General features: G+C 62.9%; 40 protein-coding genes, 2 tRNA genes and 1 pseudogene. 6 read left to right on the top strand and 37 right to left on the bottom strand.

The window, feature by feature from the left end; all coding sequences use genetic code 11:
- Nucleotides 1–274 precede the first annotated feature (274 nt).
- From ABZF37_RS01245 to smc, 5 genes are all read right to left on the bottom strand, one after another.
- A complete protein-coding gene (locus ABZF37_RS01245; protein ID WP_372715896.1) occupies nt 275–904 on the bottom strand; it encodes a phosphoribosyltransferase in 630 nt (209 codons plus the stop codon).
- Between the two features lie 70 nt (nt 905–974).
- A complete protein-coding gene (locus ABZF37_RS01240) occupies nt 975–1,571 on the bottom strand; it encodes an FMN-dependent NADH-azoreductase (protein WP_372715894.1) in 597 nt (198 codons plus the stop codon).
- Nucleotides 1,572–1,741: 170 nt separating this feature from the next.
- Nucleotides 1,742–3,151 (bottom strand): DegQ family serine endoprotease, encoded by a 1,410-nt coding sequence (locus ABZF37_RS01235; RefSeq protein WP_372715900.1) that lies wholly within the window; start codon nt 3,149–3,151, stop codon nt 1,742–1,744.
- 131 nt (nt 3,152–3,282) lie between these two features.
- A complete protein-coding gene (gene ligA, locus ABZF37_RS01230; RefSeq protein ID WP_372715892.1) occupies nt 3,283–5,409 on the bottom strand; it encodes an NAD-dependent DNA ligase LigA in 2,127 nt (708 codons plus the stop codon).
- 35 nt (nt 5,410–5,444) lie between these two features.
- On the bottom strand, nt 5,445–8,927 hold the full coding sequence (gene smc, locus ABZF37_RS01225; protein WP_372715890.1) for a chromosome segregation protein SMC: 3,483 nt from the start codon (nt 8,925–8,927) through the stop codon (nt 5,445–5,447).
- Nucleotides 8,928–9,032: 105 nt separating this feature from the next.
- Here smc and queF point away from each other — a divergent pair, with 105 nt between their 5' ends.
- Entirely contained in the window at nt 9,033–9,455 is a 423-nt protein-coding gene (gene queF / locus ABZF37_RS01220) for a preQ(1) synthase (RefSeq protein WP_372715888.1), read from the top strand.
- 71 nt (nt 9,456–9,526) lie between these two features.
- Here the strand turns inward: queF and ABZF37_RS01215 are convergent, their stop codons facing one another.
- The 5 genes from ABZF37_RS01215 to ABZF37_RS01195 form a co-directional block, all read right to left on the bottom strand.
- Nucleotides 9,527–10,492: a hypothetical protein gene (locus ABZF37_RS01215; RefSeq protein WP_372715886.1), complete on the bottom strand. Its 966-nt coding sequence runs from the start codon at nt 10,490–10,492 to the stop codon at nt 9,527–9,529.
- A 479-nt stretch (nt 10,493–10,971) separates the two neighbouring features.
- A complete protein-coding gene (locus ABZF37_RS01210; RefSeq protein ID WP_372715883.1) occupies nt 10,972–11,880 on the bottom strand; it encodes a M48 family metalloprotease in 909 nt (302 codons plus the stop codon).
- A gap of 5 nt (nt 11,881–11,885) precedes the next feature.
- A complete protein-coding gene (locus ABZF37_RS01205; protein ID WP_372715881.1) occupies nt 11,886–12,374 on the bottom strand; it encodes an SH3 domain-containing protein in 489 nt (162 codons plus the stop codon).
- On the bottom strand, nt 12,371–14,080 hold the full coding sequence (locus ABZF37_RS01200; RefSeq protein WP_372715879.1) for a CHASE2 domain-containing protein: 1,710 nt from the start codon (nt 14,078–14,080) through the stop codon (nt 12,371–12,373). Before ABZF37_RS01200 ends, ABZF37_RS01205 begins: the two co-directional genes overlap by 4 nt.
- A 127-nt stretch (nt 14,081–14,207) precedes the next feature.
- Nucleotides 14,208–14,714, bottom strand: a complete 507-nt coding sequence (locus ABZF37_RS01195; protein WP_372715877.1) for a hypothetical protein — start codon at nt 14,712–14,714, stop codon at nt 14,208–14,210.
- Nucleotides 14,715–15,145: 431 nt separating this feature from the next.
- Between ABZF37_RS01195 and ABZF37_RS01190 the strand changes: the two genes are divergently transcribed.
- Nucleotides 15,146–16,030: a bile acid:sodium symporter family protein gene (locus ABZF37_RS01190; RefSeq protein WP_372715875.1), complete on the top strand. Its 885-nt coding sequence runs from the start codon at nt 15,146–15,148 to the stop codon at nt 16,028–16,030.
- Nucleotides 16,031–16,093: 63 nt separating this feature from the next.
- On the opposite strand, the gene ABZF37_RS01185 is transcribed toward ABZF37_RS01190, so the two are convergent.
- Nucleotides 16,094–17,959: a C13 family peptidase gene (locus ABZF37_RS01185; RefSeq protein WP_372715873.1), complete on the bottom strand. Its 1,866-nt coding sequence runs from the start codon at nt 17,957–17,959 to the stop codon at nt 16,094–16,096.
- 140 nt (nt 17,960–18,099) lie between these two features.
- On the opposite strand from ABZF37_RS01185, the pseudogene ABZF37_RS01180 reads away from it, so the two are divergent.
- From ABZF37_RS01180 to ABZF37_RS01170, 3 genes and pseudogenes are all read left to right on the top strand, one after another.
- Nucleotides 18,100–18,569: pseudogene (locus ABZF37_RS01180) on the top strand (hypothetical protein); the annotation flags it as partial.
- Nucleotides 18,503–19,246: a dienelactone hydrolase family protein gene (locus ABZF37_RS01175; RefSeq protein WP_372715871.1), complete on the top strand. Its 744-nt coding sequence runs from the start codon at nt 18,503–18,505 to the stop codon at nt 19,244–19,246. The pseudogene ABZF37_RS01180 and the gene ABZF37_RS01175, both read left to right, overlap by 67 nt.
- A gap of 308 nt (nt 19,247–19,554) precedes the next feature.
- The gene (locus ABZF37_RS01170) at nt 19,555–20,655 is read left to right on the top strand and encodes an IS5 family transposase (RefSeq protein ID WP_372715869.1); all 1,101 of its coding nucleotides are present in this window, start codon (nt 19,555–19,557) and stop codon (nt 20,653–20,655) included.
- A 209-nt stretch (nt 20,656–20,864) separates the two neighbouring features.
- Here the strand turns inward: ABZF37_RS01170 and ABZF37_RS01165 are convergent, their stop codons facing one another.
- From ABZF37_RS01165 to carA, 26 genes are all read right to left on the bottom strand, one after another.
- Nucleotides 20,865–21,617, bottom strand: coding sequence for a tetratricopeptide repeat protein (locus ABZF37_RS01165; protein WP_372715867.1), 753 nt, complete (start codon nt 21,615–21,617; stop codon nt 20,865–20,867).
- Nucleotides 21,618–21,874: 257 nt separating this feature from the next.
- A tRNA-Met gene (locus ABZF37_RS01160) sits at nt 21,875–21,951 on the bottom strand.
- A gap of 79 nt (nt 21,952–22,030) precedes the next feature.
- Nucleotides 22,031–23,473 (bottom strand): NADH-quinone oxidoreductase subunit NuoN, encoded by a 1,443-nt coding sequence (gene nuoN / locus ABZF37_RS01155; RefSeq protein WP_372715864.1) that lies wholly within the window; start codon nt 23,471–23,473, stop codon nt 22,031–22,033.
- Between the two features lie 25 nt (nt 23,474–23,498).
- Nucleotides 23,499–24,986 carry an NADH-quinone oxidoreductase subunit M gene (locus ABZF37_RS01150; protein ID WP_372715862.1) on the bottom strand — a complete coding sequence of 496 codons (1,488 nt, stop codon included), beginning with the start codon at nt 24,984–24,986 and terminating at the stop codon, nt 23,499–23,501.
- Between the two features lie 7 nt (nt 24,987–24,993).
- Nucleotides 24,994–26,973, bottom strand: a complete 1,980-nt coding sequence (gene nuoL / locus ABZF37_RS01145; RefSeq protein WP_372715860.1) for an NADH-quinone oxidoreductase subunit L — start codon at nt 26,971–26,973, stop codon at nt 24,994–24,996.
- A 3-nt stretch (nt 26,974–26,976) separates the two neighbouring features.
- The gene (gene nuoK, locus ABZF37_RS01140) at nt 26,977–27,282 is read right to left on the bottom strand and encodes an NADH-quinone oxidoreductase subunit NuoK (RefSeq protein ID WP_372715858.1); all 306 of its coding nucleotides are present in this window, start codon (nt 27,280–27,282) and stop codon (nt 26,977–26,979) included.
- Between the two features lie 2 nt (nt 27,283–27,284).
- Complete coding sequence (locus ABZF37_RS01135; protein ID WP_372715856.1) at nt 27,285–27,908, bottom strand: NADH-quinone oxidoreductase subunit J; 624 nt, start codon at nt 27,906–27,908, stop codon at nt 27,285–27,287.
- A gap of 27 nt (nt 27,909–27,935) precedes the next feature.
- Nucleotides 27,936–28,424: an NADH-quinone oxidoreductase subunit NuoI gene (nuoI, locus tag ABZF37_RS01130; protein ID WP_372715854.1), complete on the bottom strand. Its 489-nt coding sequence runs from the start codon at nt 28,422–28,424 to the stop codon at nt 27,936–27,938.
- Nucleotides 28,425–28,434: 10 nt separating this feature from the next.
- Nucleotides 28,435–29,490 carry an NADH-quinone oxidoreductase subunit NuoH gene (gene nuoH, locus ABZF37_RS01125; RefSeq protein WP_372715852.1) on the bottom strand — a complete coding sequence of 352 codons (1,056 nt, stop codon included), beginning with the start codon at nt 29,488–29,490 and terminating at the stop codon, nt 28,435–28,437.
- Complete coding sequence (gene nuoG, locus ABZF37_RS01120; protein WP_372715850.1) at nt 29,490–31,865, bottom strand: NADH-quinone oxidoreductase subunit NuoG; 2,376 nt, start codon at nt 31,863–31,865, stop codon at nt 29,490–29,492. Before nuoG ends, nuoH begins: the two co-directional genes overlap by 1 nt.
- A 33-nt stretch (nt 31,866–31,898) precedes the next feature.
- Nucleotides 31,899–33,197, bottom strand: coding sequence for an NADH-quinone oxidoreductase subunit NuoF (gene nuoF / locus ABZF37_RS01115; RefSeq protein WP_372715848.1), 1,299 nt, complete (start codon nt 33,195–33,197; stop codon nt 31,899–31,901).
- Nucleotide 33,198: 1 nt separating this feature from the next.
- Nucleotides 33,199–33,696: an NADH-quinone oxidoreductase subunit NuoE gene (gene nuoE, locus ABZF37_RS01110; protein WP_372715846.1), complete on the bottom strand. Its 498-nt coding sequence runs from the start codon at nt 33,694–33,696 to the stop codon at nt 33,199–33,201.
- Nucleotides 33,693–34,946, bottom strand: coding sequence for an NADH-quinone oxidoreductase subunit D (locus tag ABZF37_RS01105; RefSeq protein WP_372715844.1), 1,254 nt, complete (start codon nt 34,944–34,946; stop codon nt 33,693–33,695). The genes nuoE and ABZF37_RS01105 overlap by 4 nt, the downstream gene beginning before the upstream one ends.
- Nucleotides 34,947–34,952: 6 nt before the next feature.
- Nucleotides 34,953–35,561 (bottom strand): NADH-quinone oxidoreductase subunit C, encoded by a 609-nt coding sequence (locus ABZF37_RS01100; RefSeq protein ID WP_372715842.1) that lies wholly within the window; start codon nt 35,559–35,561, stop codon nt 34,953–34,955.
- A gap of 4 nt (nt 35,562–35,565) precedes the next feature.
- Nucleotides 35,566–36,063, bottom strand: a complete 498-nt coding sequence (locus tag ABZF37_RS01095) for an NADH-quinone oxidoreductase subunit B family protein (RefSeq protein WP_372715840.1) — start codon at nt 36,061–36,063, stop codon at nt 35,566–35,568.
- Nucleotides 36,033–36,395: an NADH-quinone oxidoreductase subunit A gene (gene ndhC, locus ABZF37_RS01090; RefSeq protein WP_372715838.1), complete on the bottom strand. Its 363-nt coding sequence runs from the start codon at nt 36,393–36,395 to the stop codon at nt 36,033–36,035. The genes ABZF37_RS01095 and ndhC overlap by 31 nt, the downstream gene beginning before the upstream one ends.
- 98 nt (nt 36,396–36,493) lie before the next feature.
- A tRNA-Leu gene (locus ABZF37_RS01085) sits at nt 36,494–36,578 on the bottom strand.
- Nucleotides 36,579–36,583: 5 nt separating this feature from the next.
- On the bottom strand, nt 36,584–36,943 hold the full coding sequence (gene secG, locus ABZF37_RS01080; RefSeq protein ID WP_372715835.1) for a preprotein translocase subunit SecG: 360 nt from the start codon (nt 36,941–36,943) through the stop codon (nt 36,584–36,586).
- Nucleotides 36,940–37,686, bottom strand: coding sequence for a triose-phosphate isomerase (gene tpiA / locus ABZF37_RS01075; RefSeq protein WP_372715833.1), 747 nt, complete (start codon nt 37,684–37,686; stop codon nt 36,940–36,942). The genes secG and tpiA overlap by 4 nt, the downstream gene beginning before the upstream one ends.
- A gap of 137 nt (nt 37,687–37,823) precedes the next feature.
- Nucleotides 37,824–39,170 carry a phosphoglucosamine mutase gene (gene glmM / locus ABZF37_RS01070; protein ID WP_372715831.1) on the bottom strand — a complete coding sequence of 449 codons (1,347 nt, stop codon included), beginning with the start codon at nt 39,168–39,170 and terminating at the stop codon, nt 37,824–37,826.
- On the bottom strand, nt 39,160–39,999 hold the full coding sequence (gene folP, locus ABZF37_RS01065; protein WP_372715829.1) for a dihydropteroate synthase: 840 nt from the start codon (nt 39,997–39,999) through the stop codon (nt 39,160–39,162). The genes glmM and folP overlap by 11 nt, the downstream gene beginning before the upstream one ends.
- Nucleotides 40,000–40,045: 46 nt before the next feature.
- On the bottom strand, nt 40,046–41,950 hold the full coding sequence (gene ftsH, locus ABZF37_RS01060; protein WP_372715898.1) for an ATP-dependent zinc metalloprotease FtsH: 1,905 nt from the start codon (nt 41,948–41,950) through the stop codon (nt 40,046–40,048).
- 73 nt (nt 41,951–42,023) lie between these two features.
- On the bottom strand, nt 42,024–42,641 hold the full coding sequence (locus ABZF37_RS01055; RefSeq protein ID WP_372715827.1) for an RlmE family RNA methyltransferase: 618 nt from the start codon (nt 42,639–42,641) through the stop codon (nt 42,024–42,026).
- Nucleotides 42,642–42,665: 24 nt separating this feature from the next.
- Nucleotides 42,666–43,142, bottom strand: coding sequence for a transcription elongation factor GreA (gene greA / locus ABZF37_RS01050; protein WP_372715825.1), 477 nt, complete (start codon nt 43,140–43,142; stop codon nt 42,666–42,668).
- Complete coding sequence (gene carB / locus ABZF37_RS01045) at nt 43,139–46,366, bottom strand: carbamoyl-phosphate synthase large subunit (RefSeq protein ID WP_372715823.1); 3,228 nt, start codon at nt 46,364–46,366, stop codon at nt 43,139–43,141. The genes greA and carB overlap by 4 nt, the downstream gene beginning before the upstream one ends.
- Before the next feature lie 8 nt (nt 46,367–46,374).
- Nucleotides 46,375–47,502, bottom strand: coding sequence for a glutamine-hydrolyzing carbamoyl-phosphate synthase small subunit (carA, locus tag ABZF37_RS01040; RefSeq protein ID WP_372715821.1), 1,128 nt, complete (start codon nt 47,500–47,502; stop codon nt 46,375–46,377).
- A 245-nt stretch (nt 47,503–47,747) separates the two neighbouring features.
- Between carA and ABZF37_RS01035 the strand changes: the two genes are divergently transcribed.
- Nucleotides 47,748–50,497 (top strand): molybdopterin-dependent oxidoreductase (locus ABZF37_RS01035; RefSeq protein WP_372715819.1); only part of this gene is annotated, 2,750 nt, incomplete at its 3' end.

Below are 50,497 nucleotides of genomic sequence, written 5' to 3'. Positions count from 1 at the left end.
TTTAAGAAGCGCGTTCTCTAGTCCGACGTGCAGCATCGGGTTAATGAACTGAAGCTTAAGGGACTATGGGCACCCGCCCCCGCCGGGGCGCGACCATGGTGTACGGGGCTTGAGAAGACAGACATTCGTCAAAACCGCCAATCCGGGCGATCCGGCCTGATCCAAACCAGCGACAAACCAGGAGACATTGGCATTCTGGCCGACCGGCGGGAGATATGAAACACCGATTGCGCTCGAATGACGGCGCCGCGCGGCCGCCACGACCCAACACTGCCTAGCCGCAACCGCGTTGCCAATCCAAAAGCAGCTGCCTGACGTGTTCGTCCTCGACCGGCTCGAAGTCACGATAAAACTGACCCACGGCGTAGAAATCCTGCGGCACATGCAGGCACACCACCTCATCGGCATGCGCGCGAAGACGCGCCACCGCTCCCGCCGGGGCCACCCCCACCGCCACCACCAGCCGGGCCGGACGCTGCGCGCGCACCGCATCCAGGGCCGCGATCAGCGTGGCGCCGGTCGCAACGCCATCGTCGACCACCACCACCAGGCGCCCGGCCGGATCGATCCGCGCGCCGCCATATTGCGTGCGGCGCCGGGACAGAACCGCGCGCTGACGGGCGGTCTCCTGAGCCAGATACGCCGGGTCCACATGCGCCGCCAGATCCGGGTTGAGGTAAACATTCCCGGTCTCGTCGACGGCGCCGATGGCGTACTCGGCATTGCCAGGCGCGCCGAGCTTGCGCACCAGGACAACATCGAAATCGCCCTCAAGCGCCTCGGCAAGGATCAGGCCCATCGGCACCGCGCCGCGCGGCACCGCCAGCACCAGCGGCCGTTGCCCCCGCAACTGTGCCAGGGCAAGGCCCAACTGCCGGGCGGCATCTGTTCGATCCTGAAACATGGGCGCCTCCCCCGCCGGGGCGGCGGCGGTCATTCGCTGGCATGAGACCAGCGCATTCTCAAGGCCGGCCTCACAAGTCGTCGATGACTCGCATCAAGAGTTTCTCGCCGGCTTCCGGGCCACGTGTGTCGAGTCCCTCGGCAACCAGCTCCGCGTAGCGGCAGTCAATGAACTGGCAAAGCCAGCGCAGGTAAGCGGTCTGAAAATTCACTTGCGGCAGATCGACATAGCTGCCGCCACGGGTGGTCACCAGCGTCAGCCGCTTGCCGCCGCACAGTCCCTGCGGCCCCTGCGCCGTATAACGGAACAGCAAGCCTGGCTGGACCACGACGTCGAGGTAATGCTTAACCGGGTATGGCAGGCTGAAGTTCCACATCGGCGCCGCCAGCACCACTTCGTCGGCATCCAGAAACGCGCTCGCCCAGCGCGTGATGGCCGCCCATGCCTGCTGCTGATTCGGCGTCAGTGGCGAGCCGGCTGCCACGCTGCCCTTGGCCAGTGCCACCGGGCCGTCCACCCGCGGCAGATCGGCCGTGGTCAGGTCAACTTCATCGACAGTCAGACCCGGCTCGGTCGTGCCACGCCGGGTCAGCCAGGCGTCCAGCAGACGACGGGTCCGCGACCCCGACCCCTTGGGCGTGAACGACACCACCAGCAGACGCGCCATGCGCTTAGCAGGATGTTGAAAAAGGGCTTTCCTGCCCTTGTTTTACTCGGCTCGTCGCGGAACACGCCCGCGACGGCCTCCGAAGATCAAGCACTTTGCGTGCTTGATCTTCGTGCAAGCCATCCTTGGCTTGCTTTACCAGGCCGTTGAAAAGGTTTTTCAACGGCCTGCTAGTCCTTGGGCACGGTCAGCGCCAGAAACAGGGGGTTACCACGCCGCTGCACCAGCAGCGGCACCACCCGCCCGGCCGCCAGCTTGCCGGTCAAGGCCTTGAAGTGAGAGGCGTTCTTCACCACGTCGTCGCCCACCCGCATGATCACGTCGCCGCGTGCAAGCCCAGCCCGCGCCGCCGGGCCGTCGCCCACTGCCACGACCAGCACACCGCCCTTGGGCACCTCCAGCTGCTGGCGTTGCAGTTCGTCCAGATCGACGACCGCCAGTTTGAGCGGCCCGCCCTGGGCCGGTTCGCTGCGCCCGGCGCCCGGACTGGCCACCACGTCGCTGTTGGGCAGCGCGCCCACTGTCGCCTGGAGGGTGCGCTCCTTGCCGTCGCGCAATACCCGCAGCGACACCTTGGCGCCCACGTCGGCGCTACCGACCAGCGGTGGCAGGTCCCCGGCATCGACCAGCGGCACGCCGTTGAAGGCCAGAATCACATCTCCGGCGCCCAGGCCGGCTTTGGCGGCCGGACCCTTCGGGGTGACATCGGCGACCAGCGCGCCCCTGGGGCGATCCAGCCCGAAGGACTGCGCCAGGGTCGGGGTGACCGGCTGCACCGTTACCCCAAGGTAACCGTGCGAGGCATGACCTGACTTCTGGATCTGCTGCGCGGCGCGGATTGCCACCTTGATCGGGATGGCGAACGACAGGCCGACGGACCCGCCGGTACGGCTGTATATCTGCGAGTTGATACCGATGACCTGGCCCTGGGTATTGAACAGCGGTCCGCCGGAGTTGCCCGGGTTCACCGCCGCGTCGGTCTGGATAAACGGTACATACGCGTCGCTGGGCAAGGTGCGGCCCACGGCGCTGACGATGCCGGCCGTGGCGGTGTACTCAAGCCCGAACGGCGAGCCGATCGCCAGTACCCACTCGCCCACCTCCAGCCGGTCCGAGTCGCCGATCTTGACCACTGGCAGGCCCTTGGCCTTGATACGCAGCACCGCCACGTCGGTGCGCTCGTCCAGGCCGACCAGTTCGGCCTGTTCCTCGCGGTGATCGGACAGTTTGACCAGGATCTCGTCGGCATCCTTCACCACATGCGCGTTGGTCAGAATGGTGCCGTCGGAGGAAATCACGAATCCGGAACCGAGCGAGCGTGCCTGCCGCTGCTGGCCGCCGGGCGGCTGCCCGAAGAAGCGCCGAAAGAACTCGCTGCGCGGATCGTTCGGATCGAGCGGCATGCCGGGGAACATTTGCCTCTCGCGGACCTTCTGCGTGGTCGAAATATTGACGATGGATGGACTGACGTCCTTTACCAGCTGGGTGAACTCCGGCAACGCTGCCTGGACGCGACTGCCGGCAAGCGTCAGGACAGCCGCCACAAATAGCGGCACACAGCGCATTCTGGTCATCGATATCTCCATGGTGTGGCGGCGCCAGGCTCCGCAACGAACGAAAAAGGCTGCCCAGCCCAGGTTGAACTCAAAGTTGGGGACACAGCCTCAGATGGCCGGTGAACGCATTAGTTCCCGGCGGCGCGGCCAAACACTTAACTACCGCTACCTGGTCGGGCCTGCAGCAAGGCCAGCAACGCGGTCTCGTTCAGCGTGGTCACACCAAGCTCGGCGGCCTTGCTGGCCTTGCTGCCGGGGTTATCGCCAACCGCAACGAAGTCGGTGTTTTTCGATACGCTGCCGGTGACCTTGGCGCCGAGCTCCTGTAAGGCTGCCGTGATGACTTCGCGCGATTGCGAGAACGTGCCGGTGATGACGAAGGTCTTGCCGGCCAGCGCCAACGAGCCGGCATCGGCGTTGCGTTGCCCGGCCCCGTTGTCCGCGAATCTGATGCCGGCGGCCAGCAGGCGTCGGATAACCTCGACGTTGCGGGCGTCCGCCGCAAAATCGCTCAGGCGGTCGGTAATCTCCGGGCCAATGCCGCGCAGCGGCAGATCCTGCACTGGCAGGGCCGGCCGCTCGGGGTGATCGACGTTGTGCTTGCGGGCTTTCTGGTTGGCCTTGGCGATAGCCTGCTTACGCGCGTGAAGTTCAGCCCAGTCCTGCGCCAGTAGCGTCTCCAGATCGCCGAATTCGGCGCTCAGCAGGCGTGCCACTTCCTCGCCGATCAGCGGGATGCCGAGCGCGAAGATGAAGCGCGGCAACGTCGTTTGCTTGCTGGCTCCGATGGCCGCCATCAGGTTGCTGGCCGACAGCTCGGCCATGCGCTCCAGGCCCGTCAGGGTCGGTAGATCCAGCTGGTACAGGTCGGCCACGTCGTGCACCAGACCACGGTCCACCAGTTGCTCGATCAACTTGTCGCCCAGGCCGTCGATGTCCATGGCACGGCGGTTGGCGAAATGGGCAATGCCGGCCTTGATCTGCGCCGGGCAGTGCAAGCCGCCGCTGCAACGCGACACGGCATCCCCATCCACCCGCACGATGTCCGAACCGCACACCGGGCAATGCGTGGGCATGACAAACGGCTGCGCGTCGACCGGTCGGCGCTCCAGCACCACGCCGACCACTTCCGGAATGACGTCGCCGGCCCGGCGCACGGTCACGCTATCCCCGATGCGCACATCCTTGCGCCGCAGCTCGTCCTCGTTGTGCAGGGTGGCGTTGGTCACCGTGACGCCGCCGACAAACACCGGCTTCAGACGCGCCACGGGCGTTACCGCGCCGGTGCGCCCGATCTGCACCTCGATATTTTCGAGCACGGTCACGGCCTCCTCGGCCGGAAACTTGTGCGCCAGTGCCCAGCGTGGCGCGCGCGAAACGAAGCCGAGGCGTTCCTGCAGATCGACCCGGTCCACCTTGTAGACCACGCCGTCGACCTCGTAGGGCAAGTCCGCTCGCAAACGGCCAAGCTCAACGTAATAGGCCACACAGGCGTCAATGCCGGTCACCCTCTGGCGCTGTGCGCATACCGGCAGCCCGTATCCGTGCAGCAGATCCAGCCGCTCGCTGTGGCGATCGGGCAGGCGCCCGTCGACGCGGCCGTAGCCATAGCAATAAAAACGCAGCGGCCGCTGCGCGGTGATCCGTGGGTCGAGCTGCCGCAGGCTGCCAGCGGCGGCGTTTCGCGGGTTGGCGAAGGCTTTCTCGCCGCGACCGGCCTGCCGCGCATTCAGGCGCGCGAAGCCGTCGCGCGGCATGAACACCTCGCCGCGCGCCTCCAGCAGGGCCGGGGGATTGTTGCGCAGGCGCAGTGGAATGGCCGCGATAGTGCGGATGTTGGCGGTCACGTCCTCGCCGGTGCTGCCGTCGCCGCGCGTTGCCGCCTGCACCAGCACACCGTCCCGGTACAGCAGGCTGATGGCAAGACCGTCGAACTTGGGCTCGGCGTGGTAGTCGATTTCCCGTTCGCCGGTCAGCCCGCGCACCCGACGGTCGAAATCGCGCACCTCAGCGTCGTCAAAGGCGTTGCCCAGAGACAACATGGGTACCGCGTGCGTGACCGGGGCGAACGCCGCCGAAGGCGCACCGCCCACGCGCTGGCTGGGCGAGTCGGACGTCACCAGCGCCGGATATTGCGCTTCCAGCGCCAGCAGCTCGCGCATCAGCCGGTCGTATTCGGCATCCGGGATGCTTGGCGCATCCAGTGCGTAATAGCGGTGGTCGTGGTCGGCGATTTCGCGACGCAGCACGCCAACACGGGCAGTGGCCTCAGTCAGGTCCATGAACGCTCCGCCGCGCGCAGACAGGGTGTGGCCGCTCAGACACCGGCCAGGGCCACCGCCTCGTTGACATCCACCACCACCAGGCGCGATACGCCGGGCTCGGCCATGGTGACGCCGGTCAGCTGGCCAACCATCTCCATGGTGGTCTTGTTATGGGTGATGAGCAGGAACTGCACACGCGCCGACATTTCCTGCACCAGAGCACAAAAGCGCCCGACGTTGTGATCGTCCAGCGGTGCGTCGACCTCGTCCAACATGCAGAACGGGGCCGGGTTCAGCTCGAACAGCGCAAACACCAGGGCGATCGCGGTCAGTGCCTTCTCGCCGCCCGACAGCAGGTGAATGGAGCTGTTTCGCTTGCCCGGGGGGCGGGCGACGATGCGCACGCCGGTTTCGAGTACGTCCTCGCCCAGCATTTCGAGGCAGGCCTCACCGCCCCCAAACAGGCGCGGAAAAGCCGCCTTGAAGCCGTTGTCCACCTGCTCGAAGGTGTCCTTGAAACGGGCGCGGGTCTCGCGGTCCATGCGGCGCATGGCCTGCTCCATGGTTTCCAGGGCGGACGCCAGGTCCGCCTGCTGGGCATCCAGGTAGGCCTTGCGCTCGGCCACCTCGCGCTGCTCGTCAATGGCGGCAAGGTTGATCGGCCCAAGGCGCTCAATGCGTTGCGCCAGGTCCGCCAGTTCGCGCTCCAACTGGCGTTCATCCGCCTGGTCCGGTAGCTCGGCCAGCAACTGTTCGATATCCGGAGCAATCTCGACCGCCTGCTCCGCGAGGGCGGCATGACGAGTCTCGACCTCGGTCAGCTCCAGCCGCCGCGCCTCAAGTTCGGCCCGCCGCTCCTGTAGCGCGCGTTCGGCGACCAGCCGCGCCTGATCGAGCTCTCGCAGCTGATGATCGGCGCCAGCCACGGCTTCGCGGGCGGCGCCCAGCTGCCCGCTGGCCGCCTCCCGTTCGCCAAGACGGGCCTGCAAATCCTGCTCCAGACTGTGCTGCGGCACACTGGCCGTGCCCTCCTCCCGTTCCAGCGCCTGGCGCCGCTCGCCAATGCTGTCGCGCTGCGCGATCCAGCCGGCATAAGTTGTTTGCAGGGTGGCAACCTCGGTCTGCCAGGCCTGGGCTCGCAGGCGCAGGTCGTGCGTCTGTTCGCGGGTCTGCTCGTGCCCCGCCCGGGCGGCACGAAGCGCCGCCTCGGCCTGGCGCAGCGCCAGCTCGCTGCGCGCGCGCTGGTCGGCGAGCGAGGCCTGCTGGCGGACCGCCGTTTGGCCAGCCGTTTGGGCCGCAGCCAGATCCGCCGCGTCCTGGGTCGACTGGGTTTGCAGCTCCCCCAGCTCGTTGGCAATGGCGACATGGCGGGCCTGTGAGCGCTCCCGATGTGCCTGCGCGGCCGCCTGACGGGCTTGCAAGTCACCGAGTTGGCGCAGGCAGGCGCTGTGTTGCTCGCGGCTTTCACCGCGCAGCCTTTCGGCATCCGCAAGCCGTGTCTGCGCCTCGGCGCGGCGGGTTTCAAGCACCGCCAGGTCCTGCTCGGCTTGCCCCAGATTTGCTTGCAGCGCGGCGATTTGCGCATTGCGTTCAAGCACGCCGGAGCTGCCGCCGGTAGCCGGAATTGCCAGCCAGTTGCGCCCGACGCGCAGGCCGCTGGTGGTGACCAGACTCTCGTGCGGCGACAGGCTGTGGCGCGCCAGCAGCGCGGCGGCGATGCCGTCGGCGCGGCGCACGCCACCGATCAGGGCGCCAAGATCCTGCGCGCTGCGTACTGTTTCGAGCAGACCAGAATCCGGGATCGGTCCATCAGACTGGGCTTCGAGGAGCAACATCGAAGGCGCCTGCGCCAGCTCGGCTACCGGCAGAGCATCCAGGCTGGCCACTACCTGGGCTCCCACCCAGGGGCCGAGCGCTGCCTCAAGCGCCGTGTGCCAGGCTTCGTCGGCGTCGATTCCGGCCACCAGGGCCTGTGCCGCGATGTGCCGTTCGGCCAGCCAGGATTCGCCCTGGCCGGCATCAGCCAGGCCCCCCTGCTGCAGGGTCTCCAGGGCCGTCAGTCGGGCGCGCTGCTCACGCACCTGCGTCTGCACCTCCGCGAACTGGGCAGTCACTTCATGCACATCCGTGCGGCAGGATGTGATCTGCGCTTCGACCGCTGTCAGCGCCCGCTCGGCAGCGGTGGCCCGCTCGCTCAACTGGGCCAGTTGCGCAAGCAGATCGGCGCCATCGGCGTCCGCCACGCGACCTAGCTCTTGCTGTTCACGCAGCAGGCGTTGACCCCGCTCGTGACCGCGCGCCAGTTGCTCCTGCAGGCGGCGGGCACGCTCCTGCTCCAGCCGCTGGTGTTGAACAGCGGCGCCGACCGCCGCAACAGCCACGTCATGCGCCTGCCTGGCTTCGGTCAGGTCCGTTTCCGCGCGCGCAACTGCCGACGCCGCCTGTTGCAGCTCGGCGGACAGGCGCTGCTGGTCGCCCTCGGCGGCCTGCTGCGTCGTTGCCAGTTGTTCCAGCCGGGCCAGCGTCTGGACGCAGTGGTGATCGATCTGCTCGGCACTGGCGTCAAGACGCGCGAGTTCCTGCACCAGGCGCTCACGCTGCTCGCGCAGAGCAAGCAGCGCCTGCTCGCAGCGCGCCACCTCGGCACTGGTCTGGTAGTAAGCCTGCTGCCTTTCACCGAAGACAGCCGTCGCCTGGCGCTGCGCCTCGCGAGCAGCTTCAATCTGCGCCTCGGCCGCCCGCACCGCGGCGAGCGCCTGCTCCTGCGCCGTTGCGCAGCGCTCGACGTCGGCACGCCGCAGCGCGGCTGCCGCGGCAAGATCGCGCAGGCGCGCGCCGAACAATTGGCTACGCGCGCGACGCTCGCTGGTCTTGAGGTCACGAAATTTCTCGGCCGTGCGCACCTGCCGCTCCAGCGACCCCAGGCGCTGCGCCAGTTCCTCCCGCAGGTCCTCCAGCCGCGCCATGTTGTCGCGCGTATGACGGATACGCCCCTCGGTCTCCTGCCGACGCTCCTTGTACTTGGAAATTCCGGCCACTTCCTCGATGTAGGCGCGCAGTTCTTCCGGCCGTGCCTCGATCAGGCGCGCGATCATGCCCTGCTCGATGATGGCGTAGCTACGCGGCCCAAGGCCGGTACCCAGGAAAATGTCGGTAATGTCACGGCGGCGGCAACGGCTGCCGTTGAGGTAGTACACCGACTGGCCTTCGCGGGTCAGCTCGCGCCGCACGGCGATTTCGGCGTACGCGGCCCAGGGCCCACCCAGACTACCGTCGACGTTGTCGAATACCAGCTCGACGCTGGCCTTGCTGACCGGCTGGCGCGCGCTTGAGCCGTTGAAGATGACGTCCGCCAGGGCATCGCCGCGCAACTGCCGGGCAGAGCTTTCGCCCAGTACCCAGCGCACGGCGTCCACGACGTTCGACTTGCCACAGCCGTTCGGCCCCACCACGCCAATCAGCGCACCCCGCAGATGCAGCAGGGTCGGATCCACGAAGGTTTTAAACCCAGCCAGGCGGATGCTTTTGAGTTTCATGCCTATCGGCGTCTGTACAGTCGAAACCGCGGCGCGCGGCCGCCGTTGAAGTGGCACCCGCGCCCGCCGGATAATGCGTGCCCGCAACCCGCCCCGGAGATGTTCATGCCCAGTCCGCAGCGCGGCCGCTCGAAAACCCTGCCCGTCCGGGCCGACGGTGCGCTTGAAACGTTTGCCAACCCCTACCCCAATCGGGACTACACCATCCGCATGCGTTGCCCGGAATTCACCTGCCTGTGTCCGATGACCGGTCAGCCGGACTTCGCCACCATCCACCTCGAATACGTGCCCGACCGGCTATGCGTGGAACTGAAATCGCTGAAATTGTATCTGTGGTCGTTCCGCGAACAAGGCGCTTTCCACGAGGCCGTGACCGGCCGCATGCTGGACGATCTGGCAGCGGCCACCGCGCCACGGTTCATGCGCGTCACTGCCGAGTTTCTGGTCCGTGGCGGCATCTATACCACGGTGGTCGCCGAGCACCGCCAGCCGGGCTGGACCGCGGCGACGCCGGTTACCTTGGTCTGAACGTCCCCGGCAAGGCCAGGCCCGGGCCCCAGGGCAAACGCTCTGATGCCCCATCGGCCCTCAATCGGCCCTCAATCGGCCGGAGCAATTTGTAACATCAGCGGGCGTTGGTTGTTGGCTCCCTCGGCGGCCCAGCCCCCGACGTACACCCGTCCGGCGTTATCGCGAGTGATCGATCCGTAAAGAAGAACTCTCTGCAACCCCCCGGTATCTATCGGAGAAACGGCGGTATCGCCGCTGGCCAGATCGGACACTATCCATTCGAAATCTCTTGGACGCCGACGGGCCACCCCAGCCAGCCAGTTATCACCACCCAACGAAAACAGTGATGGAATGTAGCTTTTTCCATTCGGGTGGAACCAACCCAGACCGGTAACGAGGGCCGGACCGTTGCCAGACGCCTGAATCGAGTACAGGTAACCGGCATGGCTTGTAAACACCATGCGGCCATCCGGAAGATAGGCCAGGCCGACAATGCCGTGATTCATTCCTGTTGATCTTTCCTTGTCCAGGTAGTGATCCAGCGGCGTGTCCGCCAGCTCATTCAGATCCTGGTCATATTCCACCAGGCTTGCCGATACCAGGCCGTTTTTCCGTATGGTCAGTCGCGGTACGAATGCGTGGCCGCGAACATCGGCAATGAAATTGCGCGAAACGTGACCCTTGGCCGAGCCGACCACGACACGCTTGACCTGCTTTTCAACCGTATCGTACTGATACAGGACGTGATCCCAGTAGCCCAGGGCATAGATATAACGCCCAACGCCACTGACGGCGACCAGCCCTTCGGGGGTCGTCAATAAATGTTCCCAGGTGCGCGTCTTCGGGTGTATTCGCCACAGGTGTCCGCCCCAGCGCGGCAAGGCGCTGCCGTCCTCCCGTTCTCCGTCTTCGTCGGTGGAGGCGAAATACAGCCAGCCGTCGCCGCCGGGGACGATCTTCGAGTGAATCTTGATCTGCCCCTCTCCCTCGCGCAGCAGCCCGGCGGCTTTTAGCCGGTCGACCACGCCGCCATGATCGTGCCAGGCATCGGCCACCGGGTCGTACTCGACCAGATGCGCGCTCATCCCGGCGGACTGAGCCGAAATTCCCACCCAGATGTGCCCGGTTGAGTCACGCCCGGTGGCGCCCCAGATGCTGGTGCCATCTTCTATCTTGGGCAGTGACAGCTCCCGCACGACAGGCGCGGCGAAAGGCGCATTGGGCGGGTCCGCGAACCAACTGCCGGTCTGGTCTGCGTAGTGGTTGTCGGCTGGCGGAGCCGCGTTAACCCGTCCACAGCCCAGAACCAACATGACCGTGACGATTGCGGGGGCGAACACGGACCCTGCGGTCCGCCGGGCGGTACCCGTTGCGTCCGCCATTGGGGACCCAGCCGGACTTTTAGAGCGCCTGGGCCGGTCGTTCACGGTAGCCGGGTTGCCATACGCATGCTTACCCGACGTGCGCCGGGTGCCGTGGGGACCCATCATCCTGCGATGACCTTCAAGCAGCGAGGGGTTCAGGGACAACACCGTCACAGCGCGAAGCGTTCAAATCGCTTACGGTTGATTTTTCCCCGTATGCCATCAAGCCGCTGACCGGTATCTTCCAGCTGGGCCAGACGCTCGTCCGGGTGCGGATGGGTTTTGAACAACATGCTCACGCTACGGTCTTCCCGCGACAGGTGTGCCAGATCCTGCAGCACCGCCGGTAACCCAAACGGGTCGTACCCGGCGCGCGCCGCCAACACCATGGCCAGCCGGTCTGCCTCGTACTCGGCATTCTGGTCCAGCGCGCGGGAAAAAATTTCGGCGCCGGTCCCGATCAGCCGTTTTACCTGCTCGCTTCCCGCCACCTGCCCGGAAAGCACTTTCCCTCCCTGATCCAGCAGGCGGCTTTGCTCCAGAATCTTCAGATGATGTTTTTGGACCACATGGGCAATCTCATGCGCCAGGACGCCCGCCAGTTCGCTTTCGCCGCGCAACTGACGGTACAAGCCCCGGGTGATGAAGACGTAGCCACCTGGAGCCGCAAAGGCATTGATGTCCGGCGATTCGATAACGCCAAAATGCCAGGCAAGGTCAGGACGCTCGCTCTGCAGCGCGACCCAAACGCCCACGCGATTCACATACTTCTGTAAAGACGCGTTCTTGACCAGTGGTGCCGCGCCCAAAAGAGTGCCGGCAGCCCGCCTCCCGACAGCCTGTTCCTCTTGCGGCGAAATGCCGCCCAATACCCGCTGGATTTGGGTCGCCGCGCCCTGCGCCGACTCGGGCAATACCTCGACCGTATCCGGCTGTCGGATTTTCTCGACTTTCTCCCACAGATCCTCGAACAGACCAGCACCACAGGCGGCGCCGGTCAGCCCCAAAAAAAGCAGCGACGCTGTCGCCAAATCCCTGCCAGAACGCCAACCCGCGGTTTTGTCTCGTTCAATCCGCATTGGCCTCAATCCTGGGGCCGGGCCGCAAGCCCGCCGTCACGGGCGAATTTCTTCGCCTGCGAACGACTCACGGCATAGGCATCGAGTTTCTCAAGCCCGGCCTCGTCGTAACGGGCCAGTCGCATGTCCTTTTCGCTCAGACCGCGAATGCCAGTGGTTGAAACCACCTGCCCGGTCCCCGCCCGGCCGGTGGCCAGCGCCGCCAACTCGCCCATGTCGACAGCAGCTTTGCGCGCCCGCGCGCGGCGAATGCTGAGCATGTGTACCCAGCCGTCGAGCTTGCCGCTGGTCACTTCATACCAACCGCCACGCTTGTGTCGTATCTCGACCGCGTCGCCACGCGCGAGAACCCCAAGCGTGGGTGCATCACGAAACGGCGCTTCCCTGAGCTCGGTCGCTTTTCGAGTCGTGCCCGGCTCTGCGCCTGACGCCGACGCGCTCATGATTGACAACCCGATGACACACACGACCAGGGCCTGTCCTGTCCAGTTCATGAAACACCCTCCCCGGGCCGATCCAGTTTCTCTTGCCAGGCCCGTAGCGCGTCGGCGAACAGAACCCGCCAGCCACCGGCCGCCGCAGGGCCACCCACAATCCCGCCTTCGTGCGCGTACCAGTCTACCGCCTGCTTGTCCCCGTCCTGCGGCACTTCCACGGATGCGACGATCCGATCGATCTCGGCCAGCGCCCGCGCGCGGGCCACCTCGTCCGCGGCTGGAATCACCCAGGAAATCGCCAGAGTATGTTCGAACAGAGACCAAAGCCCCTTCTGGCGACCATCGATAACATCCACGCTGACGTGCCCCGTGCCGAGCCTGGCAAGCTGGCCCCGCCAATGCCTCACAATGCGCCCTGGCGCCACGCGGCCGGTGCTCGGGGCGCGAATCAGCAGTACAAAGGCGTCAAGCGCCCCGGCTTGCCCCAGCGATTCGCGCACGGCGCTGGTTTCCAGGATCTTGCGTGTCGCGACACCGTACAGGCGAGCAACCGCGTAGTAAGCCAGCACAATGGTGAATGGCCCGGTCAGGTTGATGTAGGTGTGGCCGAGATTGATACTGGCGTAGCTGCTTGCCAGCAAGGTGACCTCGAAGGTTCCGACCACCCGGTCCAGTTGGTGGCCTTCCGGGTTGCGAAAAATCGACAAAGCGATGATCCAGACGATTATCGCCGCCAGCAAGGGATAGAGGATGCGCCCTTCCGGAAAGCGCAGGTAATCGTCGTTCAACAGGTTGTCGATTGCCGTGGCAAGAATTTCCACACCCGGATGCAGGCTACTCATCGGGGTCGGCTTGATATCGAACAGGCTGGGGGCCGTTGACCCGATCAGCACGATCTTGTCTGTAAATTCGTCGGGCGGACGTGTGCGTTCGCGGCTGAGCAAATCGTTGAAAACGTCGGCGAAGCTCACCGTCGTATAAGAAAAGGGCGGACCGCGCCAATTGATCAGGATGCTCGGCGTATCAGGTTCGTTCAGACCGAGGTCGCGGATTAACCGGGCCGGCAGGGACGGCATCCGCCAGCCATGATCATTACGGTAAATCAGATACCGGCGGGCAACGCCGTCGCCGTCCGGGTAAATGTTATGCAGGCCCAGCCGCCCGCCGCGCAGTATGGACGGGAAGTGCGGGACCACGACGGCGACCGTGGCGCCCTCCCGGGCCTGCCCGGAGATGGGCGAAACGCCGGGTATTCTGGCCAGTTCAAGCTCGCTCAGGGAATCGCTGGAAGGATCCAGGCGGAGCAGCGGGAAATAGGCGTTTTCGAAGGCCGCGACGGCAGCGTCGAAATAGTCGTCGCTGTCGGGGTTAAAGACGTCCGGATCACTGAACAGAATGTCGAATACCACGGCCCGAGGTTGCTGGGTTTCAATCCGTTCCAGAAACTCGCCGAGTATCTGGCGCGGCCATGGCCAGCGCCCGTACTCCGGCGCCAGCGCGGCCAGGCTCGCTTCGTCGATGTCCACGATGACGATATCCGGGTCGGCTTCCGGCACCAGGACCCGATAGCGCATCATGACGTCGAACGCCCCGTGCTGCATCCTGGTCGAGATCTGCAGATACGCCGCGTCGAGGGCGATCAGCCCTGAGAACAAAACCGCCAGATACAGGTAAAACGCGTTTCGCCAGCGCCTGGCCACAAAAACCAGCAGCGGTGAAATGGCTCGAACAAGAAAATTGTAGAAGACGACGACCGGGTTCATGCGGCAGTCCAAAGCCCCCGGCCTGCGCCTGATCGAAGCGTCTGTCTCGCTTGGCTGTCACCGGCTGGAGCGTCCCGTTCCGCCCGCCCCCCGGACACAGTAAGTCGACCCCGCGTCCGGCGCCTGATCAATAGCCTTTGGTAAAAATGGTGCCGGGACATCTGGGGCATGGCGGGATGTGCCGGGTGCTCTTCAGATGCAAGGTCTGGCCGCAACCCTGGCAGGTCAGGGTACCGGCGGACGACATCTCACCGGTCTTGTAGGTAAGCGTCTGTTTGGTTCTCTCGCCGAGGGCACCCAACGCATTACCACTTAGTTCCAGCGCTGCGGCAAGGGAGGAAAGCGCCCCGGCCCCGACGCGAGCCGGGTGAAACCGGTCCTTGGCTTCATTGCCCAGTCGTTGAGCATCGGATATGACCTGGTCCAGGTCACGACCCAGGTATTGGCTCAATTTCCCGCCTTGTTCCGAGCTGAATTCACCGAGCGCGACCAGGTATTCGTGGGCCTTTTCCAGGGCGATCGACATCGATTCACGCCCCCGCTCCTTTCCGGCCAGGTAAAGTTCGCTGAATTTACCCGCCAACAGGTCGTACTGGCGCGCCAAGCGGTCCTTGTCCTTATCGTCGGCTTCCATGGCAATCCCTTTATGAACGCAGCGGGAGAAGCGATACCTGATACCCGGCAGGCCGTGAAAAAAGCAGGTGGAAATCCTTAGACCCTGAGGCCGTCGGGCATTGCGAACGACACACGGAACAGCGCTGCCCGGGCGGCTGTTCCCTGTAACTGCTGCCGCTATGAGCGCTGGGCAATTTCTCTACCATAGCCGTGATGTGTGGCCGTCTCGCCCTGCATTCTGACACGCGCCGGATTCCCGCGGCGACCGCCATGTCCGCCGATCGACCCGCCGCGCCCGTGCCGCGCCACAACGTAGCAACGACCAGTTGCAGCCGTCACCCCGACCAGCCAGAGCCAATTTCCCGATAGCGTTGTTGCGTTCCCAATCAGGCGAACCCACCCCAACCGATGTGGTAGCGTTCCCAAGGACTTCTCCGCGGAACCAGCGCAATGATCAGCCAAATTACTACGGCCATGCTTATCCTGTTGATGTTCGGCATGGGCCTCGGGCTGACCACCCTGGATTTTCGCCGCGTGGCGGAGGTTCCAAAAGCCACCCTGATCGGGCTATGCGGACAACTCCTGTTGTTGCCGGCACTGGGTTTTGCGCTGTGCCTCGCTCTCAACCTGTCCCGGGACCTCGCCATGGGCGTCATGTTACTGACCCTGTGTCCAGGCGGTGTACTGTCAAATTTGTTTACCCTGCTGGGCCGTGGCGATGTGGCGTTGTCGGTAACCATGACCACCATCTCCAGCATGGTGACCGTATTCACTCTGCCGATAGTGCTTAACATCAGCCTGTTGGCATTCAGTGATAGCAGCGTGCAATTTAGGCTGCCCGTGCTCCAAACCGCATTGCAGATTTTGGTGGTGACCATCATTCCGGTATCGCTGGGAATGGTGGTGCTACACCGCGCACCGTTCTTTGCCCAGCGGGCCAGTCGCTGGGTGCGCACCAGCTGCACGATTTTCCTGCCACTGGTGATTGGCGGCATACTGTTCAAGAATGGTGGAGAATGGCTTAGTAATTTTGCCAAGGCGGGCGCCTTGGCCGTGACCCTGAACCTGCTGGCGATCGTATTGGGTTACTCGTTGGGCAAACTGAGCAGGCTGGACGCGAGACAGGTACGAACATTATCGATTGAAGTGGGCGCGCAAAACGCCATGCTCGGCGTCACCATTGCTCTCAGTCCTTTCCTGCTGAATAGCCCGCAAATTGCCATCGTGCCATCCATCTACGCAGTTACCATGGTGATTATGCTGTGGGCTTATGTCACTCTAACAAACCGCTCACAGGATAATCGCTTAGTCGAGGCGAGTGCTCCGGTCAAATAGTCCGTTTTAACGACGGTAGACCGCGCATTGTGGTTATTGCAAAACTTAATTGATGCGAAACGCCTAATGCGCGGATACGGGATCTTTAGTTCTAGACGCGCTTTTTGAGGCCGGACCAAGGGATAGTTTCCATTGCCGCAGTTTATTTTCTATTGTTCTGGTTGTATATATCGAGGGGTTGGAACGCTTTACACTCTGTTCTTCTTCCCATGTAGTAATCAAGGATTTAGCTTGGCGGAACGCATCGATAAAGTCGGAAGAATTCTCAAGAGATTTTTCGAAATATGCCCGGCCAAAATAGGTAAATTTTTCATCATCACCACATCCAAACGATGTGTTGTCGGCCGCCGCCGATGTCAATATAGCCGTGGTATCATTCTTAAGCGGGTTTATAAATACACCAGAATGGCAGGCCGATATCACAACAATCTTATGCTTGATCCCACTACTTACGAGAATTTTCGAAAGTTTGTCAGGACTAAGGCCCTCGAGAGTTAATCCGCTATGGCCTAGCGCCAAACCATTTTCCTCGCTGCCGTGACTGGTCGCATAGATGAACAAGATGTCTTCCTCCTTATCCATTACTTCTGAAAGGCGCATAATCGCATGGTCGATGCTGGTTATTGTCGCCAATGGCCTTTGATCTATATTGCGTCGGCTGTTAACCAGATAAATAGATCTTTCAGCGGTGTCGAATAAGTGAGAAAATTGCGTTTCAATAAAGTTTATTTCTCTCCGAAATACCTCTTGCTCACCCCACCCGGCAATGCCCAGAACATACAGGTCCGGTCGATCGGCAGCGCCGGGGCGGATACGGTCAAGAGCCTCCTCTAGCAAGCGCTGTTGATTATACAAGGCCCATTCCGATATATTCTCGGGTGAATGAACGGTGACATTTCTGTCCCCTTCAATCAGACTATCCATTGCCCATTTTCCAGAAAAATTCTTTACCCCATCAATGGGATCTTTGTATTCAAAATGACCCTTCCCGTGTTTTTGGCCGTAGGAAAACTCACCTATGTATTTATTACCATTTTTTACAGTCAAAGCGCCTTGACCGTCATACTGGTCATACCGAAATCCGCCTTTATAGTGGGTACCATCGACCCCAATAAATTCGCCTGTACCGTTTAAGTTGCCTTCCTTAAAAAAACCTTTCCACTGGTTGCCGTCGTTATCTTTTTTTATGCCGTCGCCAGAGGCCACCCAATCGACAAAATCACCCACAAAAGCGCCATTATTTTTACTGGTGTACGAGCCCTTTCCGGTAAATTTACCTTTCACAAAAAACCCGGAATACACCTCCTTACGAGATGTTTCATATATACCCTGACCATGCATTTGGCCGTCTTTAAACTCACCCGTATATTTATCGCCATTCGCGTAGGTAATTTGCCCATTTCCGTGCCGCAGGCCACCGCGTGTAACTTGTCCAAGGTATGTACTGCCATCGGGCATAGTCCATCGCCCTTGGCCTTCTTGCTGGCCCATGACAAATACGCCACTATAGGCAGACCCGTCCTGATAGATTACCTTACCGATACCGTGTTCAAGGCCGTCCAAATAAGAACCCTCGTAGGTATGGCTATTGGGCAAGATGAGTTTGCCGTGCCCGTTGAATAAGCCATTCCCGAATTCCCCCTGATACTCGACACCGTTGCGCCAGCTTAGGCGGCCTTTTCCGGACAGAATACCCTCGCCGTCCACTTCACCCACATAGCTACTTCCGTCGGCAAAGGTTAGTTTTTTCTGCATCAACGGTTTTATGGCGCTAAGGCCCAAATCGCTTTGCGTAAAGAGCAGCAGTGCGCTAAGAAATCCAATGCTAATAAAGCCTGTGTGCAAGGTAATTTTTCGCATTGTTTTATCGATATCCGTTTTTTGGTGAAGTCCAGCGGCCTTCGGCAGGCCTGGTTTACGCAAACCCAATAATCAATTTGCTATCCTGATCCAGCATAATCGAAAAACAGGCAGTGCTAAACAGGGTGAAACGCCCCGGCCTTTCCGGAGGCTCCCACCTCTGACAGGATGGAGTCATGAAAATGTTGAACACATACTCTCCGCCCGATCGGCCCGTAAGCCAAGACGGGTTGGTTCCCCAGTGCAACCGCGGTATGCAGTACGTGTCGATCCGCTACACCGGGCGTTTGGCCGAAGCCGGTGTCGAACCGTCGGTGGGCAGCGTCGGGGACTTCTTACGACAACACACTGACCGAGATTATCAAAGGTCGAGGTGATTCATCGCCAATCCTGGAAGAAACGGCAGGCGATGGAGCCGGCCACGCTCGAATGGGCGGACTGCTTCAACCATCGCCGGCTGCTGGCGCCGATTGGCCACCGGCCACTGGCACAAGTCGAAGCGGTCTACTATCAGCAACTCATGGCGCACCATGGCGGCATGACTCAAACCAATGGGTCTCCGGACTTCCCCGGGCGGTTCAGTATTCAGACCCTGCACATATGGAGAACACAATGTACAACCCGCATGGCGAACGCCTTACCTACCACTGCGGACAACAGACATTCAGCGGTTACTTGAACGTGGACCGGGCTGCCGGCAGCGAACGACGCCCCGGCATCCTCGTAGTTCACGAGGCATTCGGCATTACCGAGCAGACCCAGCGTTGTACCGACCGGTTGGCGGCCTTGGGCTATGTAGCGCTGGCGGTCGACATGTACGGTAACGGCAATATCGCCACCAGCGTCGACCAGGCCATGGGTTGGATGCAGCCATTGCTCGACGACATGCCGGAAATTGTCCGTCGTTTTGACGCCGCCAAGGCACAGCTGCAGGCACATCCGAAGGTCGATCCCAGCCGTATCGGTGCGATCGGCTATTGCTTTGGCGGCAGCGTCGTCCTGTACATGGCTCGCATCGGCCAGGCGCTCGGAGCCGTTGTGAGTTTTCATGGCGGCCTGGGGCCCAGCACCCCGCCCGCGCCGGTACCGATCGAAGCGAAGGTTCTCGTGTGCACCGGAGAGGCAGATCCGTTTGTCCCTCGCGACGACCTGGTGGCGTTTGAAGCCGCACTGCGTGCCGCCGGGGCGGATTTCGAGATCGCGTCCTATCCTGGGGCGATGCACAGCTTCACCAATCCGGAAGCCACCGCCCTCGGGGAGAAATACGGCATGCCTTTGGCGTACGATCAGGCCGCGGATACGGATTCCTGGCAACGCATGCAGCGTCTGTTCGAGAGCGCCTTTGCAGTTGCCTGAAAGGGCGTAACGCACGGAGGATTGCCAAGCCACCTGGCAACGCTATCCGTCCTGGAAACACCAAGAGCTACCGTGTGTGTCCGGTCACCTGAACATGATGCTAAAAACTCCCTCCGATAGGCCCGTCCCCCTATAGCCAGGGTGGACCAGCGCAGCGGCAAAAAGCCGTCGCACCGTGGGGAGGGAGCATTGTTCGGGAAACGTAGAAGTATTCATCGTTTCCGGAGAGTTGACGCGCTAAGAGGGTGTAGACAAAACAATTTATACTGTCACCGTACTGTGCGGATGAGACCACAGGAGGTGACGAGATGTCGAAACGTGGGCGCCCGAAGCGGCTTGGGCCGCCGGATGTAGAGATTCTGCAGGCGTTGGTGGCGGACCGGCCGCTGGCGACGCTGGGCCAGCTGACGGCGGCCTTGGTCGAGCGTGGCGGGCGCTCGGTGCACCCGGCGACGGTGCGTGCCGCCCTGCGCGAGGCCGGCATCCAGCGCGTGCGCGGCACGCCCGTACCGGCGCACGGCGCCCAGCTTCCCCGCTACGGCTATACCGCCCGCCACCGGGCGCAAGCGCCCGAGCAGCGCTATCCCAGCTCCCTGACCGACGCCGAGTGGGCGCGCGTGGCGGACCTGTTTGAGGCGCCGGACGGGCCCGGCTTGCCGCCGCGGCACAGCCGCCGCGCGCTGGTCGATGCCTGTTGCTACGTGGTGCGCACCGGCTGCGCCTGGCGTCAGTTGCCCAACGAATTTCCGCACTGGGACAACGTCTACAAGACCTTTCGGCGCTGGAGCGCGCAGGGTAAGTTCGAGGCCCTGCACGACCGCCTGCGGGCGCAGTGGCGCGAGCGCATTGAGCGCACGGCGGCGCCCAGCGCAGCCGTGCTGGATGCCCAGTCCACGCGCAGCTCGCCGCAGGGAGGGGCACACGGCTATGACGCCGGCAAGAAGGTCAAGGGCCGCAAGCGCAACCTGGTGGTCGACACGCTGGGTCTGCTGCTGGCCGTCAGCGTCACGGCCGCCAGCGTGCAAGACCGGGATGCGGCCCACGGCGTGGTCGCCCGCGCCGTGGCCAAATACCCGACCGTGCAGACCCTGTTCGTGGATGCCGGCTACGCCGGCACCTGTGCCGGCACGCTGCACGATCAACACGGCTTGACGGTCGATGTCGTGCGCCATCCGGCCAACCGCAACGTGGGCCGTTGGCAGGTGCCCGGGCAGGGCGAGCTGTTTGCGGTGCCGACCCGCGCCGATGGCTTCGTGGTCCTGGCCAAGCGCTGGGTGGTGGAGCGCACGCACGCCTGGAACGAGCGCGCGCGGCGCCTAATCATGCACCATGACCGCCTGCCAGCGGTCTCGGAAGCCTGGGTCTGGCTCACCGAAGCACGCCTGCTGCTGCGCCGGCTGGCCGGATAATTGTTTTGTCTACACCCTCTAAGGGGACGCTGAAGTATTCAGTGTTTCCCGCAGCGCAAGGATGCGCTGGCAAAATCTGTGGCTGCAAGCCACGGATTTTGTGAGCCATCGGAAAACCACGCTTTTCCGACGGCGGGCGCTGAGAAATCCAGGACTGATTTATTCAGCGCTTCCCTAAATCTCTGGGCAGGTCGGGCGTTGCCCGCAATCTATTGCCGAGGGGACGCGTCGTCCTTTACCGGCTTCCACTCTCGCGCCAGCCGCCGAGCCTCGGCGATCTGCTGCGGCGTCATCATCTCGGCCAGGCTGTCGCGAACGTCAATCGCCATGTGCCGGAGGCCCATATCCGATGGAGATGGCGGAAAGCGAGTAATGGCCAGATCGATCCACTTATGCGCCTGTACATAATCCTCCGGCACGCCCTTGCCTTCGGCATAGCTGAAGCCCAGACGCAGCTGAGCGGAGGCATTTCCCTGTTCGGCAGCGCGTCGATACCATTTGACAGCCTCGTGGTAGTCCTGCCGAACGCCGTGCGCTTCCAGGGCCGAAGACCCGAGGGGATGCTGTTCCTCGGAGAGGCTTCGGTCACCGGCCAGGATGTACCACTTGACGGCCTCGGCGTAGTCCTGCGGCACACCCTGGCCATTAGTGTAGATATTCCCTATGCGGATCGGCAACCGAGCTTCAGCCTGCGCAGCAGACAAGCGGTACCACTTGTTGGCCTCAGCATAGTCCTTGGGCACGCCCTGGCCATTTTCGTACATCAAGCCGAGGGTGAACTGGGCCATGGCATTGCCCTCGTCTGCTGATGTTTTCATCTTGCGCGCTGCAATGGCGTAGTTGCCACGGTCATAGGCGGCGAACGCGTCGTCGAAAGAGTCTGAAACAGCCAACAACGGCACCGTGACCAGCGCAACCATGCTCGCGACCAGCACTGCTGTCAGCCTTTTCTTGGTTTGCATGCGTGTCCCCGCGTCCGGCTTACGCTTCCGTGGCCATTCGCCCCGGGCACTGTTCCGGCAGTTTAATCCGGGCAAGCGGCCGACAACATCCCCGATCCCGGACAGCCGGAACTAACCGACGCGACCCCGGTCCCGTTGGGGATCGGCGACCCATGCAGCATTCAAGCCGCGCATCGGACTTGAGCCCAACGTTTATAGCGGTCCCATAATGCAAAAAGGCCAGTCTTTTGGACTGGCCTTGTCGCGTCTCTCTTTAGTGGTAGCGGGGGCAGGATTTGAACCTACGACCTTCGGGTTATGAGCCCGACGAGCTACCGGACTGCTCCACCCCGCACCGGAAGAGCCGAGGATATTACAGTCCTATCCCCGTTTTAGCAAGGCCAAGAGCCAAAATCCGGCCCCGACCAAGCGCGCTAAAACACCGCCCGACATAAGGCCAGCAGCGGCGCCGGGAACACGCCCAAGCCCAGCAACAGGGCACCGTTAACGCCCATGAAAAGCCGCGCATCGAGCGCCGGGACGAGTGCCATGGCAGGTTCTTCCGGCGCGTCGAAATACATGACCTTGATGACGCGAAGGTAATAGAAAGCGCCAATCACGGAGAACACCACCGCCAGTAATGCCAACCACAGTAGATCCTGCTGCATTACCACGCGGATGACGCCCAGCTTGGCGTAAAAACCAACGGCTGGCGGTACTCCGGCGAGGGAGAACAGTACCACCAGCATGACCAGCGCCAGCCACGGCGAACGCCGGTTCAAACCGCGAAAGTCCTCGATACGCTCCGCCTCGAAGCCGGCGCGACTGAGCAGCATGATCATGCCGAAGGCCGCCAGGCCGGTCAGGACATAGGTGATCATGTAAAACAGCGCCGCCGCCATGCCTTCGGCGCCACCGGCCAGTACGCCCATCAGGAAAAAGCCCATATGCGACACGGTGGAGTACGCCAGCATGCGCTTGAGATTGACCTGTGCAATGGCAACCAGATTGCCTATTGCCAGCGACACGACCACCAGAATCACCAGCATCGTCTGCCACTGCTGTACCAGCGGTGCGGCCACGCCTACCAGCAGTTTGAGCACCAGCACGAAAGCCGCAAGCTTGCTGATGGTGGTAAGAAACGCCGTCACCGCCGTAGGCGCGCCGTGATAAACGTCGGGCAGCCACATGTGAAATGGCGCCACACCCAGCTTGAAGCCAACGCCGACCAGCAGCATGGCAAGCGCAAGACCCAGCAGGGCGGAAAAATCCCCGCTGCGCGCGTGCTCACCCACCAGTTGACCCACTGTCACCAGATCTAGCGAAGCGGTGACGCCGTATAGCAGCGACATGCCGTACAACAGCAAACCCGAGGCCAAAGCACCCAGAAAAAAATACTTGATGGCTGCCTCGCTCGCCTCGCTGCTGTCGCGGTGCAGGGCGACCAATGCATAAGACGACAGGGACAGCACTTCGAGACCCAGATACAGGACCAGCAGACTGCCCGCGCTGGCCATGATCAGCATGCCCAGCAGCGCAAACAGGGACAGCAGCAGGTACTCGCCGGTAAGCAAGCCGCGCTCGCGCAGGTAATCACGCCCGTACAGAAGCACGCCGAACATGATCAGCAGCGCCATCGCCTTCACCACCAGCGCCACTGCATCCACCGTGTAGTGGCCACTCAGGGCACTGGTCGACCCGTGGTAGGTGTTGACCAGCACCACCAAGGTGCCCAGCACCGAAAGCTGTGAAGCGACGTAGGTGTTGCTGCGCTGCCGCCCCGGCCAGAACAGGTCGATCAGCAGTACCACGCATGCCGCCAGCAGCAGGAAAATCTCCGGTAACGCCGGGGCAAGTTCAGGAACGGGAAATGCCATGTCGGATGCGTACCTTTGATGCGTTTCAGAGCGCGAGCTTGCCGCGCTGCAGATGGACGAGCAGGTTGTCCACCGAGCCGTGCATCACGTCCAGCAAGGGATTGGGCCATACGCCCAGTGCCAACACCACCAGCGCCAGCAGCGCCAGCACCACGAACTCCTCGACACCCGCATCCTTCAGCGTGGCCACCTTGGGGTTTGCCACCGCGCCGAAGATGACCCGCTTGTACATCCAAAGATTGTAGGCAGCGCCCAGCACCAGACTGCTGGCCGCCAGAAATGCAATCCAGAAGCCGTTTTCGAACGCCGCCAGTATGACCATGAACTCGCCGACGAAGCCCGACGTGCCCGGCAGCCCGGAGTTGGCCATTACAAACAACATCATGAAGGCCGCGAATATCGGCATGGTGTGGACCACGCCGCCGTAGTCGGCGATCTGTCGGCTGTGGACACGGTCGTACATGACGCCTACGCACAAGAACATGGCAGCCGAGATGAAGCCATGCGACACCATCTGGACCAGTCCACCCTCTATGCCCTGGGCGCTGAACAGGAATATGCCGAGTGTGACGAAGCCCATGTGCGAGATAGACGAATAGGCAATCAGCTTTTTCATATCCTGCTGCACCAGCGCGACGGCGCCGATGTAGACGATGGCGATCAGCGACAGTGCGATCATCAGGCCGGAAAACGCCACGCTGGCATCGGGGGTGATCGGCAGCGACAGACGCAAAAAGCCATAGCCGCCCATCTTGAGCATGATCGCCGCCAGGATCACCGAACCGCCGGTAGGCGCCTCGACGTGTGCGTCGGGTAGCCAGGTATGTACTGGCCACATGGGAATCTTGACCGCAAACGCGGCGAGGAAGGCCAGGAACAGCAGCTTCTGCGTAGGCAGGTCGAGCACGACACGGTGAAAATCGAGCAGGCTGAAGCTGCCGGTTTTCAGGTGCAGGTAAATCACGGCCAGCAGCAGCAGCACCGAGCCGAGGAAGGTGTACAGGAAAAACTTGATGGTGGCGTAGACCCGGTTCGGACCACCCCAGACCCCGATGATGATGAACATCGGAATCAGCATCGCTTCCCAGAACACGTAGAACAGCACCGCGTCGACCGACGCGAACAGGCCGATCATCAGCGCTTCCATGGCCAGGAAGGCTCCCAGATACTGACTGAGCTGGCGCTCCACCGACACCCGCGCCATCACTACCACCAGGATTGTGATGAAGCTGGTGAGCAGAATGAACGGCAACGCAATGCCGTCTATTCCCAGATGGTAGTAAATTCCAAACGACTCTACCCAGGCCACCCGCTCGACAAACTGCAAACCACCGTTGGCCGTGTCGAAGCCGATATACAGCATCAGGGTTATGACACCCTCAATCAATGCCACCAGCAGCGCCAGATGGCGCGCCAGGCCCGGGCGCGAATCGCCGGCCAAGGTCCATACCAGCACCGCGCCGAGCAGTGGCGTCCACACGGCGAGACTCAACAGGGGCAGGGTTTCGCTCATGGTGCGCTCAGAAACTCACGTACCAGATCATGCCCAGCAGTGCTGCCAGGCCGATGATCATGGCAAAGGCGTAGTGGTACAGGTAGCCGGTCTGGATATGCCGAAGCGCCCCGGCCAAGCGGCCGATGGTCCGCGCCGTGCCGTTGACCGCCAGACCGTCGATCAGCGCGGCATCGCCTACGCGCCACAGCAGGTTGCCGATACCACGCAGGCCACCGGCAAACACCGTCTGGTTGAAGTCGTCAAAGTAGTATTTGCGCTCGAAAATGTGATGGATCAGCGAGAAGCGGCGGCGCACCAGCGCCGGCCATTCGGGACGCAGTAGATAGAACACCACCGCTGTGCCCGCGCCAGCCAGCATCAACCAGAACGGCAGTGCCGTGAACCCATGCAGGGCAAACGCGGCCGCGCCGTGGAAGTGCTCCCCGAACTGAGCCAGCGTGGTGTGCTGCGGCAGGATATGGATGGCATTGCCGAAATAATCGCCAAACAGCATCGGGCCGATCAGCGGCGCGCCAATCAACACCGATGGGATCGCCAGCAACAACAGCGGGCCGGTCACGACCAGCGGTGATTCGTGCAGGTGTTCAGCGGCATGGTGGTCGACCCGCGAGCGGCCATGGAAGACCAGGAACAGCAAGCGAAAGCTGTAAAGCGCCGTCACGAACACGCCGCCCAATACCGCGAAATGTGCGAATCCGGCAGCCGGCAGCGAGGACGCTGCCACCGCCTCGATGATGGCGTCCTTGGAATAAAAGCCGGCAAAACCCGGAAAACCAACCAGCGCCAGCGTACCGATCCACGCTGTCAGTGCCGTGATCGGCATGCGCTTCCACAGGCCACCCATTTTTCGCATGTCCTGCTCGTGGTGCAGGCCGATGATCACCGAGCCGGCTGCCAGAAACAGCAATGCCTTGAAGAACGCGTGGGTACTCAAGTGAAAAATCGCCGCCGAGTACGCGGACACCCCCAGGGCAACGGTCATATACCCGAGCTGCGACAGCGTCGAATAGGCCACCACGCGCTTGATGTCGGTCTGCACCAGGCCGAGCAGACCCATGAAGAACGCCGTCACCGCGCCGATGAACAGCACGAAATTGAGTGCCGCCTCGGACAGCTCGAAAAGCGGCGACATGCGCGCCACCAAAAAGATTCCCGCTGTGACCATGGTCGCGGCATGGATCAGTGCCGAAATCGGCGTCGGGCCTTCCATCGAATCCGGCAGCCACACGTGCAGCGGCACCTGTGCTGACTTGGCCATGGCGCCGATGAACAGCAGCACGCATATCACGGTCAGGGCTGCCCACTCGCGGCCGGGCAGTATTTGCAGCGTCTCGCCGGTGAGTTCCGGCGCCTTGGAGAAAACCGTGCTGAAGTCGAGGCTGCCGAACAAAGCCAGCACCGCAGCGATACCCAGGATCATCCCCAGATCGCCGACGCGGTTGACGAGGAAGGCCTTCAGATTGGCGAAGATGGCCGATTCCCTGTCATACCAGAAGCCGATCAGCAAGTACGACACCAGGCCCACACCCTCCCAGCCGAAGAACAGCTGCAGGAAATTGTTGGCCATCACCAGCATCAACATGGCAAACGTAAACAGGCTTATGTAGCTGAAAAACCGCCGGTAACCGGGGTCGTCCTGCATGTAACCGATGGTGTAGACATGCACCATCAGCGACACAAAGGTCACCACCACCATCATGGTGGCGGTCAGCTCGTCGATCAGAAACCCGATCGATACCGTCAGCGGGCCGCTCTGCAGCCAGGTGTAAAGATCGACATCGAGCACGTAATCGCCGCCAGCAGCCTTGGCCGCCAGCAGCAGCCAGAAGGCGTAGCAGGACAGCGCAAACGACACCGCAATGCCAAGAATGGTCACGCTGTGCGCACCTACGCGGCCCACCACGCGGCCGCCCAGACCCGCGACGACAGCGCCAATCAGCGGCGCCAGCACCACGCCCAGACAGACTAAGGTCAGCTTCTCCATCGCTCAGCCCTTAAGTCGGTCAAGGTCCTGGACGTTGATCGACGCCCGGTTCCGGAATAGCACCACGATGATGGCAAGGCCGATCGCCGACTCCGCCGCCGCCACCGTCAGGACGAAAAATACAAAGATCTGGCCGGCGATGTCGTGCAGGAAATGCGAGAAAGCCACGAAATTCATGTTCACCGCCAACAGCAGCAGCTCTACCGACATCAGCAGGATGATCAAGTTCTTGCGGTTGACGAAAATGCCGAACATGCCCAGTGCAAACAGAATGGCGCCCAATATCAGGTAATCGGTAAGCGTGACCATGGTTACTTGTCCGTGCCTGCGTCCGGGTCGCCGCGTGGCAGGTCCTGCAGATGCATGCGGCCTTGCGGCGTAACGTGCACCTGCGCCTGCGGCGGCACGTACTTGTTGGCACGCGCGCCGCGCAAGGTCAGGCCTATGGCAGCGACAATGCCAATCAGCAGAATGATCGCGGCGATTTCAAACGGGTAGGCGTATTCGGTGTACAGCACGGCGGCAATCGCCTCCACATTGCTGGGCACCGGGCCAACGACTGCCTCCGGAGCTCGGGCCAAGGCGGTGTCGAGTTGACCGGTGCCAAACACCAGCACCATCTCGAATACGATCAGCAGCGTCACCGCCAGCCCCAGCGGCAGGTGACTGCCAAAGCCCTCGCGCAGTTGTGCGCGGCCGATGTCCAGCATCATGATCACAAACAGCCACAGCACCATTACCGCGCCGACGTATACCAGGACCAGGGCGATAGCCAGAAATTCCGCTTCCAGGATCAGCCATAGCCCGGCACACGAGAAAAACGCCAGCACCAGGAACAACACCGCGCTGACAGCGTTACGCACGCTGACCACCATCCCGGCGGCAAACACCAGGATGGCCGCAAGTAAGTAAAAAACCAGTTTTTCAGTACCCATGACGGCCACAACCAGGATTTGAAGTGCTCATCGGAATGCCGCGTCGGCTGCCCGGTCGGCGGCGATCTGCGCTTCCATACGGTCGCCGATCGCCAGCAAGGTCTGCTTGTCATACACGCGCTCGCCCGGCGACTCCATGTGGAAATGGTTGAAATTGGTCATGACGATGGAATCCACCGGGCAGGCTTCTTCACAAAAACCGCAATAAACGCACTTGAACATGTCGATGTCATAGCGAACGGTACGGCGCGTGCCATCGTCCCGCGGCTCGGACTCGATGGTGATCGCCAGCGCCGGGCACACCGCCTCGCACAGCTTGCAGGCAATGCAGCGCTCCTCGCCATTCGGGTAGCGGCGCAGCGCGTGCAAACCACGAAAACGTGGCGACACCGGGGTCTTTTCGTCCGGAAACTGCACCGTGATCTTGGGTTTGAAAAAATGCCGCAAGGTCACGCCAAGCCCGGCCAGCAATTCCAGCAGCAACAGGCTTTTAAGGTATTGGGCAATGCGCGTCATAGCGTGGACCTCAATCGAACCACGGCGGCAGGCGGTACAGCACGGCGGTTGCCACCACCACCAGCCAGACGATGGTCAGCGGGATGAACACCTTCCAGCCCAGACGCATGATCTGGTCGTAGCGATAGCGTGGAAACGTGGCCCGAAACCACAAGAAACAGAACAGCAGGAACGCGACCTTGGCAATCAACCACAACGGCGCGGGCACCCAGGCAAAGGCTGGTTCCAGCAGCGGTATCCCTTCAAACGGCGACAGCCAGCCGCCCATGAACATGGTCGCCGCCAGAGTGGACACCAGAATCATGTTGGCGTATTCGGCCAGGAAAAATACCGCGAAACTCATGCCGGAATACTCGACATGAAACCCGGCGACGATCTCGGACTCCCCCTCGGCCACGTCAAACGGGGCACGGTTGGTCTCCGCCACCGCCGACACGAAATAGATCACCGCCACGGGTAACAGCGGCAGCCAGAACCAGGTCAGAAAGCTACCGCTTTGCGCCATCACGATCTTCTGCAAGTTAAGACTGCCGGCCGCCAGCAACACCACGACCACCGCAAAGCCCATGGCAATTTCATAGGCGACGATCTGCGCCGCCGAGCGCATCGCGCCCAGGAACGCGTAGCGGGAGTTGGAGGCCCACCCGGCCAGGATGACCCCGTACACACCCATGGAGGTAATGGCCAGCACGTACAACAGGCCAACATCGATGTCGGCGATCGCCAAGCCGGCGCCAAACGGCACCACTGCCCAGGCGGCGAGCGCGGGCGCAAGCACCAGCACCGGTGCCAGATAAAACAGGAACGGATTGGCGCGCACCGGCACCAGTATTTCCTTGGTCAGGAGCTTGAGCGCATCGGCGATTGGCTGCAACCAGCCCCGTGGCCCAACCCGGTTCGGACCGATGCGCAACTGCATATAGCCGATCACCTTGCGTTCGGCAAAGGTCAGCCAGGCCACCGCCGCCAGCAGCGGCAGCACCACCACGCCGATCTTGAGCAGATTCCACAGGACCAGGCGCAGCGCCTCGGGCAGCGATTGCCAGAACAGGACAAGCGATTCCACTAGATGCGCTCCAGGCTCAGCGGCCCGTAGGCGGGGCCGAAAGCCTGCGTGGCCTCAAGCGCCGCCGGGATACGCACTGTGCCGTCGGCCACGCGGCCATCGCGTGCAACGACCAGTTCGAGCACGACCTCACCCTGACTCGCCCGGACCCGGTCGCCCGCGGCAAGACCAAGGCGCGCAGCTTCCGCGTCATTGATATAGGCCGCAGCGGCCGGATTGTCGGCCCGTTGCTGCAAAGCGCCAGCCCGTCGAACCAGCGCGTCGGCGCGGTAACAGGACACATCGCCCACACGCGTCAGTCCGGACGCCAACGCCGGCCAGGCCACCTCCGTCGCCTCCCCTGCGCCAGGCGAAAACTCACTGGCATCCACGCTCGTTTGCAGTTCAGCCCGCACCGCCGCCACGTCGTCCTGCTCAAAGCCAGGCAGGTCGAGCAGATTGGCCAGCACTCTGAGGATCTTCCATCCCGGTCGCGCCTCACCAAGCGGCTTGAGCGCGCCCTCGAAGGACTGCCAGCGGCCCTCGACATTCACATAACTGCCACCGGTTTCGGTAAATGTCGCAAGGGGCAGAATGATGTCGGCGTAGCCGCGCATGGCGTCGGTGACAAACGAACTGAGCACCACCACACACTGGGCGGCGTCCAGCGCCACCAGCGCCGCGGCGCCGTCTGCGCAGTCAAATTCCGGTTCACAGCCGGCCACGACATACGCCTGCAAATGCTGCTCCAGCATGGCACGCGCATTGAGCCCACTTTGATGCGGATGGCCGCCGCCCGCGCGACGATGCGGCACAGCACCCGCCAACCAGGCGCCAACGCCATTACCACCGGCGCTGAGTTCGCCCACGGTGGCGCCAGTCTGCCCGGCAATCAGGCCCGCCAGGGCACGCAGGGCGCCGTAATACGGGCTCGCCATAGCCTGGTCGCCCAGCAGCAACACGGCCCCCGGGTGCTTGCGCAGGGTCGCGGCGAGCTCCTTTTGCCCGGGTGTGGCGGCCACGCTGGCCAGTCGCGCAGTCCACTGCGCCGGCACGGCGGCGCCGTCGAACAGTGCCACCGCGATTCCAGCCAGCTCGGCCACCATGCCGGCCGGATCTCGCACCATCACGCCCCGCAGGGGATAGTTGAAGTCGTACTCGTAGGCGTTAATGGCGTAGCCGACAGCGCCGCCCTTGATCACCGCACGGCGCAGCCGGGTGTTCAACAGGGGCTGGTCCTTGCGCAGGTTACTGCCGATCAAGACGAACGCAGGAACCTTCTCCAACGCAGCAATCGACGCCAGACCGGGGTGCAGTGGCAAGCTGGCGTCGGCAGTGAAATCCCACTGTCGCAGGCGATGATCGACATTATCGGAACCCAGGCTGCGCATAAGTTTTTGCGCCAGATACAGCTCCTCAATCGTCAGCGTTGGCGCCAGCAAGGCACCCAGCTGGGCCGGACCATACTCCTTGAGTACGGCCTGTAAGCCTTCGGCGGCGGCGGCCAGCGCTTCTGGCCAGCTGGCCTCGTGCCACTGGTCGCCCTTTCTCATCAGCGGCCGGCTCAGCCGCTGAGGGCTATGCAGACCAAGATAGGAGTAACGATCGCGGTCCGACAGCCAGATTTCGTTGACCGCCTCGTTGGCTCTGGGCAGCACCCGCTTGACGCTGCCATTGGCGACATTGATTTCGAGATTGCTGCCGATGCAATCGTGTGGGCTCACGCCGGGACGACGATCGAGTTCCCAGGCCCGTGCGGTGAACCGATACGGCTTGTTGGTAAGCGCGCCAACCGGGCACAGATCGACCACGTTGCCGGACAGCTCGGACTGCATCGCCTGTTCGATGTAAGTGCCGATACGCATGAACTCGCCGCGACCGGTCGCGCCCAGTTCCTTGACCCCGGCGATCTCCTCCCCGAACCGCACGCAGCGCGTGCAATGAATGCAGCGCGTCATCTCGGTCTGGATCAGGGGTCCGATGTCCTTGTCGTCGACCACCCGCTTGGCTTCGGTGTAACGCGCCTCAACCTTGCCAAATCCGAGCGCGGTGTCCTGCAGCTCACACTCGCCGCCTTCATCGCAAATCGGGCAGTCCAGCGGATGATTGATGAGCAGGAACTCCATCACCGCGCGCTGCGACTGCAACGCCTTCGGCGATTTGGTGAAGATCTTCATCCCCTCGGCCAGAGGCGTCGCACAGGCCGGCACCGGCTTGGGCATTTTCTCCACTTCCACCAGGCACATGCGGCAGTTGGCCGCGATGCTCAGCTTCTCGTGGTAACAGAAGCGGGGGACGGTAACGCCAGCGGCATCGGCGGCCTGGATGATCATCTGCCCCTTGCGCACCTGCAGCGCACGGCCGTTGATCTCGACGTTCAGAAGGTCGTCACTCATGCAACTGCGCGCCTTTCTTGCATGCGCCGACGCTCACGCCGCGGCGCCCAGCCGGTCACCGACCAGGCTGCGTTTATGTTCGATGTAGTAAGCAAATTCGTGGCGGAAGTGGCGCAGCATGCCCTGCACCGGCATGGCCGCCGCGTCGCCGAGTGCGCAGATGGTGCGCCCGGCGATATTACCGGCGACGCTCTCCAACAGTTCGAGATCCTCTGGCCTCCCGTCGCCCTCGACGATGCGCGTCACCACTCGGTAAAGCCAGCCGGTGCCCTCCCGGCACGGCGTGCACTGGCCGCATGATTCCGCAAAATAGAACCGCGAAATGCGCTGGAGCATGCGCACCATGTCGGTGGTTTCATCCATCACCACCACCGCGCCGGAACCCAGCAGGGACCCGGCCTTGGCAATGGAGTCGTAGTCCATGTTGGCTTCCAGCATGGTGGCGGCCGGCAGCACCGGCACCGATGAACCGCCGGGGATGACCGCCTTCAGTTGTCGGCCTTGCCATACGCCACCGGCCAGTTCCAGCAGCTCCCGGAACGGTGTTCCAAGACGAACCTCGTAATTGCCCGGCTTGGCAACATGGCCGGAAACCGAAAAAATCTTGCTGCCACCGGCGCGCTCGACGCCCATTTCGGCGAACCACGCGGCGCCCTTGCGCAGGATGATCGGCACCGAGGCCAGGGACTCGACGTTATTGATGGTGGTGGGTTTGCCGTACAGGCCGAACGCCGCTGGGAACGGGGGCTTGAAACGCGGCAGGCCTTTCTTGCCCTCAAGCGACTCCAGCAGCGCCGTTTCCTCGCCGCAGATGTAGGCACCGGCGCCCAGCGTGCTGTGCAGGTCAAAATCGATGCCGGACCCCTGAATGTTGCGACCCAGCAAACCCGCCGCGTGGGCTTCCTTCAGCGCCGTGTCGAAGCGCATCGCCACCTCGTCCAGCCACTCGCCGCGCAGGTAGCAGTAACCCACGGTCGCGCCCATGGCGTACGCGCCGATAGCCATGCCCTCGACCAGGGAATGCGGATTAAAGCGAATGATGTCCCGATCCTTGCAGGTGCCCGGCTCGGACTCATCGGCGTTGCACACCAGATACTTTTGACCCGGGGCCGTGCGCGGCATGAACGACCACTTCAGACCGGTCGGGAAACCCGCCCCGCCGCGCCCGCGCAGCCCCGAAGCCTTCACCTCTTCCAGCACCTGTTCGGGGCTGAGCTCGCCGGACAGGATGCGCCGCCAGGCACTGTAGCCACCCAGGCGGGTGTACGTATCGAACGACCACGGTTCGGGCTCGCCAAGGGTCTCGAAACAGACTTTGACTTCGGCGCTCATGTCAGTCCAGTGCGTCCAGGATCTGATCGACCCGCTCGGGTGTCAGGTGCTCGTAATACACATGGTCGATCTGCATCATCGGCGCACCGCAGCAGCCGGCCAGGCACTCTTCCTCGGGTTTCAGATAAAACTTGCCGTCCGGCGTGCTCTGGCCGAGCTTGACGCCCAGTTTGCGTTCGATTTGCTCGACCACCGCATCGGCGCCACGCAACATGCAGGAGATGTTGGTACAGACCGAAACCGAGTGCCGACCAACCGGCTCGGTCTCGAACATGGAATAGAAGCTCGCCACTTCGTACACGTCCATGGGAGCGAGTTCGAGGCACGCGGCGACTGCGTCCATCAGCTCCACGGTCAGGTATCCACCGTTCTGGTGCTGCGCCTCGCGCAGCGCGGTCAGCACGGCGGAGCGCTTTTGCTCGGGCGGAAACTTGGCCACTGCCAGGTCGATCTGGTGTCGCACATGGGCGGACAGGATGCTTTTGTCGGCGTGCGTCATCGGTCGATCTCGCCAAACACGATATCGAGGGTAGCGATAATGGCCACCAGGTCGGACAACATGTGACCCCTCACCATCTCATCGATGGCCGCCAGGTGCGAGAAGCCCGGCGCGCGCAGCTTCACCCGGTACGGCTTGTTGGATCCGTCGGAAATCAGGTACACGCCAAACTCGCCCTTGGGCGCTTCCACGGCCGCATACACCTCCCCCAAAGGCACGGCGTAACCTTCGGTAAACAGCTTGAAGTGGTGGATGAGGGCCTCCATATCGGCCTTCATCTCGGTGCGCGAGGGCGGCGTGATCTTGTGATCCGCCAGCATTACCGGACCGGGATTGGCGCGCAGCCAGTCAATACACTGGCGCACAATGCGGTTGCTCTGGCGCATCTCGGCAATGCGCACCAGATAACGGTCGTAGCAGTCGCCGTTGACGCCGACCGGCACCTGAAAATCGAGTTCGTTATAGACCTCGTACGGCTGCTTGCGGCGTAGATCCCACGCCACCCCGGAACCGCGCAACATCGGGCCTGTGAAGCCCAGCCCGAGCGCGCGCTCGGGACTCACCACGCCGATGCCGACGGTGCGCTGCTTCCAGATGCGGTTGGTGGTCAGCAATGATTCGTAATCGTCGACACAGCCGGGGAAACGCTCCGTGAAGGCCTCGATGAAATCGAGCATGCTGCCTTCGCGATCCCGGTTCATGGCCTTGACCGCCTTGTCGTCGTGCCACTTGGACGGCTCGTACCTGGGCATGCTGTCGGGCAGGTCGCGATAGACACCGCCTGGACGGTAATAGGTTGCGTGCATGCGGGCGCCGGATACCGCCTCGTAGCAATCCATCAGGTCTTCGCGCTCGCGAAAACAATACAGAAAGACCGTCATGGCGCCCATGTCGAGCGCGTGCGCGCCCAGCCACATCAGGTGGTTCAGGATCCGCGTGATTTCGTCGAACAGAACGCGGATGTACTGCGCCCTTACCGGTGGCTTGACCCCCAGCAGTTGCTCGATGGCCAGGACGTACGCGTGCTCGTTGCACATCATGGACACGTAATCGAGACGATCCATGTAGCCGATCGAATGATTGTACGGCTTGCTCTCGACCAGCTTCTCGGTGCCGCGGTGCAGCAGCCCGATGTGCGGGTCGGCACGCTGCACCACCTCACCGTCCATCTCCAGCACCAGACGCAGCACCCCGTGCGCGGCCGGATGCTGCGGGCCGAAGTTCATCGTGTAGTTGCGAATCTCCGCCATGATCGCTTACTCGACCGGGTGTTCGTAGCGGAAATCGTCGCGCAGCACGCGCGGCACGGTAATGCGATTCTCGATGCTGACAGGCTCATACACCACACGCAGCTGCTGCGGGTCGTAGCGCATCTCGACCTCGCCGGTCAGCGGAAAGTCCTTGCGCAGCGGATGACCGACAAAGCCGTAATCGGTGAGGATGCGGCGCAGGTCCGGATGTCCATCGAATACGATGCCGAACAAATCAAAGGCCTCGCGCTCGAACCAGTTGGCGGCTGGCCATACGTCGACCACTGAACCGACCAGAGGGAACTCTGGTTCCAGATAGGCGCGCAACCGTAATCGATGGTTCTTCGGGGTCGACAGCAGGTGGTGCACCACGGCAAAGCGTGGGCGGGCAAGGTCGCCGGTCACCGGGTAATCGGCGTAGTCCACGCCGCAGACGTCGATCAGTTGGTCAAACGCCAGGTGCGGATCGTCGCGCAATTCCAGACAAACCTGAGGCAGTGCCGCGGCTTCGACTTCCACGGTCAGCTGATGCCCCGGATCCGCGCTGCTGCTCAGCAGCCGCCCGCCCAGCGTTTCGCGCAGACGCGCGAGCAGCGTGTCGGCCTTGTACGTCATGGCTTCAGCGGGCGATGGTGTGGGTGCGGCGGATCTTGTTCTGCAGCTGAATCAGCCCGAACAGCAACGCCTCGGCGGTCGGGGGACAGCCCGGCACGTAGACGTCCACCGGCACGATACGGTCACAGCCGCGCACGACCGCATAGGAGTAATGGTAATAACCACCGCCATTGGCGCACGAGCCCATGGACAGCACCCAGCGCGGCTCGGCCATCTGGTCATATACCTTGCGTAGCGCCGGGGCCATCTTGTTGACCAAGGTCCCGGCCACGATCATCAAGTCCGACTGACGCGGACTCGGCCGAAAAATGATTCCGAAACGGTCCAGGTCATAGCGCGCAGCGCCCGCGTGCATCATCTCCACTGCACAACACGCCAGACCAAAGGTCACCGGCCACAACGATCCGGTCTTGCTCCAGTTGACCACCTGATCCACGGTGGTGGTCAGGAAGCCGCGCTCGGAAACTGCCTCTACTCCCACTCCAGCGCCCCTTTCTTCCATTCGTAGATGAAGCCGACCACCAGCAGGGCGAGGAACAGCATCATGGCCAGAAACCCGAAGCCGCCGATCAGTCCCTGCCTGAGACCAATGGCCCACGGGAACAGGAACGCCACTTCCAGATCGAAGATGATGAACAGGATAGCTACCAGGTAGTAGCGCACATCGAACTTCATGCGCGCATCTTCGAAGGCCTCAAAGCCGCACTCGTACGGCGCAAGCTTGGCCTTGTCAGGCCGGTTGGGGCCGATGAAGCGACCCGCCACCAGGGCGATCGCACCGATCGCCACGCCCACGGCCATCAGCAGGGCGATGGGAAGATATTGAAGCAGCATGCTTAGCGATTCCAGATCCAGGCGTCGAGGTAATGTTCCGGGTTCATGCTTTTCGTGCTCACGGCACCCGCCGTTTCCTTGATGGGTGCCGTTTCGTCTGGTGCCGATGGTCGGACTCGAACCGACACGACTTTCGTCACCACCCCCTCAAGATGGCGTGTCTACCAATTCCACCACATCGGCTCGATTCAGTTGCCCGGCGGTGCGGACACCGGGGCCGGGGCTTGGCCCCCGGTGGGTGGTGTCGGCAATGCCGGGGCTGCCGGCTGGGTCGCCGACGCGGGCGCTAGTCTATCAGTAACGCTCGTCGGCTGGCCGGCATTCGAACCAAGATAAGCAAGCACCATACTGGTGATAAACAGACCCGCGGCGAGTGCCCCGGTCAGGCGGGTCAGGAAGGAACCGGCACCCCGGCTACCGAACACAGTCTGCGAGGCGCCGCTGCCAAACGCCGCGCCGGCATCGGCGCCCTGCCCCTGCTGAATCAGCACCAGGCCCACCAGGGCGGCGCAAATAATCACATGAACGACCAGCAAAACAATCATCATTGGGATAACGCCGCCTTACAAATGCTGAGAAATTGATCCGCCGCCAAACTGGCTCCGCCGATCAGGCCACCGTCAACGTCCGGCTGTGCAAACAGGCCGGCCGCGTTCTGCGGCTTCACACTGCCGCCATAAAGAAGCGTCGGCGTGTCACCGGCTCGGCTCACCCGGCCGCGAATAAAATGATGCACTGCCTGCGCCTGCTCCGGCGTCGCCACGCGCCCGGTACCGATCGCCCACACCGGTTCGTAGGCGATCACGGCGCGCGCCAGGGCGCTGTCGCCGCACAGTTCCAGGACTGCGTCGATCTGGGTAGCCAGCACAGTCTCCGTGTCGTCGGCGGCGCGCTCGGACAGCTGCTCACCCACGCACAATATAGGAATTAAACCCTGCGCCGTAGCCGCGCGAAATTTCTGCGCTACCAGCGCGCAGTCCTCACCAAACAGACTGCGGCGTTCGGAATGGCCAACGATCACGTAACGGCACCCAACGTCACGCAGCATCGACGCCGACACCTCGCCGGTGAAGGCGCCGGACTCGTGCACTGCCACGTCCTGCGCTCCCAGGTACACAGAACTACCTGCCAACAGACTGGCGGCATCCGACAAGTATGGAAACGGCGGACACACCGCCACGTCGATACCCTTCAACCCCGCTGAACCGAGCTTGAGCGCGGCCAGGAGATCGGCCGCCATCGACCGACTGCCGTGCATTTTCCAGTTACCGACGAGCAGTGGGTGGGGCATGAGACATGTGACAACCGCAGCGGATGAGGCGGCGCATGGTAACGGCGGGCACCGTTCAGAATCAAACCCGGAGTTTGTCGCGGCAGCGTTTCAAAGAGCGTCTTGCAGCTCCAGTACCAGCTACCGGTTGCACAGACCTAGCGCGTGGCCATGGCAACCCGGACCTGTTCGGCGATGCGTTCGCTCAGCAAATCGACCTGCGTGGCATCCTGTCCCTCCACCATCACCCGTACCAGCGGTTCGGTGCCTGATTTGCGCAGCAGCACCCGGCCGCGATCGCTCAGGTCGGCCTGCGCCTCCTCCACAGCCCGCTGCACGATAGGACACGCATCCGGGTCATAACCGGCAACCAGCTTCACGTTCACCAGGCGCTGCGGATACTTGACCATGAAGCGCTTGAGCTCGCCCAATGGGAGACCACTTTCGCGCATCACCGCCAGCACTTGTAATGCGGTAATAAGACCATCACCGGTGGTGCTTCGGTCCAGCGAAATGACGTGACCCGAGGTTTCGCCGCCGAGCTGCCAGCCACGCTGGCGCAGCTGCTCCATGACATGGCGATCGCCCACCTTGGCCCGCGCAAAAGCGATGCCGGCTTCGCTCAGTGCCCGCTCCAGGCCGAAGTTGCTCATCAGCGTACCGACGACCCCACCGCCAAGCCTACCGACTCTGTGCCGGGCCAGCGCCAGCAACCCCAGGATCTCGTCGCCATCCACCAGCTCGCCGCTGGCATCGACCAGGATCAAACGGTCGGCGTCGCCGTCCAGGGCGACGCCAATATCCGCTGCTTGCGCCAGTACCTCGCGCTGTAGCGCCTGTGGGGCGGTCGAGCCGCAGTCGCGGTTGATGTTGAAGCCATCCGGGCTGACACCGATGGCGGTCACGCTCGCTCCCAGTTCGGTGAATACCGCCGGCGCCACCTGATAGGCAGCGCCGTTGGCGGCATCCACGACCACCTTGAGCCCCCTCAGATCCAGATGATCCGGCATCGCCCTCTTGCAAAATTCGATGTAGCGACCGGCCGCATCGACCGCGCGCCGTGCCTTGCCGATCTCGGTCGGTGGCACCATCACCAGGGGCTGGCCAAGGCACTCCTCTATGCGCGCTTCGAGCGCATCCGGCAGTTTTTCGCCATTGGCTGCAAACAGCTTGATGCCGTTGTCGGGATAGGCATTGTGGGATGCACTGATGACGATTCCGGCGCGAGCATGAAAGGTGCGAGTCAGGTAAGCCACCGCGGGTGTTGGCATCGGGCCGAGCAGAACGCAATCCATACCGGCCGCGGACAGACCCGCTTCCAGGGCCGACTCCAGCATGTAACCGGATACGCGGGTGTCCTTGCCCACCACCACCGCGCCGCGTCCCTGGGCGCGCAACACGGTGCCGGCCGCCCAACCGAGTCGCAGCACGAAATCGGGTGTGAAAAAACCCTCGCCGACCGTGCCACGCACGCCATCGGTCCCAAAGTACCGTCTAGCAGTCATGCACCCCCCTCTCTACCGCTTCGAACATGGCCAGCGCCTGCACGGTCGCCTCGACATCGTGGACCCGAAGCATGCAGGCGCCGCGCTGCACCGCCAGCAATGCCAGGGCGATGCTGCCACCCAGGCGCTGCGTCACCGGCGCGCGGGTAACAGCACCGATCAAGGACTTGCGTGACAAGCCCACCAGCAATGGCAAACCAAGCCGTGCCAGGCGCGGCAGGCCGCGCAACAGCTCAATATTGTGGGCGACGGACTTGCCAAATCCGAAACCCGGGTCCAACAACAAGCGCTGACGCGAAATCCCTGCCTGTTCGCAGGCCGCCACGCGCCCCACCAGAAAGGACTCCACGTCGGCCACCACGTTGTCGTAATGGGGTGATTGCTGCATGGTCCCTGGCTCGCCTTGCATATGCATGAGAACCACCGGCACTGCAAGCTCAGCCGCCACTGCCAATGCACCTGGCATGCGCAGGGCGGCGATGTCATTGATCAGCCCCGCGCCCGCCACCACCGCGGCGCGCATCACCTGTGGCTGCCGGCTATCGATGGATATCGGTATCCGCAATCGCGGCGCCAGGTACTGGATCACCGGCAGCACGCGATCGAGTTCCTCCACCACGCTGATGGGCGTGGCGCCAGGACGTGTGGACTCGCCGCCAATGTCTATCACGGCGGCACCTGCCGCCTGCATGGCCAGCGCCCTGGCACAGGCCGCATCAAGATCGTGGGCAAGTCCGTCGGACGAGAACGAGTCCGGAGTCAGGTTAAGCACACCCATGACCGCCGGCCGGGAAAGATCAAGCGGTTTGCCAGCACAGTCCACAAGCATCGGCTGGCGCACGTGTACTGCCCGGCTACCCGGGCAGTCCCACTCGCTACGGCAGACTGGGCGCGCCGTCCGCGCTGTCTGCGCCATCGCCCGGGGCCGGTTCTGGCGTGGGCGGTGGTTCGGGTCGATCGCCTGCGGTCACTACCGTAGGCCGGGGCGCGCGGCCGGCCATGATGTCGTCGATCTGATCCTTGTCGATGGTCTCGAAGCGGATCAGGGCATCGGCCATGCTGTGCAGGGTATCGATGCGAGCGTTCAGGATCTCCCGGGCCCGGGCGTAGTTACGCTCCAGGATGGCGCGGACTTCCTCATCAATGGCCGCCGCGGTGTCATCCGATACGTTCTTGTGCTGGGTGACGCTGCGCCCCAGGAACACTTCACCCTCGTCTTCTTCGAAAGTCATGGGCCCCAGTCGCACCGACATGCCCCATCGGGTGACCATATTGCGTGCGATCTCGGTAGTGCGCTTGATGTCGTTGGACGCGCCAGTGGTCACGGCATCCGCGCCGAAGATCAGCTCTTCAGCCAGGCGTCCACCATAGAGGCTGCAAATCTGACTTTCCAGCCGCTCCCGACTCAGGCTGTAGCGGTCTTCCAACGGCAGGAACATGGTGATGCCCAGCGCCCGCCCGCGCGGGATGATGCTGACCTTGTATACGGGGTCGTGCGAGGGCACGGACAGTCCGACGATGGCGTGACCCGCCTCGTGATACGCGGTCAGGCGCTTCTCCTCGTCATTCATGACCATGGAGCGGCGTTCCACGCCCATCATGATTTTGTCCTTGGCCCGATCGAAGTCGTTCTGGTCAACCACCCGCTTGTCCTGGCGGGCCGCAAACAGGGCCGCTTCGTTCACCAGATTCGCCAGGTCAGCGCCGGAGAAACCGGGTGTGCCACGGGCGACCACTTCTGGCTCTACATCAGCCGCTAGCGGGACTTTCTTCATGTGGACTTTCAGGATCTGCGCGCGCCCCAGTATGTCCGGCAGCGGCACCACCACCTGTCGGTCGAAACGGCCCGGTCGCAGCAATGCCGGGTCCAGCACATCGGGGCGATTGGTGGCGGCGATGACAATGACGCCTTCATTCCCCTCGAACCCATCCATCTCCACCAGCAGCTGGTTCAGGGTCTGCTCCCGCTCATCGTGCCCACCACCCAGGCCGGCACCCCGATGGCGACCGACGGCGTCGATTTCGTCGATGAAAATAATGCACGGCGCGTGCTTTTTGGCCTGTTCGAACATGTCACGCACGCGCGAGGCGCCCACACCGACAAAAAGCTCGACAAAGTCCGATCCGGAAATGGTGAAAAACGGCACCTTGGCCTCACCGGCGATCGCCCGCGCCAGCAAGGTCTTGCCGGTACCCGGCGAACCGACCATCAGTACCCCGCGTGGGATGTGTCCGCCCAGGCGTTGGAACTTGGATGGGTCGCGCAGGAAATCGACCAACTCGTGGACTTCTTCCTTGGCCTCCTCGACGCCCGCCACGTCGGCAAAGGTCACGCGCACCTGATCTTCGGTAAGCATCCGCGCGCGACTCTTTCCAAACGGCATGACGCCGCCCTTGCCGCCAGGGCCACCCTGCATCTGGCGCATGAAAAACACCCACACGCCAATCAGCAGCAGCATCGGGAACCAGGAGATGAATATCTGCATCAACAGGCCTTGGCGATCCGGTGCCGCCACCTCGATACCCACCTTGTTGGCCAGCAAATCGTCAATCAGATGAGGATCTTCGGGTGTATAGACGACGAACTTCTCGCCGTTGGTCGTCATGCCGCGCACGCTGCCTTCCTCAATCACCACCCGGTCGACGCGGCCGCTCTTGACTTCGGCAATGAACGCCGAATAGCCGAGCGTGCGCTCGGCGCTGCTGCGGGAGCCAAAACTGTTGAACACGGCCATCAGCACCAGCGCCACGACGACCCACAGGATGATGTTGCGAGACATGGGATTCACGAATCAGATTCTCCAGACGCCGGTCGGGCCGGCGGGATGAGCTCGCTGCCATTGACAGTGAGGTTTACGGCAGCTTACCGCGACCGATTAAGTAATGCTCGCGGCTGCGATCACGTGACGCATCGGGTTTGCGTATCAGCACCTGCGCGAAGCGTTGCGCGAATAACGCTCGAAGTTCCTGACTGCCGGCGCCTTCGAAGCTTTTGACCAGCAACATGCCGCGTGGTTTTAGCACGCGAGCGGCAAAATCCAGTGCCAGTTCTGCCAGGTATAACGTTGCCGCCTGGTCGACATCCCGCACACCGGACAGGTTGGGCGCCATATCCGACATTACAAGGTCGGCGCCGCCTGGCAGACCTGCCAGCACCTGTTCCAGCACCGCGTCGTCGGTGAAATCGCCTTGCGTGAACTCGACACCCGGCAATGGCGGCATGCTCAACATATCCAGCGCCACGACCCGCCCGCGCGCGCCCACTACCGCCGCCGCCACCTGCGACCAGCCCCCCGGCGCGGCGCCCAGATCCACCACCGTTGCCCCCGGCTGCAACAGGTGATCACGCTTGTTGATCTCCAGTAATTTGAAACTGGCACGCGACCGGTATCCCAGTGCCTGCGCCTGACGCACATACGGGTCCGCGAAATGCTGGTCCAGCCAGCGGCGGCTGGAGCCCCGGCCGCTCATCGCGCCCACGCCCCTGGCACCAGCTCAGCGATAGTCGACCGCCAGAATCTCATAGGTCTGCTCACCGCCAGGCGCTGGCACCAGCGCATAGTCGCCGACCGCGCGGCCAATCATGGCACGCGCCAGCGGTGCCCGGAACGACAACAGGCCTTGCTTGATATCCGCTTCGTCGACGCCCACGATCTGGTAAGTCACTTCCGCGTCGCTGTCGACGTTGACCAGCTTGACGGTGGCGCCGAACACCACCGTGCCACCGGCGGTCAAGCGCGCCGGGTCGATGATCTCGGCACGTCCGAGTCGGTCCTCGATCTCGCTGATGCGACCTTCGATGAAACCCTGTTGGTCCTTGGCGGCATGGTATTCGGCATTCTCTTTCAGATCGCCGTGGGCGCGCGCCTCGGCGATCGCGGCGATCACGCGGGGCCGTTGCACCGATTTCAGCTCGTCGAGCTCGCGCTGCAGCTGTGCCGCGCCGTGGACGGTCAGAGGTTCTCGGATCATGCGCTGATCAACTCGTTATGTAACTGGTGCAGGCTGTAAACCTTGATCTCACCGCCGGCCCGCAGCGCCAGGCAGGTCGCCCGCGCACCGGCCAGGGTAGTCGTATGCGGCACCTTGAAACGCAATGCCGCGGCGCGAATGGCAAACGAATCGACGATGGCCTGCCTGCCGTCCGTGGTATTCAGCACAAAGGCAATATCGCCGTTGGTAATCCTATCCACGACGTGCGGGCGACCTTCCTTGACCTTGTTGACGACACTACACGGAATACCGGCGTCCCCGAGCCAGGCAGCTGTCCCATGAGTGGCGACAAGCTCAAAACCGATGTCTCGCAGCCCCTGAGCGACTTGCACCAGCAACGCGTTCTTGTCCGCCTGGCGCACGCTGATGAAGGCCCGCCCACCCGTGGGCAGCGGATTCCCCGCGGCAAGCTGCGCCTTGCCGTAGGCCTCGCCAAAACTGCGGCCGATGCCCATTACCTCGCCTGTGGATTTCATCTCCGGCCCCAGAAGGATGTCGACACCGGGGAATTTGGCGAACGGGAATACCGCTTCCTTGACCGAATAGTACGGCGGCAGCACTTCGCGGCAGTGGCTTTGTGATTTGAGGCTGGTACCGACCATACAGTTGGCCGCCACCTTGGCCAGGGGCACCGCGGTCGCCTTGGACACAAACGGTACCGTGCGCGATGCACGGGGGTTAACCTCCAGCAGGTACACGTCGCTGCCCTGAACCGCGAACTGAATGTTCATCAGACCGACCACGCCCAGCTCGCGCGCAAGCAATACCGTCTGGCGCCGCATCTCGTCCACAACGTCGGGCGCCAGGCTGAACGGTGGCAGGCAGCAAGCCGAGTCGCCAGAATGCACGCCGGCCTGCTCGATGTGCTCCATGACCCCACCGATCACCACCTCGCTGCCGTCGCAGACCGCATCCACATCGACTTCCAGCGCATCGTCCAGAAAACGGTCCAGCAGCACCGGCGAAGCCGCCGACACATGGCTGGCAGCGAGCATGTACCGACGCAGACCCTCTTCGTCGTGGACGATCTCCATGGCCCGGCCGCCCAGCACATACGACGGGCGCATCACCAGCGGATAGCCCACCTGCTGCGCCGCCGTGAGCGCCTGTTCCAAATTGGCGGCCATGCGGTTGTCCGGCTGGCGCAGGCCAAGCTTCTCCACCACCTGCTGGAAGCGCTCACGGTCCTCGGCCCGGTCGATCGCGTCCGGCGTGGTACCGATGATGGGCGCGCCAGCGGCGAGCAGCGCCCGCGCCAGCTTCAGCGGCGTCTGCCCGCCGAACTGCACGATCACGCCCCAGGGCTGTTCGACACGGACGATTTCGAGCACGTCTTCCAGCGTCAGTGGTTCGAAATACAGGCGGTCGGCAGTGTCGTAATCGGTCGAAACCGTTTCCGGGTTGCAGTTGACCATGATGGTCTCGAAACCCGCCTCACGCAGGGCCAGCGCGGCATGGACGCAGCAGTAGTCGAACTCGATCCCCTGGCCAATGCGGTTCGGCCCCCCGCCCAGGATCATGACCTTACGCCGGTCAGTAGGCTGCGCCTCGCACTCCTGCTCGTAGGTCGAATACAGGTACGCGGTGGTGGCCGGAAACTCGGCGGCGCAGGAATCGACCCGCTTATAAACTGGCAGCACGCCGAGTTGTCGGCGACGCTGGCGTACCGCATCCTCGCTGGCGCCAAGCAGGCTGGCAATGCGGCTATCGGCGAAACCAAGCCGCTTCCATGACCGCAGGGTCGGCGCGTCGGCGGCAGCCAGACTCGCTCCAGCAATGACCGTTTCGATCTCGACCAACTCGGCGAGCTGGTCCAGGAACCACGGGTCGACACCGGTCAGGGCCTGCACCTCGTCCAGTTGCAGCCCGCACCGGAATGCGTCGCCGATATAACGGATGCGATCGGCCCCGGGCGTGCGCAGCCGCTGGCGCAGGTTTTCCAGCGCCTGCGGCGCGCCAGCATCGATGCACGGCGTTAGCCCGTCGATGCCGGTTTCAAGCCCGCGCAGCGCCTTTTGCAACGACTCCTGGAAGCTACGTCCGATGGCCATGACCTCGCCCACGGACTTCATCTGTATGGTCAGTGTGGCGTCCGCCTGCGGGAATTTCTCGAAGTTGAAGCGCGGCACCTTGGTGACCACGTAATCGATGCTTGGCTCGAACGACGCCGGCGTGGCGCCGCCGGTAATCTCGTTCTTCAGTTCATCCAGCGTGTAGCCGACGGCGAGCTTGGCCGCGACCTTGGCGATTGGAAAGCCGGTGGCTTTGGAGGCCAGCGCCGAGGAACGCGACACCCGTGGGTTCATCTCGATCACCACCAGCCGGCCGTCCTTCGGGTTCACCGCGAACTGCACGTTCGAGCCGCCGGTCTCCACACCGATCTCACGCAGCACGGCAATCGAAGCGTCCCGCATCAGCTGGTATTCGCGGTCGGTCAGGGTCTGGGCCGGCGCCACCGTGATCGAGTCTCCGGTGTGCACGCCCATGGCATCGAAGTTCTCGATCGAGCAAACGATGATGCAGTTGTCGTTACGGTCACGCACCACCTCCATCTCGAACTCTTTCCAGCCGATGATGGACTCCTCGATCAGCAACTCGCCGGTCGGCGAAAGATCGAGACCGCGCTCGCAGATGGCGACGAATTCCTCGCGGTTATAGGCCACACCGCCGCCGCTGCCGCCCATGGTGAAGGACGGCCGGATGATGGTCGGGAAGCCGATCTGTGCCTGCACCTGCACGGCTTCTTCCATGCTATGGGCCATCGCCGAACGCGGCGTGCCAAGACCGATGCGGCGCATCGCCTCGCGAAACCGCTCGCGATCCTCGGCCTTGTCAATGGCATCGCGGGTGGCACCAATCATCTGTACGCCGAAGCGCTCCAGCACCCCCTCGCGCGCCAGGTCGAGCGCGCAGTTCAGTGCCGTCTGACCGCCCATGGTCGGAAGCAGGGCATCCGGGCGCTCGATCTCGATGATCTTCGCCAGCACCGGCCAGGAGATAGGCTCGATGTAAATGGCATCGGCCATGCCCGGATCGGTCATGATGGTGGCCGGGTTGGAATTGACCAGCACCACCCGGTAACCCTCCTCGCGCAGCGCCTTGCAGGCTTGCGCGCCGGAATAATCGAACTCGCAGGCCTGCCCGATAACGATCGGCCCGGCGCCGATGATCAGGATACTCTTGATGTCGGTACGTTTGGGCACGGGAATCCTCAGCCGAGACGGGCGGCCATGAGCTCGGCAAAGCGTTCGAAAAGATGCGCGGCGTCGCGCGGTCCAGGGCTGGCTTCAGGGTGCCCCTGAAATCCAAACGCCGGCTTGTCGGCATGGGCAATGCCCTGCAGCGAACCGTCAAACAGGGAACGGTGGGTTACCGTCAACCCGACCGGCAGGCTCGCCTCATCCACCGCAAAGCCATGGTTCTGACTGGTGATCAACACCCGACCGGAGGCCGTTTCCAGTACCGGATGGTTGGCCCCGTGGTGGCCGAATTTCATTTTGATCGTGCGCGCGCCCCCCGCCAGCGCCAGTAGCTGATGGCCCAGACAGATGCCAAACAGCGGCAGCCCACGATCCAGGAATTCAGCAATCGCGGTGATGGCGTAGTCACACGGCTGCGGATCACCCGGCCCGTTCGACAGAAACACGCCGTCCGGCTTCAAGGCAAAGACCTCAGCCGCTGGCGTCGTGGCTGGCACCACGGTCACCGCGCAACCCGCCTGGGTCAGGCAGCGCAGGATGTTGCGCTTGATGCCAAAGTCGTAGGCCACCACCCGGAACCGGGGCGGCGGTGACGGGGCAAACCCGTCCGGTGTCCAGGCGCCGCCGGTCCATTCGTAAACAGTGTCGGTGCTGACGACCCGGGCCAGGTCCATGCCTGTCAGGCCTGCGAAAGCGCGAGCCTGCGAAACGGCGAATTCGGCGTCGCATTGCGGTCCGGCAACAATGCATCCGGCCTGCGCGCCGCCGCGCCGCAGGCGGCCGGTCAGTGCACGTGTGTCCAGTCCGGCGATGGCCACCACATTGCGAGCCCGCAGGTAGGCGTCCAGCGGCTCGCTCGCTCGCCAGCTACTGTAGATACGTGGCAGATCGCGAATCACCAGGCCTGCTGCGTGGACCTGGGTCGATTCCTCATCCTGCGCGTTGCAGCCGACGTTCCCGATGTGCGGGTACGTCAGCGTGACTATCTGTCGGCTATATGAAGGATCCGTGAGAATTTCCTGGTAGCCGGTCATGGCAGTGTTGAATACCACTTCGCCCACGGCGTGGCCGCTTGCGCCGACGGCAAGGCCATGCAGCAGCGTGCCATCGGCAAGGGCAAGGAGGGCAGGCTCGGGCAAGACAGGCTCCGCGGCTTCGGATCGGGCGCAGCAAAAGAGGCGGGAAGCGTTGCCGCCGCCCGTCGCCACAGATGCTGGTAAGGCCGGCATTCTACCGGGTAGACAACGTGGCGACCAGCATTATTGGCTCGCTCGTGCCTGCCATTTGCCCTTCCGAATCGTCCCTGATTTATTGAACGTTTACTCGGCGAGAGCGACGCGCTAGAGTCCAAACCGGCAATCCGCCCATCACGGAGGAAGGGAGCATGGGTAAGGTCGAACCAACGTTAGTGGTCGAGAATCCGGCTCCCGGGTTGTCGGTTTCTCGTCGCGGCTTTCTGAAAGGCAGCGGCGGCGCGGCACTGGCACTGTCCCTCAACCAGCTTGCGACCACCGTGTCGCCGAGTTTCGTGCGATCGGCGTTTGCCGCCGAGAACCCAATCGCCTACCGCAGCACCGAAGACCTGTACCGGCAAATCTGGAACTGGGACAAGGTCACCTGGGGTTCGCATACCAACGTGTGCCTGCCCGGGTGCTGCTCGTTCCATGTCTACGTCAAGGACGGCATGGTCTGGCGCGAGGAACAAGCCGCCAAGAACGACGCCAGCAACCCCAACTACCCGGACTACAACCCGCTCGGCTGCCAGAAGGGCTGCTCCTTTCACGCCAACCTTTACGGCGACGAGCGCATCAAGTTTCCGTTGCGCCGGGTCGGCGAGCGCGGCGCCGGCAAGTGGGAGCGCATTTCCTGGGACGAGGCACTGACCGAGGTAGCCGGTTCCATCGTCGATGCCCTGGAAGAACAGGGCGGCGACGGCTTCCTGCTGGACCCACCTCACGCGCACCTGGGTACGGTCGGCTGGGCCGGCTCGCACCGCTTCACGTCCATGCTCGGTGGGGCCAGCCCGGATCTGAACATCCTGATCGGCGATTTCCTTAAAGGCACCTTTGACGTCGTCGGCAAACAGCACCTGGGCTACAGCGCGGACAACCTGTTCGATGCCGAGCTGATCTTCCTGACCTGCTCGAACTGGTCCTACACCATGCCGTCGGTGTATCACTTTCTGACCGAAGCCCGCTACAACGGCACCGAAATCGTCTCCATCGCGCCGGACTACAACCCCACCTCCATCACCGCCGATTACCACGTCCCGATCAAACAGGGCTGCGATGCGGCGTTCTGGCTGGGCATCAGCCAGGTCATCATGGCCGAGGGTTGGGTCGACCAGGCCTTCGTCAAGGAGCAGACCGACCTGCCGCTGCTGGTGCGCACTGACAGCGGCCGTTTCCTGCGCCAGATCGACGTGGACGGCAGCGGTCGCGAGGACCAGCTTTACGTGTACGACAGCAAGGCCGGCGCTATCGCCAAAGCGCCCCGCGGCACGCTGGCGTTTGCCGGCGACCCGGCCCTGAGCGGCGTGTACACGGTCAAGCTGGCGGATGGCAACGAGGTCAAGGTCACGCCCGTCTATGCCCAGGTCAAGGCACACCTGGACGCCGAATACACGCCCGAGAAGACGCAGGAAAAATCCGGCTGCCACGCCAGTCTGATCCGCAAGCTGGCAAAAAAGGTCGCCACCAAGCGCACCTGCTCGTATATCGGCTTCACCACCGCCAAGATCTACCACGGTGACCTGGCGGAACGGGCGCTGATCATGGCCATGGGCCTGACCGGCAACTGGGGCAAGCCGGGAACCGGCTGGAACTGCTGGGCATTTCCCGGCGATCACGTCGAGCTGCTGATGCTGCTCGAAAAACCCATCGACCAGGGCGGCCTTGAGCAGTTTGGCGCCATGGAGCAGGCCCTGGCCGCGCAGATGAAGCAAGCCGACCCGGAAATCACCGAGGAGCTGATTTCGGTCGAAGTCATCAAGGCCATGACCACCGAACTGGGCGCCTCGCCGCCGGTGTTTTTCCTCTATTACCACGCCGGCTACAAGGAGCTGTACGACAACATGGCCTGGGGCGACCCGGCCCTGAAGCGCAATTTCAGCAGCTACCTGGAAGAAGCGCTCGACAAAGGCTGGTGGAAGCCCGAGCAGATCCGCCCGGCGCCGGACAAAACCCCGCGCGTGATGATGCTGACCGCCAGCAACCCGATCCGGCGCGTGCGCAGCGCCGCCATTCAGTACCCCAAGCACCTGTTCCCGAAGCTGAAGATGATGTTCGCCATCGACCCGCGCATGTCCTCGTCGGCCATGTTCTGCGACATCGTGCTGCCGGCGGCCTGGTATTACGAAAAGGAAGACATCACGGTCTCCATCACCAACAACCCGCGCTTTGCATTCATCGAGAAAGCGGTCGAGCCGCAGGGCGAGTCGCGCAACGAGTGGGAAATCCTGGCCGCGCTGGCCAAGCGTATCGGCGAGGTCGCCACCGAGCGTGGGCTGAGCACCTACGTCGATGGCCTCGGTCGCAGCAAACGCTACGACGCCCTGTGGGGCCGCTACACCATGCAAGGCCACCTGCAAACCCAGGAGCAGGTGGTGGAGGAGATGGTCAAGATCGGCGCCGCCACCGGCATCTTCCCGCCCGAAACCACACGCGAGAGTTTCCGCAAAGCCGGCATGCTGCCCCAGCAGGGGTACGGCCACGGCTTCATGAAACATGTGGTGGCCAACGAGTACGACGCCAAGAAACCCTTCTTCAGCCTGCGCTGGCACGTCGACAACAAGACCGCCTACCCCACCTACACCCGCCGGGCGCAGTTCTACATCGACCACCCCTGGTATATCGAGGCCGGCGAGGCACTGCCGACACACAAAGAACCGCCCAAGATCGGCGGCGATTACCCGTTCGTGCTGACCGGCGGCCATCCTCGCCACAGCGTGCACTCCATCCACCATGCCTCGCCGCAGATGATGCGCATGCACCGCGCCCAGCCGGTGATGCACATGAACGACAAGATGGCCGAATCCCGCGACATCGCCGACGGCGAGATGGTGCACGCCTACAACGACATGTCCGACTTCACCATCATGGTGCGCACCTCACCCACGGTGGCGCCCAATCAGGC

The sequence above is a fragment of the Immundisolibacter sp. genome, from assembly GCF_041601295.1.
Classification (GTDB): Bacteria; Pseudomonadota; Gammaproteobacteria; order Immundisolibacterales; family Immundisolibacteraceae; genus Immundisolibacter.
Note: the sequence above shows the minus strand (reverse complement) of the source record. Positions and strands in the feature narration are given on the sequence as shown.

Excerpts from the sequence above, each read along its gene's own strand:
- folP (WP_372715829.1), bottom strand. The coding sequence starts at position 39,999 with ATGCTTGTGGACTGTGCTGGCAAACCGCTTGATCTTTCCCGGCCGGCG.
- ABZF37_RS01240 (WP_372715894.1), bottom strand. The coding sequence starts at position 1,571 with ATGGCGCGTCTGCTGGTGGTGTCGTTCACGCCCAAGGGGTCGGGGTCG.
- greA (WP_372715825.1), bottom strand. The coding sequence starts at position 43,142 with ATGATCCGAGAACCTCTGACCGTCCACGGCGCGGCACAGCTGCAGCGC.
- ndhC (WP_372715838.1), bottom strand. The coding sequence starts at position 36,395 with ATGCTGCTTCAATATCTTCCCATCGCCCTGCTGATGGCCGTGGGCGTG.
- ABZF37_RS01200 (WP_372715879.1), bottom strand. The coding sequence starts at position 14,080 with ATGAACCCGGTCGTCGTCTTCTACAATTTTCTTGTTCGAGCCATTTCA.
- ABZF37_RS01190 (WP_372715875.1), top strand. The coding sequence starts at position 15,146 with ATGATCAGCCAAATTACTACGGCCATGCTTATCCTGTTGATGTTCGGC.
- nuoF (WP_372715848.1), bottom strand. The coding sequence starts at position 33,197 with ATGAGCGCCGAAGTCAAAGTCTGTTTCGAGACCCTTGGCGAGCCCGAA.
- ABZF37_RS01205 (WP_372715881.1), bottom strand. The coding sequence starts at position 12,374 with ATGAACTGGACAGGACAGGCCCTGGTCGTGTGTGTCATCGGGTTGTCA.
- ABZF37_RS01210 (WP_372715883.1), bottom strand. The coding sequence starts at position 11,880 with ATGCGGATTGAACGAGACAAAACCGCGGGTTGGCGTTCTGGCAGGGAT.
- ABZF37_RS01165 (WP_372715867.1), bottom strand. The coding sequence starts at position 21,617 with ATGCAAACCAAGAAAAGGCTGACAGCAGTGCTGGTCGCGAGCATGGTT.
- nuoI (WP_372715854.1), bottom strand. The coding sequence starts at position 28,424 with ATGACGCGCATTGCCCAATACCTTAAAAGCCTGTTGCTGCTGGAATTG.
- nuoL (WP_372715860.1), bottom strand. The coding sequence starts at position 26,973 with ATGGAGAAGCTGACCTTAGTCTGTCTGGGCGTGGTGCTGGCGCCGCTG.
- ABZF37_RS01105 (WP_372715844.1), bottom strand. The coding sequence starts at position 34,946 with ATGGCGGAGATTCGCAACTACACGATGAACTTCGGCCCGCAGCATCCG.
- ABZF37_RS01055 (WP_372715827.1), bottom strand. The coding sequence starts at position 42,641 with ATGAGCGGCCGGGGCTCCAGCCGCCGCTGGCTGGACCAGCATTTCGCG.
- ABZF37_RS01095 (WP_372715840.1), bottom strand. The coding sequence starts at position 36,063 with ATGGAAGAAAGGGGCGCTGGAGTGGGAGTAGAGGCAGTTTCCGAGCGC.
- ABZF37_RS01100 (WP_372715842.1), bottom strand. The coding sequence starts at position 35,561 with ATGACGTACAAGGCCGACACGCTGCTCGCGCGTCTGCGCGAAACGCTG.
- secG (WP_372715835.1), bottom strand. The coding sequence starts at position 36,943 with ATGATGATTGTTTTGCTGGTCGTTCATGTGATTATTTGCGCCGCCCTG.
- ftsH (WP_372715898.1), bottom strand. The coding sequence starts at position 41,950 with ATGTCTCGCAACATCATCCTGTGGGTCGTCGTGGCGCTGGTGCTGATG.
- nuoE (WP_372715846.1), bottom strand. The coding sequence starts at position 33,696 with ATGACGCACGCCGACAAAAGCATCCTGTCCGCCCATGTGCGACACCAG.
- ABZF37_RS01135 (WP_372715856.1), bottom strand. The coding sequence starts at position 27,908 with ATGGGTACTGAAAAACTGGTTTTTTACTTACTTGCGGCCATCCTGGTG.
- ABZF37_RS01245 (WP_372715896.1), bottom strand. The coding sequence starts at position 904 with ATGTTTCAGGATCGAACAGATGCCGCCCGGCAGTTGGGCCTTGCCCTG.
- ABZF37_RS01175 (WP_372715871.1), top strand. The coding sequence starts at position 18,503 with ATGTACAACCCGCATGGCGAACGCCTTACCTACCACTGCGGACAACAG.
- ABZF37_RS01150 (WP_372715862.1), bottom strand. The coding sequence starts at position 24,986 with ATGAGCGAAACCCTGCCCCTGTTGAGTCTCGCCGTGTGGACGCCACTG.
- tpiA (WP_372715833.1), bottom strand. The coding sequence starts at position 37,686 with ATGCCCCACCCACTGCTCGTCGGTAACTGGAAAATGCACGGCAGTCGG.
- nuoK (WP_372715858.1), bottom strand. The coding sequence starts at position 27,282 with ATGGTCACGCTTACCGATTACCTGATATTGGGCGCCATTCTGTTTGCA.
- glmM (WP_372715831.1), bottom strand. The coding sequence starts at position 39,170 with ATGACTGCTAGACGGTACTTTGGGACCGATGGCGTGCGTGGCACGGTC.
- nuoG (WP_372715850.1), bottom strand. The coding sequence starts at position 31,865 with ATGAGTGACGACCTTCTGAACGTCGAGATCAACGGCCGTGCGCTGCAG.
- nuoN (WP_372715864.1), bottom strand. The coding sequence starts at position 23,473 with ATGGCATTTCCCGTTCCTGAACTTGCCCCGGCGTTACCGGAGATTTTC.
- ABZF37_RS01170 (WP_372715869.1), top strand. The coding sequence starts at position 19,555 with ATGTCGAAACGTGGGCGCCCGAAGCGGCTTGGGCCGCCGGATGTAGAG.
- queF (WP_372715888.1), top strand. The coding sequence starts at position 9,033 with ATGCCCAGTCCGCAGCGCGGCCGCTCGAAAACCCTGCCCGTCCGGGCC.
- ligA (WP_372715892.1), bottom strand. The coding sequence starts at position 5,409 with ATGGACCTGACTGAGGCCACTGCCCGTGTTGGCGTGCTGCGTCGCGAA.
- smc (WP_372715890.1), bottom strand. The coding sequence starts at position 8,927 with ATGAAACTCAAAAGCATCCGCCTGGCTGGGTTTAAAACCTTCGTGGAT.
- ABZF37_RS01195 (WP_372715877.1), bottom strand. The coding sequence starts at position 14,714 with ATGGAAGCCGACGATAAGGACAAGGACCGCTTGGCGCGCCAGTACGAC.